Here is a 57671-nt window from a genome sequence, read left to right as displayed (position 1 = left end):
ACCTGATCGTCCAGTTGGTAGAAAAAAGGTTTTAACACCTACTCCTGTTAAAGTAGAAGCGGAGAAACATGGTATTCCAGTAGTACAGCCGTTAAAAATTCGTGAAAAAGACGAATATGAAAAAGTATTAGCACTAGAGCCAGACTTAATTGTAACAGCAGCATTTGGACAAATCGTACCGAATGAAATTTTAGAAGCGCCAAAGTATGGATGTATTAATGTCCACGCATCATTACTTCCAGAACTTCGCGGTGGTGCACCAATTCATTATGCGATCATGGAAGGTAAAGAGAAAACAGGTATTACAATTATGTATATGGTAGAAAAATTAGATGCGGGCGATATATTAACGCAAGTAGAAGTAGAAATTGAAGAGCGTGAAACAACAGGTTCATTATTTGATAAGTTAAGCGAAGCAGGAGCACACCTTTTATCTAAAACGGTTCCTTTACTAATTCAGGGTAAACTAGAACCAATTAAACAAAGTGAAGCTGAAGTGACGTTTGCATATAATATAAAACGTGAGCAAGAGATAATTGATTGGACAAAAACAGGTGAAGAAGTATACAATCACATTCGCGGATTGAATCCATGGCCAGTTGCTTATACGACTTTGGCAGGACAAGTTATTAAAGTATGGTGGGGAGAGAAGGTCTCTATTACAGAGAAAGCTGAACCAGGTACAATAGTAGCTCTTGAAGAAGATGGGTTTGTTGTTGCAACAGGGAACGAGACAGGCGTTAAAATCACTGAATTGCAACCATCTGGTAAAAAGCGTATGAGTTGTTCACAATTTTTACGTGGAACAAAACCTGAAATTGGTACGAAGTTAGGAGAAAATGCATGAGACAAAATGTTCGTGAATTAGCTCTGGATGGCTTAATTCAAGTAGAAAAAAGTGGTGCATATAGCAACTTACTTTTAAATAATTTGATTGAAAAAAATACAATTGACAGAAAAGATATTGGTTTATTAACTGAAATGGTATATGGAACAATTCAACGTCGTGACACACTAGATTATTATTTACAACCATTTTTAAGAAAAAAGGTTGAAGCGTGGGTAAGAGTGTTGCTTCGCCTATCTCTATATCAAATGCTATATTTAGACCGAGTTCCAGAAAGAGCGGCTATTCATGAAGCAGTTGAGATTGCAAAGCGTCGTGGGCATAAAGGGATTTCAGGCATGGTGAACGGAGTATTGCGTTCAATTCAGCGAGAAGGTGTACCTTCGTTAGAAGAAATCGAAAATCCAGTAGAACGTCTTGCGATTGCAACGAGTCATCCAATGTGGCTTGTACAAGAATGGGCATCCGAATATGGTTTAGAGACAGCAGAGAAAATGTGTGAAGTAAATATGTTGCCACCTGTACCAACAGCACGTGTAAATGTTGATAAAGTAACGGTAGAAGAAGCGGTTGCGTTATTAGCTGATGAGGGTATAGAAGCAAAACGTGGCGAATTGTCAGAGGATGCAATTCAAATTGAAAGAGGAAATGTCGCACATACAGAAGCGTTCAAAAAAGGTTTCCTTTCTATTCAAGATGAAAGCTCAATGCTTGTAGCACGTGCTTTAGAACCGAATAAAGGAGATACAGTTCTAGATAGTTGTGCTGCTCCTGGCGGAAAAACAACTCATATTGCAGAGCGTTTGGACGGAACTGGTAAGGTAATGTCGCTTGATTTACACGCACATAAAGTACGTTTAATTGAACAACAGGCGAAGAGACTTGGTTTAGAAAATGTAGAAACGATGGCTTTAGATGCTAGAAAAGTTCAAGAGCATTTTGCAAATGAATCTTTTGACAAAATATTAGTAGATGCACCATGTTCTGGATTTGGTGTTATTAGACGTAAACCTGATATTAAGTTAGGTAAAGATAAGGGCGATAGTGAAAGGTTATCAACGATTCAACTTGCGATACTAGAAAAAATAGCACCATTGTTAAAACAAGGTGGTCGCCTTGTTTATAGTACGTGCACAATTGAAAAAATAGAAAATGAACAAGTAATAAAGCAATTTTTACAAGAGCATCCTGAATTTGAATGGGATACTACGATAAAAGATCGCATGCCAGAAAAGTTAAATCCGTATATTGATGAAGGTCAAGTACGAATTTTACCGCATTATTTTGCAACAGATGGCTTTTATATTGCTTGTTTAAGAAAGAAGGTGTAGCATCATGGAAACGACTGTAAAAAAACAAAAGAAAAATCTAGAAACAAAGAAACCATCAATTTATTCTTTACAACTTCATGAAATGCAAGATTGGTTAAAGGAACAAGGAGAACCTAAGTTCCGTGCAGGACAAATTTTTGATTGGCTATATAAAAAACGTGTAAAAAATTATGAGGATATGTCAAACCTTGCTAAAGGATTGCGCGATAAATTGTCGAATTCCTTTGATATTACTACTTTAAACACTTTAGTAAAACAAACGTCTTCGGATGGAACGATTAAATTCCTATTCCAGTTATACGATGGATACTCTATTGAAACTGTACTAATGCGACATGAATATGGAAATTCCATTTGTGTAACAACACAGGTGGGTTGCCGCATTGGCTGTACGTTCTGTGCTTCTACACTTGGTGGGTTAAAACGAAACTTAGAGGCTGGAGAAATTGTAGCGCAAGTAGTAGAAGTTCAGCGTGCGCTTGATGAAACAGAAGAACGTGTAAGTTCTCTTGTTGTTATGGGAATTGGAGAACCATTTGATAATTATGATAACTTAATGTCATTCTTACGCATTGTAAATCATGAAAAAGGAATTCATATTGGTGCAAGACATATGACAGTTTCAACAAGTGGAATTGTTCCAAAAATTTATAAGTTCGCTGAAGAAGATATGCAAATTAATTTTGCGATTTCATTGCATGCTGCAAATACAGAGATACGTTCAAAATTAATGCCGATCAACCGTGCTTATAAGCTACCTGATTTAATGGAAGCTGTTAAATACTATGTAAATAGAACAGGGCGTCGTATTACATTTGAATATGGCTTATTTGGAGGAGAAAATGACCAAGTTGAGCACGCTGAAGAACTTGCTGCGCTCTTAAAAGGTGTAAAATGTCATGTAAACTTAATTCCGGTAAACTACGTGCCAGAACGTGATTATGTACGTACGCCACGAGAGCAAATTTTCTTATTTGAAAAGACGCTAAAAGATCGTGGAGTGAATGTAACCATTCGCCGTGAACAAGGTCATGATATTGATGCAGCCTGCGGTCAGTTGCGTGCAAAGGAGCGCAAAGAAGAGACGAGGTGACTAGATGAAAGCCGTGTTTCTATCGGATAAAGGAAAAGTTCGTCAACATAATGAAGATAGTGCAGGAGTTTTTCGCAATTTAGATGGAAATATTTTAGCGGTAGTAGCAGATGGAATGGGAGGTCATCGAGCTGGCGATGTAGCTAGCTCGATGGCTATTCAATTATTCCATGATTATTGGAAGCAAACGCATAATATGAATGAGCCTAAAAAGGTAGAAAAGTGGTTACATACTAACGTTGGAATTATTAATGAGCGCATATATGCTTACTCTAAGCAGCATGCAGAATGTAATGGCATGGGAACAACACTTATAATAGCCATTTGTACATCGAATTTTGTGACGATAGGTCATATAGGAGATAGTCGGTGTTATATGGTATCAGAGGGGAAAATGACGCTTGTAACGGAAGATCATTCGCTTGTAAATGAACTTGTGAGACATGGCGAAATTTCAAAGGAAGATGCAGAATATCACCCGAAAAAGAATGTTTTGTTAAGAGCATTAGGAAATGAAGAAACAGTTGGATTAGATGTTAAAACATTGGTGCTTGAAGAAGATGATCAATTACTTCTTTGCTCGGATGGATTGTCTAACAAAGTTTCTATTGCTGATATGCAACAAATTTTACAATTGAATGAACAGCTCGAGGCGAAGGGAGAGCATCTCATTCAATTAGCAAATGATCGTGGTGGAGAAGATAATATTACCCTCGTTATTATTGATTATACGGATTCGACAAACGAAAGTAGGTGAAGTGCAACGTGCTGATTGGAAAACGCTTAAATGACCGTTATAAGCTGCTGAAAATGATTGGCGGTGGAGGAATGGCCAATGTATATTTAGCTCATGATGATATACTCGGCCGAGATGTAGCGGTAAAAATTTTAAGACTCGACTATTCAAATAATGAAGAGTTTATTAAACGTTTCCATCGAGAAGCGCAATCTGTTACAACGTTGTCGCATCCAAATATTGTGAATATGTATGATGTTGGGGAAGAGGATGATATATATTATCTTGTAATGGAATATGTACCTGGACGAACATTGAAGCAATACATAATTGATCGAGGGATGTTACCGATAGGAGAGGCTCTTGATATAATGGAGCAGTTAACGTCCGCTATGGCACACGCCCATCATTTTGAGATTGTACATCGTGATATTAAACCGCACAATATTTTGATTCGAGATGACGGAGTGGTCAAAGTAACAGACTTTGGAATTGCGACAGCTACAAGTGCAGCAACAATTACACATACAAATTCGGTGCTCGGTTCGGTGCATTATTTATCACCAGAACAAGCGCGCGGCGGTATAGCGAATAAACAATCAGATATTTATTCACTTGGGATTGTTATGTTTGAATTGTTAACAGGAAGACAACCGTTTTCTGGTGAATCTGCTGTTGCAATTGCGTTAAAACATTTACAAAATGAAATGCCATCTCCAAAAAGATGGAATGACAATATTCCACAAAGTGTTGAAAATATTATATTAAAGGCAACTGCGAAAGATCCGTTCCATCGATATCAATCTGCTAACGCGATGAAACGAGATATTGAAACAGCACTATACCCAGAACGAATAAATGAACAACCATTTTACATACCAGAAGATATGGAAGCAACGAAAGCGATTCCAATTATTCAACAAGAACAACTATTTCAAAATGTAAGTGATGAAACGATTGTATTAAAAGGAAGTAAAGTGGATGAACAAGTAAGAAAAGAAGAGACCAAATCAGGTAAGAAGAAAAAGCGAAATAATAAATGGCTGAAAGTTTTAATTACAACATTTTTACTTTTAGCGATAGGGATAACATTAGCACTTACTGTTATTCCAGGCTTCTTTATTCCGAAAGATGTGAAGGTTCCTGATGTGGCTGGTATGAAATATACGACAGCTGTAAATACATTAGTTGAAAAAGGTTTTGAAGTTACTGAACCTAATCTTGTATATACAGATGATGTTGAAGCCGGAAAAGTGATAAAAACAGATCCTATAGCAGGAAGAGTAGTGAAAGAAAACTCTAAAATTACTATCTATCAATCAGGTGGGAAAAAGAAAAGTAAGATGCGTGATTTGACAGGAAAAGATTTCGAGAGTATAAGAGCTGAGTTAGAAGAAGAATATAAACAAGTTACAATAAATTATATTGAAAATGATAAGCCGAAAGGTGAAATTGTAGAGCAAATACCAACGCCTGATCAAATGGTTATAGAGACAGAACAAGAGCTGAAAATTTGGGTAAGTAAAGGACCTTATCAAATAAGACCAGGTGATTTTTCAGGATGGACTGAAAATAGTGTAAAAGGTTATTTAAATGAAAGAAAGCTTGTTTCTGATATACAAAGAGAGTATTCAGATAAGGTTGATAAAGGTCTTGTTATTTCACAGTTACCAAAGCCTGGGACACCTTTAAAAGAAGGAGATAAAGTATCGATTGTTATCTCCGATGGTCCGAAGCCTAAAGTGACGAAAACGGTAAAAGTGGATAACATTTCTATCCCATATGAAGCTTCTGCAACAGGTGAGAAAAAGCCGCAAACAATAGAAATTTATAAAGAAGATATGCAGCAAAAAATGGATAAACCAGTTGAAACGAGAACAATTACTGAGTCAGCGATTATTTCTTTAGAATTTGTAATTCAAGAAGGTGCAAAGGGACACTATAAAATTGTCCGAGATGGAGTAACGATTATGGACAAGGAAGTACCATATCCAGCTCAATAATAGTGAATTCCATCGTCCTTATATAGAAGATGGAATTTATTACTCTTGCCTGTTATGCTGTCTACATCGTGGACTTGTATAACAGGCAAAAATATATGATTCAAAAAGCTGTAAAAGTGATACTGTTGTAAATAATATTTCAAATTTGATGGTAGATTAAATATATGAACCTGGATATATATTTGGTGGGCTTTGAACTAATTGTTTACAGAACGCTAGTCTATTCATATTTAATTGCAGTTTCATTTTATACAAAATAAAGGAGAATTATATGCCAGAAGGAAAAATTGTAAAAGCTCTAAGTGGGTTTTATTATGTGCAGAATGAGGAAGGGATTACACAATGTCGTGGGCGTGGTGTATTTAGAAAGAATAAAATTACGCCACTTGTAGGAGACCAAGTTGTTTTTCAAGCGGATAATCCGAATGAAGGTTATGTGTTAGAAGTATTTGATCGGAAAAATGAACTTGTTAGACCTCCTATTGCTAATGTTGATCAAGCTATTCTTGTTTTCTCTGCGGTAGAACCAGATTTTAATCCAGGACTGTTAGATCGATTTTTAGTATTAATTGAATATCATAACATTAAACCAATTATTTGTATTAGTAAGATGGATTTAGTAGATGAAAAAATGAGAGAAACTGTTGAATCTTATGCAAATGATTATCGTGAAATGGGTTACGATGTGTTGTTTACTTCTATAAATACATCGGAAAGTATTGATATTCTGAAACCATTCTTAGAAGGTTGTATTTCCGTCGTTGCAGGCCAATCTGGTGTTGGGAAATCTTCAATGCTAAACGTATTACGTCCAGATTTAGAATTGAAAACTAATGATATTTCTTCACATTTAGGACGTGGAAAGCATACGACAAGACACGTAGAATTAATTACAGTTGGAAGCGGACTTGTTGCGGATACACCTGGTTTTAGTTCGCTTGATTTCATAGATATAGAGGTAGAAGATCTTACATATTGTTTTCCAGAGTTGAAAGAAGCGAGCCAATACTGTAAATTTAGAGGGTGTACACACCTTGCTGAACCGAAATGTGCGGTGAAAGCTGCGGTTGAAGAAGGAAAGATTACCGAATATCGTTATAAGAATTACAAACAATTCGTAGAAGAAATTAGAGAGAGAAAGCCGAGGTATTAGTCATGATTAAAATTGCACCATCGATTTTATCAGCAGATTTTTCAAGATTAGGGGAAGAGATTAAAGATGTAGAAAAAGGCGGAGCTGACTACATTCACGTCGATGTAATGGATGGGCATTTCGTACCAAATATTACGATTGGACCATTAATTGTAGAAGCAATCCGTCCTATTACATCATTACCGTTAGATGTACATTTAATGATTGAAAATCCTGATAACTATATCCCAACTTTCGCAAAAGCGGGAGCGGATATTATTACTGTTCATGTAGAAGCGTGTCCTCATTTACATCGTACAATTCAGTTAATTAAATCTCATGACATTAAAGCAGGGGTTGTATTAAATCCGCATACTCCAGTTTCAACGATTGAGCATGTATTAGAAGATATAGACATGGTATTACTTATGACAGTAAATCCTGGATTTGGCGGGCAGAAGTTTATTCATTCTGTATTACCGAAAATCAAACAAGTTGCAGAAATGGTTAAAGAGCGAAATCTAGAAGTGGAAATTGAAGTTGATGGTGGTGTCAATGCTGAAACGGCAAGACTTTGTATTGAAGCAGGAGCGAATGTTCTTGTAGCGGGATCAGCAGTATACAATCAAAAAGACCGCGGTGAAGCAATTCGTGTAATTCGCGGATAAAGAATGAACGAACCTTTATCCTAGTGAAGCTTCTAGTTCATTAAGACTTCACTATTTATACATGTTAGAGTGGCAAATAAGGAGAAAGGCAATCTACCGAATGGCAGATTGCCTTTTTACAATAGAAGGGGAAGGAAAAATGATTATTCATATTTTAGCGGGAGGACCTGCAGAATACTGCGCAGATTTTTCGCGGTATGAAAATGAAGAAGTAGTTTGGGCGGCCGTTGATAGAGGAGTGTACCGTTTGTTGAAAAGAGGAATCACTCCGGCTGTTGCGTTTGGGGATTATGATTCAGTTACTGATGAGGAATTAGCATGGATGAGGCAACAAACAAATGAATTACATATCGTCCCGCGAGAAAAAGATCAAACAGATTTAGAAATTGCAATTAGCTGGGCTTTAGAACAGAAACCAAAATTAATTCGTATTTTTGGTGCTACTGGTGGAAGACTTGATCATGGTTTAGCAAATATTCAGATGCTTTTAAAGGGATTAGAAGTAAATATAGAAATGTGTATTGTGGACAATAAAAATGAAATAATGGTGAAAAAGTTTGGTATGTATATAATTGAAGGAAACGAACATTTTCCATACGTATCATTTGTACCAGTTACTGAAAGGGTAGAAGGTATTACACTTCACGGTTTTAAGTATCCCCTTACTAATAAAACAATAGAGTGGGGATCGACACTTTGTATTAGTAATGAACTCGTTGAGGAAAAAGGTACTTTTTCATTCACTTCTGGCATATTAATGATGATAAGAAGCACTGATTGAAGAAACAATTTTGCTCCTTGCATCATATAGTGAACAAGTGGAGTAATGGGGATTAGGAGGGAAACCATGAGATTTTATACAATTAAGTTACCTAAATTTCTTGGTGGAATTGTTCGTGCGATGTTAAATACCTTCAAAAAAGACTAAAAAAAGCACCTATTACCGGTGCTTTTTCCAATGGTATAATAAAAAAAGAGCCTAGCGGCTCTTTTTTTTATTATTAAACACGTTCGATTTTGCCAGATTTTAATGCTCTAGCAGAAACGTAAACACGTTGAACTTTTCCGTCGATGCGTACGCGAACTTTTTGAAGGTTAGCGCCCCATTTACGTTTTGTAGCGTTCATTGCGTGAGAACGAGAGTTACCAGAACGAGCTTTTCTTCCAGTGATAGCACAAACACGAGCCATTTATATTTCCCTCCCTTAACTACCGTAACATACGTAATTTTTCAATATTAGTCTTTTATGCGATGCTAAAAACACTACTATAATTTAACACAACTAAAAAGAGAATGCAACACCGTAGGAAAAAGAAATCAAGAAAAAATACTTGACACTATATGTCAATGAAGAAAAGGTGAAATCAAGAAAAATTGCTTGACATATTATAGTGGTACATGTTGTATAATAACAATGGACTATTTTGCTCATCATAAAAAAATGTAATTTAAAACATAAAATATGAGAGTGAAAAAGAAAGAACGATGGAATTTTCTTTAAAAAGATTATATGATAGTAACTAAAGTAGTCTAGCTCACTTTCACCATTTATGAAGGGGGAAACGAGATGTCAATTGAAATTAAAACGAAGTACGGTCAAATTGATATTAGTACAGATGTAATTGCAACAATTGCTGGAGGTGCCGCAGTAGATTGCTACGGTATCGTAGGTATGGCATCAAAAAATCAGTTAAAAGATGGATTAACAGAAATTTTACGAAAAGAAAACTTCACTAGAGGCGTTATTGTTCGTAAAAATGAAGATGAAGTACATATTGATATGTATATTATTGTGAGCTATGGTACGAAAATTTCAGAAGTAGCACATAACGTGCAGACTAAAGTGAAATATACATTAGATCAAACTGTAGGACTAGCAGTAGATTCTGTAAACATCTACGTACAAGGAGTTAAAGTAATAAACTTGTAATGTGCATTAAGGAGGAAAATCTGTGTCAATTCAAAAAATTGATGGAAAACGTTTATCACAAATGATCATTCAAGGAGCCAATAATTTAACAAATAATGTTCAGCTTGTTGATGCATTAAACGTATTCCCAGTTCCAGATGGCGATACCGGTACAAACATGAACTTATCAATGACTTCAGGCGCACGTGAAGTGAAAGCAAATCCTTCGCAGCATGCTGGTAAAGTCGGTGTAAGTTTAGCCAAAGGATTATTAATGGGAGCTCGTGGTAACTCTGGGGTTATTTTATCTCAGTTATTCCGTGGTTTCTCTAAATCCATTGAACAAAAAGAAGAATTAACGACAGTTGATTTTGCTGCAGCTTTAGAAGCTGGAGTAGAGGCAGCTTACAAAGCGGTTATGAAACCAATTGAAGGAACGATTTTAACGGTTGCAAGAGAAACGGGTAAATATGCAGTGACAGTTGCGAAAAAACAGCGCGACTTTGTTTTGTTTATGGAAGACGTTGTAAAAGAAGCAAACGCATCGTTAAATCGTACGCCAGATTTATTACCTGTATTAAAACAAGTTGGCGTTGTAGATAGCGGTGGTAAAGGTCTTGTTGTTGTATATGAAGGATTTTTAGCTGACTTAAAAGGAGAAACGATTTCTTCTGATATGCCTGCCCAACCATCTATGAATGACATGGTACGTGCAGAACATCACCGTAGTGTACAAAGCCAATTGAGTACAGAAGATATTAAGTATGGATATTGTACGGAGTTCATGGTGAAATTAGAGCCTGGAAAAATGAAGGAACATAATTTCTCTGAACAAAAATTCCGTGAAGATATTAGTGTGTACGGAGATTCACTACTTGTTGTATCGGATGATGAGGTTGTAAAGGTTCATATTCATGCGGAACATCCTGGAGATCCTATGAACTATGGACAACGTTACGGTAGTCTAATTAAGATTAAAGTAGAAAATATGCGTGAACAGCATACTGCTTTATTAGATGAACCTAGCATGGTACCTGAACAAACGAATCAGCCAATAGAGAAACAACCGTATGGTATTGTAACTGTAGCTATGGGATCGGGTATTAAAACTCTATTTGAGAGCATTGGTGCAACGAAAGTTATCGAAGGTGGCCAAACGATGAATCCGAGTACGGAGGATATTGTGAAGGCGATTGAAGAGGCGAATGCTGAAAAAATCATCATCTTACCAAATAATGGGAATATCGTGATGGCAGCAGAACAAGCAGCGTCAGTTGTAGAACAAGAAGTTATTGTTATTCGTTCAAAAACAGTTCCTCAAGGTATGGCTGCAATGTTAGCATTTAATCCAGTTGGAACGCTAGAAGAGAATGAAGAAAATATGAAAGAAGCTTTAGCTCATGTGAAAACAGGTCAGATTACGTATGCTGTTCGTGATACGGAAATTGACGGTGTAGCGATTCAAAAAGATGATTTCATGTGTATTGCAGATGGGAAAATTGTATCTACAAATGCTGAGAAAGTAGGAGCTGCAAAGCAATTACTAGAAGCGCTAATTGATGAAGATTCTGAAATCGTAACGATTCTACAAGGTGAAGATGCAACAGATGAAGAAGTGGCTAAATTAGTTGCGTTTGTAGAAGAGAACTTTGAAGATGCAGAAGTAGAAGTACATGCAGGGAACCAACCGGTGTATTCTTTCATCTTCTCTGTAGAATAAGAAAAGATTCGATTTGAAAATAAATGGGTTACTTACTTGCTAATGGATAAGAAATAGTGATATGAAGTTTATTACTAGTTTTTATTCAAAAGGCTAGCATATTGATGATAGAAAAGAGCCTTGCTGCTAATAGTGAGGCTCTTTTCTTACGTATTGTACAACTTTGTTTTATCCCGCTATTTGTGGGCAGTAAAACTTCCACCCCCTATATTCGGCTGGAGCAAAGAAGTTAAGTGGGAGATTAACTGCCCGTAAGCGCCCACTGATTATAGTTTCACTTTATATAGAGGGATTAGAGTAGTTTCTCTTAGAATGCCTATGATAGAATATATAAGGTGAAAGAGAGCGATTACAGATGTCAATGATAATAATGGATAATCAATAGAATGAATCAAAGAAAATAATGTGACGGAGCGTGAGAATCTTGAATGAAGTTGTACAAGTTCCTGTTACGGATGTAAAGGGAATCGGAGGAGAAACATCTGAGTTGTTACACGAGATGGGAATTTATACAGTTTCTCATCTATTAGAACATTTTCCGTACCGCTATGAAGACTATGCGATGAAAGATCTTGCTGAAGTAAAGCATGACGAGCGTGTAACGGTTGAGGGGAAAGTTCATAGTGCTCCTTTACTGCAATATTATGGGAAGAAGAAGTCACGTCTTACAGTTCGTGTTCTCGTCGGTCGTTATTTAATTACAGCTGTATGTTTTAATAGACCATACTATAAACAAAAGTTAAATTTAGATGAAACGGTAACGATTACTGGTAAATGGGATCAGCATCGCCAAACAATTGCTGTATCAGAACTGAATTTTGGACCGGTTGTACGACAACAAGAAGTAGAACCTGTATATTCAGTGAAAGGAAAACTGACAGTAAAACAGATGCGCCGGTTTGTTGCACAAGCATTTAAGGAGTATGGAGATTCTATAGTCGAAGTGTTACCAGATGGTTTGTTAAGTCGATATAAATTATTATCACGCTATGAAGCGCTCAGAGGGTTACATTTTCCAGTGGGACAGGAAGACTTAAAGCAAGCGCGTCGCCGTTTTGTATATGAGGAGTTTTTCTTGTTTCAGTTGAAAATGCAAACATTACGGAAAATGGAAAGGGAAAACTCGAAAGGGACGAAAAAGGAAATTTCATTAGTAGAATTGCAAGAGTTTACTGATGCGCTTCCGTTTCCATTAACTGGTGCACAACGCCGGGTTGTAGATGAAATAATGAAAGATATGATATCTCCGTACCGAATGAATCGATTATTGCAAGGGGATGTAGGTTCTGGGAAAACAGTTGTTGCTGCGATTGCTCTTTATGCGGCGAAATTGGCTCATTATCAAGGTGCTTTGATGGTTCCTACAGAAATTTTAGCCGAGCAACATTATCAGTCGCTCGCGGAGACGTTTTCACATTTCGGTATGAAGGTTGAATTGCTAACAAGTTCTGTTAAAGGTGCGAGACGTCGAGAAATTTTGTCGAGATTAGAACAGGGAGAAGTAGACATCCTTGTTGGAACGCACGCTTTAATTCAAGACGAAGTTATATTTCATAGGTTAGGTCTCGTTATTACCGATGAACAGCATCGATTTGGTGTGGCGCAGCGCCGGGTTTTACGTGAGAAAGGTGAAAGTCCAGATGTATTGTTTATGACGGCGACCCCAATCCCGCGTACGTTAGCTATCACTGCATTTGGAGAGATGGACGTTTCTATTATCGACGAAATGCCAGCTGGTAGAAAGGTAATCGAAACGTACTGGGCAAAACATGATATGTTAGATCGTGTCCTTGGCTTTGTGGAGAAAGAGATAAAAAAAGGAAGACAGGCATATGTTATTTGCCCTCTTATTGAAGAGTCTGAGAAGCTTGATGTACAAAATGCTATCGACTTACATAGTATGCTGACTCATCATTATCAAGGGAAATGCCAAGTTGGATTAATGCATGGGAGACTATCATCTCAAGAAAAAGAAGAGATAATGGGACAGTTTAGTGAAAATAAAGTGCAAATTCTTGTGTCGACAACAGTTGTTGAAGTAGGCGTGAATGTACCAAATGCGACTGTTATGGTTATTTATGACGCGGAACGTTTCGGTTTATCACAGCTCCATCAGCTAAGGGGGCGTGTTGGGCGTGGTAGTGAACAATCATATTGTTTATTAATTGCGGACCCGAAATCAGAAACGGGAAAAGAAAGAATGCGCATTATGACTGAAACAAATGATGGATTTGTATTGTCAGAAAAAGATTTAGAGTTACGAGGTCCTGGGGATTTCTTTGGAAGTAAGCAAAGTGGTCTACCAGAATTTAAGGTTGCTGATATGGTACATGATTATCGGGCGTTAGAAACAGCAAGACAAGATGCAGCGATACTAGTTGATTCAGAAGCGTTTTGGCATAATGATCAGTATGCTTCGCTGCGTACTTATCTTGATGGCACAGGTGTGTTCCAGGGAGAGAAGCTCGATTAAAAGTAGTCTGCAAAAGTTTTTGTTGCATTCTACTTTTAATGATTATATACTACTTTTAGTACCTAGTCATAAAAATGGATGGTGCGGTATGAAAAAAAGAAGAAGTAAAAAAGAAAGACAAGAATTATTACAACAAACAATAGAAACGAATCCTTTTATAACGGATGAAGATTTAGCGGAAAAATTTCAAGTGAGCATACAAACTGTTCGTCTTGATCGTATGGAATTATCTATTCCTGAATTAAGAGAACGAATTAAGCATGTGGCTACAAAACAACATGAAGAAGACGTGAAATCTTTACCGTTAGAAGAGGTTGTCGGAGAAATTATTGATATAGAATTAGATAGACATGCGATTTCTATCTTTGAAGTAAAGGTAGAACATGTATTTAAAAGAAATCAAATTGCTCGTGGGCATCATTTGTTTGCACAAGCAAACTCACTAGCTGTTGCGGTTATTGATGAAGAATTAGCTTTAACTGCAAAGTCCACCATTCGATATATTCGTCCTGTAAAATTAGGAGAGCGTGTTGTTGCAAAAGTACGTGTTGAAGATGTAGAGAATGATAAAGGACGGACGGTTGTCAAAGTGCGTAGTTTTGTTGGAGAAGAACTTGTCTTTACAGGCACTTTTGAAATGTATCGATCTAGTAATTATAGTGAGGAAGGTAACAACTTATGAAAATCGCAATAGATGCAATGGGCGGCGATCATGCACCAAAGGCTGTAGTATTAGGAGCAATGAAAGCTATTAAGGAATACTCAGATTTACATATTACGTTAGTAGGGAAAGAAGAGGGAATTCGTCAATATTTAACGAGTGAAGAGCGAATTACTATACTTCATACGGACGAAAAAATTGAATCGACAGACGAACCAGTAAGAGCGGTTCGTCGAAAAAAACAAGCTTCAATGGTACTAGCGGCGCAGCAAGTAAAAGACGGCGTAGCGGATGCTTGTATATCAGCAGGTAGTACAGGAGCTTTGATGGCAGCTGGATTGTTTGTTGTTGGTCGTATGGAAGGAATTGAACGACCAGCTTTATCACCTACAATGCCAACTGTTGATGGAGAAGGTTTTGTTATGTTAGATGTTGGAGCCAACGTTGATGCAAAACCAATTCATTTATATCAATATGCAGTAATGGGCTCTGTTTACGCAGAGAAGGTAAGAGGAATTAAAAATCCACGCGTTGGACTTTTAAACGTTGGAACAGAGGATGGTAAAGGAAACGAGCTTTCAAAACAAGTCTTTGCTATGCTCAAGGATGCACCAATTAATTTCGTTGGAAACGTTGAATCAAGAGATTTATTGCAAGGTGTAGCAGATGTTGTTGTATGTGATGGTTTTACGGGTAATGTAGCGCTAAAATCATTAGAAGGAACAGCACTTGCGTTATTCTCTATGTTAAAAGAACAATTAATGAGTTCGTTTACGAGCAAATTAGCAGCAGCGGTATTAAAACCAAAACTTATGGTATTGAAAGATAAAATGGATTATTCGGAGTATGGGGGAGCGGCGTTGTTTGGATTGAAAGCTCCTGTCATTAAGGCTCACGGTTCTTCTAATGACCAATCGATATTTAGTGCGATTCGTCAAACGAGAGAAATGGTAGCGAAAGAAGTAATTCCTACAATTTCAAGTGTAATGGAGAAGGAGCCGCTTCAATAAGAGGAGGATTTGAAATGGGAAAAATAGCATTTCTTTTTCCGGGCCAAGGTTCACAGGCAGTTGGAATGGGTAGACAGTTAGCGGAGAATAATAAAGAGGTTGCGAAAGTGTTTGCAAAAGCGGATGAGGTTTTGCATGATTCTCTTTCAGAAGTGATTTTTGAAGGACCGCAAGAAAAGTTAACATTAACAACAAATGCGCAGCCGGCACTATTAACAACGAGCTTTGCAATTTTAACAGCTTTGAAGGAGTATGATATTACACCTAATTTTGTCGCAGGACATAGTTTAGGTGAATATAGCGCTCTTGTAGCTGCTGGTGCGTTAACATTCGAAGACGCTGTATATGCTGTAAGGAAACGCGGGGAATATATGGAAGAAGCTGTTCCAGGCGGGGAAGGTGCAATGGCAGCTATTTTAGGTGCGGATCCGGATATGCTGAAACGAGTTACAGAAGAAGTAACAAGTGAAGGATATGCAGTACAAATTGCTAATATGAATAGTACGAAGCAAATTGTTATTTCTGGAACAAAGCAAGGAGTAGAGCTTGCTTCTCAAAGAGCGAAAGAAAATGGTGCTAAAAGAGCAATTCCGCTCAAAGTAAGTGGACCGTTTCATTCCTCGCTTATGAAACCAGCTGCTGAGAAATTCCAAAGTGTTTTAAATGAAATTACAATTCAAGACACGAATATTCCTGTTATTGCAAATGTTACGGCAGATGTTATTACGAGTGGTACAGATATTCAAGCAAAGCTAATTGAACAGCTCTATTCGCCTGTATTATGGTACCCATCTATTGAGTATATGGTGAATCAAGGGGTAGATACATTTATTGAAATCGGACCTGGAAAAGTACTTGCTGGTCTTATGAAGTCGATTGATTCTTCAGTGAAAGCATATGCGGTATATGATGAAGAGACATTAAAAGATACCATTTCAAATTTGAGAGGAGAAAGCTGATGTTAAAAGGGAAAGTAGCATTAGTAACTGGTGCTTCACGTGGGATTGGTCGTGCGATTGCTATTGATTTAGCGAAACAAGGGGCAAATGTTGTAGTAAATTATGCTGGTAATGAGCAAAAGGCGAATGAAGTAGTTGATGAAATAAAGAAATTAGGTTCAGATGCCATTGCAGTAAGAGCAGATGTTGCAAATGCTGATGATGTTACTGCAATGGTGAAACAAACTGTAGATACGTTTGGACAATTTGATATTCTTGTAAATAACGCTGGTGTAACAAAAGATAATTTATTAATGCGTATGAAAGAAGAAGAATGGGATACAGTTATTAATACAAACTTAAAAGGTGTTTTCTTATGTACGAAAGCAGTATCGCGCTATATGATGCGTCAACGTCATGGACGTATTATTAATATCGCTTCTGTTGTTGGTGTAACAGGAAACCCAGGACAAGCAAATTATGTTGCTGCTAAAGCTGGTGTAATTGGATTAACAAAAACATCAGCAAAAGAATTAGCGAGCCGAAATATTACTGTAAATGCAATTGCTCCAGGGTTTATTGCAACTGATATGACGGATGTATTAGATGAAAATATAAAAGCCGAAATGTTAAAATTAATTCCTGCAGCTCAGTTTGGAGAAGCACAAGATATCGCAAATACTGTAACGTTTTTTGCTTCTGATCAAAGTAAATATGTTACAGGTCAAACGTTAAATGTTGATGGCGGTATGGTAATGTAATAAAAGAATCGATTTCACCTAGTTTTTTTGGACAATATTTTATATAATATTTGAGGGGAGGTGAATAGAATGGCAGATGTTTTAGAGCGTGTAACCAAAATTGTCGTTGATCGTTTAGGAGTAGAAGAAACTGAAGTAGTACCAGCTGCAAGCTTCAAAGAAGATTTAGGCGCAGACTCCCTAGATGTAGTAGAACTTGTAATGCAATTAGAAGATGAATTCGAAATGGAAATTTCTGATGAAGATGCTGAAAAGATTGCTACTGTTGGCGATGCTGTGACTTACATAGAGAGTCATCTATAATGCTTAAGTGAAGTCCCGTTTTTTAACGGGGCTTCTCGGCTTATATCTGGAGGGACCTATGCCGTACCGAAAACATAGAGAAAAAAAATACGAAGCAAAATATCGTGAAGCTTTTAAAGTATTTCAAGAAGAGATAGGTATTACGTTTACAGATGAAAAATTATTGATTCAAGCGTTTACGCATTCATCGTATGTGAATGAGCATCGAAAAAAACCGCATGAGGACAATGAGCGTCTTGAGTTTCTTGGCGATGCTGTATTGGAACTCACTGTATCACAGTATCTGTTTCAAAAATATCCGACAATGAGCGAAGGAGAGTTAACAAAACTACGTGCAGCTATTGTATGTGAGCCATCTCTTGTTCGTTTTGCAAACGAAATGTCATTTGGTAGCCTTGTTTTATTAGGGAAAGGTGAGGAAATGACGGGTGGACGTGAACGACCAGCTTTATTAGCGGATGTCTTTGAAGCGTTTATTGGTGCCCTTTATCTTGATCAAGGGCTAGAAACAGTTTGGGGATACTTAAAAGAAGTTGTATATCCAAAAATTAATGAAGGTGCTTTTTCTCATGTGATGGATTATAAGAGTCAATTGCAAGAATTGATTCAGCGTGATGGTAGTGGCAATGTTGAGTATCAAATTTTGCAAGAAAAAGGACCGGCCCACAACCGAGAATTTGTGTCCCGTGTAACTTTAAATAATGAGGCATTAGGTCTTGGAAGTGGTAAGTCAAAAAAAGAGGCAGAGCAACAAGCTGCTGCAGAAGCATTGAAAAAATTAAAAGAACAATCATGAGGAATCCCCCTTTGAATGAGGGGGATTCCTTATGCATAGAATGAAACTTTTCTTTTATTTATAAATAAAAGGAGTGGGAAATCCGTATAGTAGTTTGTTTTCGTACAGACAACGTTTACAACAACGGAGAATAGGAGGAAGGCCTTTCGTGTTTTTAAAAAGATTAGAAATAGCAGGATTTAAGTCTTTTGCTGAGCGTGTATCTGTCGATTTTGTTCCAGGTGTAACTTCTGTAGTAGGACCTAACGGGAGCGGGAAAAGTAATATTACTGATGCAATTCGCTGGGTACTTGGTGAACAATCTGCAAAGTCATTACGCGGTGCAAAGATGGAGGATATTATTTTTGCCGGCAGTGATACGAGAAGAGCGGTTAATGTTGCTGAAGTTACATTAACTTTAAATAATGAAGACCAACGCTTACCGATTGAGTATAACGAGGTGTGTGTAACGCGTCGTGTATCTCGTTCGGGTGATAGTGATTTTTATATTAATAAACAATCTTGTAGATTAAAAGATATTATTGATTTATTTATGGACTCTGGTATGGGAAGGGAAGCTTTTTCGATTATTAGCCAGGGGAAAGTCGAAGAGATTTTGAGTAGTAAATCAGAAGAACGTCGTGGTGTATTTGAAGAAGCTGCGGGTGTGCTGAAATATAAACTTCGTAAAAAGAAAGCTGAAGGGAAATTGGCGGAAACACAAGAAAACTTAAATCGTGTACAAGATATTATTCACGAATTAAGTAGTCAAGTAGAACCACTAGAAAGACAAGCTTCTATTGCGAAAGATTATCTTGAGAAAAAAGAAGAATTAGAGAAAGTAGAAGCTGCGCTTATTGTACATGAAATTGAAGAATTACATGAAAAGTGGGAAGCGCTTCGAAATCAATTTGGGCATAATAAAGATGGAGAAGCTAAAATGTCGGCGAACTTACAAAAAAGTGAAGAAGAGCTTGAGGAATTACGCGGGCAATTACAAGCCGTTGATGAATCTGTAAATTCCTTACAAGAAGTTCTACTTCTGTCTAGTAAAGAACTAGAAAAACTAGAAGGGCAACGCGAGCTGTTAAAGGAAAGAAAGCAAAATGCAACGACACATTGTGCGCAGCTTGAAAAGCTAATTGTTGAGTTAACAGAGAAAACTACAAGTTATGATGGCGAAATTGAAACAAGTACAGAAGCTTTAATGCAATTTGTGAATCAAGTAAAAGAATTGGAGAAGAAATTGCATGATAACGAGCAATTACTTGCGACTTTTGCTGAGAATTTAGAGGAACAAATTGAGAATTTAAAAGGTGACTATATTGAACTTTTAAATCAACAAGCAAGTCTTCGTAATGAATTATCTATGATTGAAGAACAATCAAAACAGCAAAACTCTAAAAACGAACGACTTGATGAAGAAAATGAAAAGTATGTACAGATGCGTGTGGAAATTACAGCGAAAAAGGCGAAACTTGTAGACAGTTATGAGCAAGCGAGAGAGAAAATAGCTGGCATTATTTCTAACATACAGAAGACAGAAACGGCACTTGGGAAATGTAAGTCACAGTATAGTGAAAATGAAACGAAACTGTATCAAGCGTATCAATTTGTGCAACAGGCGCGCTCTCGTAAAGAAATGTTAGAAGAGATGCAAGAGGACTACTCTGGCTTCTATCAAGGGGTACGTGAAGTATTAAAGGCTAGAGAAAATAGACTACAAGGTATTGAGGGAGCTGTTGCAGAACTTCTGACTGTGCCGAAAGAATATGAAATCGCAATGGAAATCGCCCTTGGGGCAGCGATGCAACATATCGTAGTACAAACAGAAGAGCATGCTCGTAATGCAATTGCATTTTTAAAGCAAAATAAACATGGCCGTGCAACGTTTTTACCTCAAGCTGTTATTAAAAGTCGATCGCTATCATTTGATCAATTACGCATTGTGAATCAGCATCCATCGTTTGTCGGTGTAGCGGCAGAACTTGTGCAGTACAATAATAAATATGAGAATGTAGTTTCAAGTTTATTAGGTACAGTTGTTGTTGCGAAAGATTTACGCGGAGCAAATGAGTTAGCGAAACAACTGCAATACCGCTATCGTATTGTAACACTCGAAGGTGACGTAGTGAACCCGGGTGGTTCTATGACGGGTGGAGCTGTAAAACAGGCGAAATCCTCTTTATTGGGACGTCAACGTGAACTTGAAGAGTGGACTAAAAAACTAACTGACATGGAAGAAAAAACAACGAAGCTAGAAAACTTTGTTAAAGCAGTAAAGCAAGAGATTCAAGAAAAAGAAGTACAAATACGAGAGTTACGCCAAGGTGTAGAGACCGAACGTGTAGATGAACAGAAGCTAAGAGAAGAAATTAATCGTTTAGAATTAGATGAACATCGTATTAATGATCGTTTATCGATTTACGATTTAGAGATTGAGGGATTTTTACAAGATCAAGTAAAAATGCAAGGGCGCAAAGAAGAGTTAGAAAAGATTTTAGCGACTCTTCAAGCTGAGATTGGGGAATTAGATAGCAAAATCGTCGTTTTAACGAAACAAAAAAGTGAACAATATTCTTCAAAAGAAAAAGTTCAGAAGGAAATGACGGAGCTAAAAGTACAAGCTGCTGAACAACAACAACGTTTGTCTAATCAAAAAGAAAAAGTCGAACGATTGACGAAGGAAAAAGAAGAGACTGATGCGACGCTTGTAAAAACGAAAGAAGATTTAGCGTTCTTAAAGCAAGAGATGACATCTAATTCAAGTGGCGAAGAACAAATTACGAATATGATTGAGAAGAAAGCGTATGATCGTAATCAAACTTCGGAGTTAATTCGTTCTCGTCGTGAACAACGCGTATCATTGCAAGAAAGAGTCGAGCATTTAGAGCGCGGTGTGAAAGAAACAATAGGTAAACATAAATATATTCTTGAGATGCTGAAAGATCAAGAAGTGAAAATTAACCGACTTGATGTAGAGCTGGAAAATAGATTGCAACATTTACGTGAAACATATACTATTTCATTTGAAGCAGCAAAACTTAAGTATACAATGATGATGCCTGCAGAAGATGCACGTAAAAAGGTGAAACTAATTAAACTATCCATTGAAGAGTTAGGCGCAGTAAATTTAGGGGCAATTGATGAGTATGAACGTGTAGCAGAGCGCCATACATTCTTATTAGAGCAAAGAGATGACCTAGAAGAAGCGAAATCGACATTGCATCAACTGATTACGGAAATGGATGAAGAGATGAAAAAACGCTTTTCTACTACGTTCGAAGGGATTCGAACAGAGTTTCAATCTGTATTCTCTGAATTATTCGGGGGGGGTAGAGCGGATTTAGTAATGACAAACCCAGAAGATTTACTAAATACGGGTATTGATATTGTAGCGCAACCACCAGGGAAGAAACTACAAAATTTAGGTTTACTTTCAGGGGGAGAGCGTGCTTTAACGGCAATTGCGCTCTTATTTGGTATTTTAAAAGTACGCCCCGTTCCATTCTGTGTTCTAGATGAAGTGGAAGCAGCTCTTGATGAGGCAAACGTTGCTCGTTTTGCGCAGTATTTAAAGAAATTTAGTGATGAAACGCAGTTTATTGTAATTACACACCGAAAAGGTACAATGGAAGAGTCTGATGTATTGTACGGTGTAACAATGCAAGAATCAGGGGTGTCGAAGCTTGTTTCTGTTCGTTTAGATGATGGCGAAGAACTTGTTGCAAGTAGATAGGAAGGATGGGAAGTATGAGCTTTTTAAAAAAATTAAAAGAAAAAATTTCAAAACAAACGGATACGGTAACAGAGAAGTTTAAACAAGGATTAGAAAAAACGAGAAATTCATTTGCTGATAAAGTAAATGACTTAGTGTACCGTTACCGCAAAATAGACGAAGATTTCTTTGAAGAATTAGAAGAAATTTTAATTAGTGCGGATGTCGGAGTTTCGACAGTGATGGAATTAATTGATCAGTTGAAAGAAGAAGTGCAACGTCGTAACATTCAAGATCCGAAAGAAGTACAGGCTGTTATTTCTGAAAAGCTAGTGGGCATTTACAAAGGTGACAGCGATTTTAGTAATGAAGTTAATATACAAGAGGATCAATTAACAGTAGTTTTATTTGTTGGTGTGAATGGTGTGGGGAAAACGACGACGATTGGTAAGCTTGCACATAAATTTAAATCAGAAGGTAAGTCTGTCCTATTGGCGGCAGGAGATACATTCCGTGCTGGGGCGATTGAGCAATTAGAAGTATGGGGCGATCGTGTTGGTGTAGAAGTAATTAAGCAAGGATCAGGATCTGATCCAGCGGCTGTTATGTATGATGCTGTACAAGCGGCAAAGGCCCGTAAAGTGGATGTATTGCTATGTGATACAGCGGGACGCTTACAAAATAAAGTAAACTTAATGAATGAGTTAGAGAAAGTGAAGCGTGTAATTGAGCGTGAAGTACCAGGAGCTCCTCATGAAGTATTACTTGTTATTGATGCAACAACAGGGCAAAATGGTTTAAGCCAAGCGAAAACATTCCGTGAAGCAACGAATGTTACTGGTATTGTTTTAACGAAGTTAGATGGAACTGCTAAAGGTGGTATCGTCTTAGCGATTCGTAACGAAATGGATGTTCCGGTGAAATTTGTTGGGCTAGGAGAGCAAATGGATGATCTGCAACAGTTTGATCCAGAACAATATGTTTATGGTTTGTTTGCGAACGTAGTAGAAACAGAAGAAGTGTAAGTGAAAGAAGTGGTATTTCCGCTTCTTTTTTTATAAAAATATGTGATGTTAAGAAAAAAACTTGACACTCTTTTATACTCCATGTAAACTAAGTCATGTAAAGGGAAATCACTTAACAAAGGATGATCCAACATGCTCGAGAAAACAACGAGAATGAACTATTTATTTGATTTTTATCAATCGTTGTTAACGCAAAAACAAAGAAGTTATATGTCGCTTTATTATCTAGATGATTTATCTCTTGGTGAAATTGCGGAAGAATTTGATGTAAGTCGCCAAGCCGTGTATGATAACATTAAACGGACTGAAGCGATGCTTGAAGAATATGAAGATAAATTAGTATTACTTCAAAAGTTTCAAGAGCGACAGCGACTTGTTGCAAAGCTAAAACAGCTACTCAGCGAAGAAGAGCATGTGAATGAAGAAATGAAACAAGTTGTTGAAGCTATCGAAAAATTAGATTAGGAGGGCGGCAATATGGCATTTGAAGGATTAGCCGACCGACTTCAACAGACAATGCAAAAAATCCGCGGCAAAGGAAAAGTTTCTGAAGCCGATGTAAAAGAAATGATGAGAGAAGTTCGTCTAGCTCTTTTAGAAGCGGATGTTAACTTTAAAGTAGTAAAAGATTTTATAAAGCGTGTGTCTGAGCGTGCTGTCGGACAAGATGTAATGAAAAGTTTGACACCTGGACAACAAGTAATTAAAATCGTACAGGAAGAACTTACAGAACTTATGGGCGGGGAGCAAAGCAAAATTGCTGTTGCTAATAAGCCACCTACTGTTATAATGATGGTTGGTCTGCAAGGTGCGGGTAAAACAACGACGACAGGTAAGCTTGCAAATTTGCTTCGTAAAAAGCATAATCGTAAACCGATGCTTGTTGCAGCGGATATTTACCGTCCAGCAGCGATTAAACAGCTTGAAACATTAGGGAAGCAATTGGACATGCCTGTTTTCTCCTTAGGAGATCAAGTAAGTCCGGTTGAAATTGCGAAACAAGCGATTGCGAAAGCAAAAGAAGATCATCACGATTACGTTTTAATCGATACAGCGGGTCGCCTGCATATTGATGAAGAACTAATGGGTGAATTAGCGAAAGTCAAAGAAGTTGCGAAACCGGATGAAATTTTCCTTGTTGTCGATGCGATGACAGGACAAGACGCGGTAAATGTAGCACAAAGTTTCCATGAACAGTTAGGATTAACAGGTGTTGTATTAACGAAATTAGATGGTGATACGCGCGGTGGTGCGGCATTATCTATTAAGGCTGTAACAAATACACCAATTAAATTCGCTGGTATGGGTGAAAAACTAGATGCAATTGAAGCGTTCCATCCAGAACGTATGGCATCCCGTATTTTAGGGATGGGCGACGTCTTAACATTAATTGAAAAAGCGCAAGCTACAGTTGATGAAGAGAAAGCAAAAGAACTTGAGCAAAAAATGCGTACGCTTTCGTTTACGCTTGACGATTTCCTAGAACAACTTGGACAAGTGCGTCAACTTGGACCGCTTGACGAATTGTTAGGAATGCTTCCTGGTGCAAATAAAATTAAAGGGCTGAAAAATGCACAAGTTGATGAAAAACAAATTGGGCATATTGAGGCAATTATTCGTTCTATGACTAAAGTAGAACGAGAACAACCGGAAATAATCAATGCTAGTCGTAAAAAGCGCATTGCCAAAGGTAGCGGTACAACGGTACAAGAAATCAATCGTCTAATCAAGCAATTTGATGATATGAAAAAAATGATGAAGACGATGACGGGAATGCAAAAAGGTAAGAAAAAAGGACTAGGTGGATTGAAGTTTCCATTCATGTAAGGAAAAAAGATGGCTCTGTTAAGAAAAAATACTTTACAAAGCAATAGTCTTTTTGCTAATATAATTATCTGTGTGAAATAAATTCGGAGGTGCTTTATAAATGGCAGTTAAAATTCGTTTAAAACGTATGGGAGCTAAAAAAACTCCTTTCTATCGTGTAGTTGTTGCAGATTCTCGTTCTCCTCGTGACGGACGTTTCATTGAGGAAATCGGTACTTACAATCCGGTTGCTCAACCAGCGGAAGTTAAGATCAACGAAGAAGCAGCATTAAAATGGTTAGGAAATGGTGCTAAACCATCTGATACAGTTCGTAACCTTTTCTCTAACCAAGGTATCATGGAGAAATTCCACTTATCTAAACAAGGTAAGTAATTGAGGCAATGACAATGAAGATGTTAGTCGAGACAATTGTTAAACCTCTTGTGGATCATCCTGGAGATGTAAAAGTTACACAGGAACTTTGCAACGGAGAAATAAAGTATCGATTAACTGTACATCCTGAGGATGTTGGAAAAGTCATTGGAAAGCAAGGGAAAGTTGCGAAAGCGATTAGAATGCTCTTGTATTCAGTGGGACATCATAATGATGAGAACGTCACACTGGAAATTCAATAAACGTAAAAAGGGCGAGGAGTTATTTCCTCTCCCTTTTTTAACATTTAAAGAGAAATTGCATGGTCCATATATAAAATGGAAATGCTTAATTTATATAGAAACCAGGGGTGACATACTATTTATGACAAAATGGTTTAATGTAGGGAAAATTGTAAATACTCATGGCGTAAAAGGAGAAATTCGTGTTATTTCTCGTACTGATTTTCCAGAAGAGCGATATAAAGTAGGGAACACGTTATACATATGGGATGAGAAAGGTACAGACTATCTTACAGTGAAGGTAACTTCTCATCGTCAACATAAGACATTTGATTTATTAACACTTGAAGGATACAACAATGTAGATGAAGTAGAGAAGTTAAAAGGTTCTTTAATAAAAGTACCAGAAGAGCAGTTAGGCGAACTAGCTGAAGGTGAATACTACTACCATGAAATTATTGGTTGCAACGTTGTAACGGAAGAAGGAGAAGCGTTAGGGACAATCAAAGAGATTCTATCTCCTGGTGCGAATGACGTTTGGGTGATTAAACGTCCAAAGGGTCAAGATTTGTTAATTCCTTATATTGATGACGTTGTACTTCAAGTTAACATTGAAAATAAATTAGTAACCATTCATGTAATGGAAGGGCTACTATAATGAAAATTGACATTTTAACATTGTTTCCAGATATGTTTACGGGTGTATTTGGTTCTTCAATTTTAAAGAAAGCACAAGAAAAAGAAGCGGTAGAGCTTCGTGTTGTCAATTTTCGTGAGTATACAACTAGTAAGCATAATAGTGTAGATGATTATCCGTATGGTGGGGGCGCTGGTATGGTATTAACCCCACAGCCTATCTTTGACGCAGTAGAAGAGTTAACGAAGGAAACAGACCGTAAGCCGAGAATCGTCTTAATGTGTCCACAAGGAGAGCGTTTCACGCAGAAGAAGGCAGAAGAGCTTGCTGGAGAAGAGCATGTTATTTTTGTATGTGGCCATTATGAAGGATACGATGAACGAATTCGTGAGCATCTTGTAACAGATGAGATTTCTATTGGGGATTACGTATTAACGGGTGGAGAATTGGCTTCTATGGTAGTCACTGACAGTGTTGTACGTCTTTTGCCAGGAGTGCTTGGGAATCAAACGTCACAAGTGGAAGACTCTTTTAGCACAGGTTTGTTAGAACACCCACATTATACACGTCCTGCTGATTTTCGTGGTATGAAGGTACCGGATGTACTAATGTCAGGAAATCATAAAAACATTGATGAATGGCGCCATAAAGAGTCACTACGTCGTACATACACACGTAGACCGGATTTACTGGAAGAACGAGAATTATCTAAGCAAGAAGAGAAATGGCTGGAACAGATTAAAGAAGACCGATAAGGGCTTGATATATTTTCTATTGCAACAGTCCTAGCAATATGCTATTATAACATTTGTGCTACTGAAATCAGTAGCCGTATTAACGATGTTCCGCTGTAATTTAATAAGACTTTATAAGAGCATCTGTTTAAAGGAGAGAATTTAATATGCAACAATTAATCACAGAAATCACAAAAGGCCAATTGAAAACTGACCTTCCTTCATTCCGTCCTGGAGACACTTTACGTGTACACGTAAAAGTAGTTGAGGGAACTCGTGAAAGAATTCAGCTTTTCGAAGGTGTTGTAATTAAACGTCGTGGTGGCGGAATCAGTGAAACATTCACAGTTCGTAAGATTTCTTACGGTGTAGGTGTTGAGCGTACATTCCCAGTTCACACGCCAAGAATCGCGAACATCGAAGTACTTCGCCGTGGTAAAGTACGTCGTGCTAAGTTATACTACTTACGTAACCTTCGCGGTAAAAAAGCACGTATTAAAGAAATTCGATAAGACATGTATGGGAGCTTGTAAATACACAAGCTCCCTTTTTCCAATCTATATGAAATTTTGGTATAATACGAGCAGCTTACATAACAGTGGAGGGGAAAGCATGAAGAAAGAGAAGAGCTCACTTTGGGAATGGATCAAAGCAATTTTGATTGCTGTTGTATTAGCGGGCGTAATTAGACAGTTTTTCTTTGCCCCAATTCTCGTAGACGGTGTATCAATGTCGCCGACTTTACATGACCGTGATCGAATGATTGTTAATAAAATTGGCTATCACATAGGTGATCCGAAACGCTTTGATATTATTGTATTCCGAGCGACGGAAGAAAAAGATTATATTAAGCGTATTATTGGCCTGCCAGGCGACGAAATCGAATACCGTAATGATAAACTATATGTTAACGGGAAACCTTATGAGGAGCCGTATTTAGATAAGCAGAAAAAACAACTTGCTGACGGACCGCTTACATATGATTTTACTCTTGAAGAAATGACAGGAAAGAAAACTGTTCCAGAAGGTCAATTATTTGTTTTAGGCGATAATCGTCGTTTTAGTAAAGATAGCCGTTCGATTGGTACAATTTCAATGGACCAAGTGATTGGTAAAGCAAATATGCTATATTGGCCGTTAAAAGATGCGCGTATTGTGAAATAAAAGAAAAAGAAGGTGGCAACATGGTAATTCAATGGTTCCCAGGACATATGGCAAAGGCTAGACGCCAAGTAACAGAAAAATTAAAGTTAATTGATGTTGTAATTGAGCTTGTAGATGCTCGATTACCTTTATCTTCTCGTAATCCAATGATTGATGAAATTATTACACATAAACCAAGGCTTGTTGTTTTAAATAAAGCGGATATGGCGGATGATCGTCTTACAAAGCAGTGGATTGCATATTTTGATGAAAGAGGTCAAAAGGCAATTTCAATTAATGCGCAAGCTGGACAAGGTATGAAAGAAATTGCAGCAGCTTGTAAAGTTCTTGTCAAAGAAAAATTCGATAAAATGGTTGCTAAAGGCATTAGACCAAGAGCAATTCGTGCTTTAATTGTAGGTATTCCAAACGTTGGTAAATCTACACTAATTAATAAATTAGCGAAGAAAAATATAGCAAAAACAGGAGATCGTCCTGGTGTGACAACGGCCCAGCAGTGGATTAAAGTTGGGAAAGAAATGGAATTATTAGATACACCAGGTATTTTGTGGCCTAAATTTGAAGATGAATTAGTTGGTCTTCGTTTAGCGACGACTGGTGCAATTAAAGATTCTATATTAAATCTACAGGATGTAGCTATTTATGCGTTACGTTTTATGGAAAAACATTATCCGGAACGTTTAAAAGAGCGATATAATTTAAATGACATTCCAGAAGAAATTGTGGAGTTATTTGATGCAATTGGAAAAAATAGAGGTTGCTTAATGGGCGGCGGAATGATTGATTATGATAAAACATCTGAGCTTATACTTCGTGAGCTTCGTGGTGGAAGATTTGGAAAAATGACATTTGAAACACCAGAAGAGTTTGCAGAGCAGGTAGAAGATGCGGAAAAAGTAGAAGAAGTATAAGACGTGCGTTTGTACGTCTTTTCTTTTTGGTTACGTTTAAAAGGAGTGTAAATAGATGCAAAAAATGACTATTCAAGAAGCTGAATGTTTGCTGCAAGAAGTTATGAATGAAGAAGACGAGCGTTTTCAAATGTTAGTGAAAGATGAGCGGAAAGGTGTTCAAAAACTAATTTTGAAGTGGTATAAACAAAAAGAGTTAGCGCAAAAAGAAAGAGAAAAATTTCTAGAAATGTCAAAGTACGAAAATGATTTGCGTGAAAAAGGGCTCACATACATTGCTGGTATTGATGAAGTGGGTCGTGGGCCGTTAGCAGGACCGGTTGTGACGGCGGCAGTCGTCCTTCCGGAAGATTTTTATATTCCAGGATTAAATGACTCAAAAAAATTAAGTGAAGCGAAACGTGAGCGTTTTTATGATGAAATTAAAGAGCATGCAATTGCGATTGGAGTTGGAATTATATCACCACAAGTTATTGATGAAATAAATATTTATCAAGCGACGAAGCAAGCGATGTTAGATGCCGTTGCTAATTTATCATGTACACCAGAATATTTATTAATCGATGCGATGAAGCTTCCTACATCAATTCCGCAAACATCAATCATTAAAGGTGATGCGAAAAGTGTCTCTATTTCAGCTGCATCTATTATTGCGAAAGTGACGAGAGATCGCATGATGAAAGAGTTAGGAGGAAAGTATCCGGCATATGGATTCGAACAACATATGGGATATGGGACGAAACAGCATTTAGAAGCGATTGAAGTACATGGAGTATTAGAAGAACATCGAAAATCATTCGCGCCAATTAAAGATATGATTCAAAAATAAGCTGTATATTCACAGCTTATTTTTTATTTTGGTATATAAACATTATTATTTTCGAAAAAGAATAAAGCGATTTCAGTTTTCTGACACTTTATTGTAGACAGCGTGCCAATCATCTTATACAATGGCAATGTAATGTTTTTTAAACATTAAAAAACTTTTCGAGTAAAACAGGAAAACAGGGGAGGATGGGACCATGAATATCCATGAGTACCAAGGTAAGGCAGTCCTTAGAAGCTATGGGGTTAGCGTTCCGAACGGGAAGGTTGCATTTACAGTAGAAGAAGCTGTAGAAGCAGCGAAAGAATTAGGAACGGAAGTATGTGTAGTTAAAGCGCAAATTCACGCTGGTGGACGCGGCAAAGCTGGCGGTGTAAAAGTTGCGAAAAATTTAGAAGAAGTTCGTACATATGCAGAAAGCATTTTAGGAACTACACTTGTGACGCATCAAACAGGTCCTGAAGGTAAGGAAGTAAAACGCTTACTTATCGAAGAAGGTTGCGATATTAAAAAAGAATATTATGTAGGTCTTGTATTAGATCGTGCAACTTCTCAAGTTGTTTTAATGGCATCTGAAGAAGGTGGAACAGAAATTGAAGAAGTAGCAGAAAAAACGCCTGAAAAAATCTTTAAAGAATATATTGATCCAGCAGTAGGTTTACAAGGTTTCCAAGCGCGTAGAATCGCGTTTAACATCAATATTCCAAAAGAACTTGTAGGACAAGCTGTGAAGTTTATGATGGGCTTATACAGTGCGTTTATCGAAAAAGATTGCTCTATCGCTGAGATTAATCCACTTGTTACAACAGGTGACGGTAAAGTTATGGCGTTAGATGCAAAATTAAACTTTGATTCTAATGCGTTATATCGCAATAAAGATATTTTAGAACTTCGTGATCTTGAAGAAGAAGATTCAAAAGAAATTGAAGCTTCTAAATATGACTTAAACTACATTCCTTTAGATGGAAATATCGGTTGTATGGTTAATGGTGCAGGTTTAGCAATGGCTACAATGGATATCATTAAACATTACCATGGTGACCCAGCTAACTTCTTAGATGTTGGTGGCGGCGCAACAGCTGAAAAAGTTACAGAAGCATTCAAAATTATCCTTTCTGACAAAAATGTAAAGGGTATCTTCGTTAACATTTTTGGTGGCATTATGAAGTGTGATGTTATCGCAGAAGGTGTTATTGAAGCGACGAAGCAGGTAGGTCTTGAGTTGCCTTTAGTTGTACGTCTTGAAGGTACAAACGTAGAGCTAGGAAAGAAAATTTTAAATGAGTCTGGTTTAAATATTGTTGCAGCAGAATCTATGGCAGACGGTGCACAAAAAATTGTTTCACTAGTGGGCTAATAGAAAGCGGGGGAGAAAAATGAGCGTATTAGTTAATAAAGATACAAAAGTTATTGTTCAAGGTATTACAGGTTCTCAAGGGTTATTCCATACAAAGCAAATGATTGAATACGGTACGAAAATTGTAGGTGGTGTAACACCAGGTAAAGGTGGCACTGATATTGAAGGCGTACCAGTATTTGATACAGTAGAAGATGCTGTGAAAGCAACAGGCGCAAACGCTTCAGTTGTATACGTTCCACCCGCTTTTGCGGCTGATGCAATTATGGAAGCAGTTGATGCAAAGATTGATTTAGTAGTATGTATTACTGAAGGAATCCCTGTATTAGATATGGTAAATGTAAAGAGATATATGGCGGGTAAACATACACGTTTACTTGGACCAAACTGCCCTGGTGTCATTACACCTGACGAATGTAAAATTGGTATTATGCCAGGATATATTCACAAAAAAGGTCATGTTGGTATCGTATCTCGCTCTGGTACATTAACGTATGAAGCTGTACATCAGTTAACGCAAGAAGGTATTGGCCAATCTACTGCTGTAGGTATCGGGGGAGACCCTGTTAACGGTACGGACTTTATTGATGCGTTAAAAGCATTTAATGAAGATGAAGAAACTCATGCTGTAATTATGATTGGTGAAATCGGCGGTACGGCAGAAGAAGAAGCAGCAGAATGGGTACAAGCTAATATGACAAAACCAGTTGTAGGCTTCATTGGTGGTCAAACAGCGCCTGAAGGCAAACGTATGGGTCATGCTGGGGCGATCATTTCTGGCGGCAAAGGAACTGCTGCTGAAAAGATTAAAACAATGGAAGCTTGTGGTATTAAAGTAGCGGAAACACCAGCTGTTATGGGTGAAACATTAATCTCTGTTTTAAAAGAAAAGGGATTATTTGAGACTTGTAAAAACTACTAATCTTTTTGAAAGACACCTTCTTATTAGAGGGTGTCTTTTTACACATTTTTTGTTTACATAATAAAAATTATGGGTAAGGAGAATGGAGATGAAAAGAGAACGTTTATTGCACCTTCATTACATGTTGGCGGATCATTGGAAGGCGATGGAGAGACTACTATATGTTGATCCAGAACTGAAGGGAATATACACTTTTAGTCCGAAACAATTTGAATATTACGCTGGAATATCCTCGAAAAAATCTTTAGAACTAGTAAATTTTCTTCAAATTTCAAATCTCCAACAATATGTATCCCAGTTAGAAAAAAAGAGAATATTTTATATAACAATAGGGGATAAGGACTATCCACAATTACTGCGAGAAATACAAGATCCCCCTTTTGTTTTATACGGAAAAGGAGAAAGAGATTTTCTAAATAAAGTAAATAAATTAGCGATTGTTGGAACGAGAGAACCGTCTTTATATGGAAAGGAGAGTATGAAGTTTATTTTACAACCTTTACTTGAAAAAGAATGGCTTATTGTTAGTGGGTTTGCAAGAGGGATAGATACAATTGCTCATGAAGTTACAGTAAGGCAGCATTGCCCGACCATTGCAATATTAGGACATGGATTATCTTATATGTATCCAAAGGAGAATAGAGGTTTATATGACACGTGGAAAGATTATATATTGTTATTGACAGAGTATCCGCCCCATTATGTGCCAAAAAAATGGTATTTCCCAAAAAGAAATCGAATTATTAGCGGTATAAGTAAAGGTGTTTTAGTTGTAGAAGCAAAAACGAGAAGTGGATCCCTTATTACTGCAGACCTTGCGCTAGAACAAAATAGAGAGGTGTTTGCGCTTCCTGGACCTATATTTATAGAGAGTGCAGCGGGAACGAATCATCTAATTCAACAAGGCGCAAAGCTAGTAAGAAATGCGGAGGATATCCTTGAAGAAATTTTAAATTAACCATATATTTTTATGTTTTTATTAAACAATTATTGACAAATGGTAGATTGTCGCTGTATGGTATATTCATTCTTGATTGACAAAAACAAGAGAAATCAATAAGATTGATGAAGACTTGAATCCACCTCTTAAGGAGGCACTAGCATGTCAGATTACCTCGTAATCGTGGAGTCGCCTTCTAAGGCGAAGACCATTGAAAAATATTTAGGGAAAAAATACAAAGTCGTCGCGTCCATGGGACATGTCCGCGATTTACCTAAAAGCCAAATGGGGATAGAAGTAAAGAATAACTTCACCCCGAAGTATATTACCATTCGTGGTAAGGGTCCCGTTTTAAAAGATTTAAAATCAGCGGCAAAAAAAGCAAAGAAAGTCTATCTCGCGGCCGATCCGGATCGTGAAGGAGAAGCAATTGCTTGGCATTTAGCAAATACGTTAAATGTGGACGTTGAATCAGATTGCCGAGTTGTATTTAATGAGATTACAAAAGATGCAATAAAAGAATCATTTAAATATCCTCGTGCAATTAATATGGATTTAGTAGATGCACAACAAGCAAGGCGTATACTCGATCGTCTTGTTGGTTACAATATTAGTCCTTTATTATGGAAGAAAGTAAAAAAAGGATTAAGTGCAGGACGCGTACAATCTGTAGCAGTTCGTTTAATCATCGAACGTGAAAAAGAAATTCAAAGTTTTGAACCTGAAGAATTCTGGACAATTAAAACAGAATTTGTGAAAGGGAAAGACACATTTGAAGCGAGCTTTTACGGTGTAGATGGTGAAAAAGTTCAATTAACGAACGAAGCACAAGTGAACGAAATAATCGAAAAGATGAAAGACAATGCGTTTTCGGTTGAAAATGTAACGCGAAAAGAGCGAAAGCGTAACCCTGCATTACCGTTTACAACATCTTCCTTGCAACAAGAGGCAGCGCGTAAGTTAAATATGCGAGCAAAGAAAACAATGATGCTTGCACAGCAGCTGTATGAAGGGATAGATCTTGGAAAACAAGGGACTGTAGGTCTTATTACGTATATGAGAACTGATTCAACACGTATCTCAGAAACAGCTCAAACAGAGGCTCGTGATTACATTACTGAGGCGTTTGGTGCGGAATACATAGGAACAGAGAAGAGGAAAGAAACGAAAAAGTCGAAAGCACAAGATGCGCATGAGGCGATTCGTCCTACTTCGGTAATGAGAAAGCCAGAGGAACTAAAAAGTTTCTTAAGTCGTGATCAACTCCGTTTGTATAAACTGATTTGGGAGCGATTTGTTGCAAGTCAAATGGCATCTGCTATAATGGATACTGTTACAGCGAAACTCATTAATAACAATGTTCAGTTCCGTGCAAGTGGATCAGTTGTAAAGTTCCCAGGATTTATGAAAGTGTACGTAGAGTCGAAAGATGATGGTGCGGAAGAAAAGGATAAGATGTTGCCACCGTTAGAAGTAGGTGAAACTGTATTTTCAAAAGATATAGAACCAAAGCAACATTACACACAGCCTCCGCCGCGTTATACAGAGGCTCGTCTAGTAAGAACACTTGAAGAGCTGGGAATTGGGAGACCGTCTACTTATGTACCGACACTTGAAACAATCCAAAAACGAGGATACGTTGCTTTAGATAATAAACGCTTCGTACCGACTGAGCTTGGTGGAATAGTAATCGAACTTATTTTAGAGTTTTTCCCAGAAATTATTAACATTGAATTTACTGCCAATATGGAGCAAAGCCTTGATGAAGTAGAAGAAGGAAATGCAAATTGGGTGAAAATTGTTGATGATTTCTACGTAGGATTTGAACCGCGCTTAGAAAAAGCGGAAAAAGAAATGCGTGAAGTGGAAATTAAAGATGAACCAGCTGGGGAAGACTGTGAATTATGTAGTCACCCGATGGTCTTTAAAATGGGTAAATATGGGAAGTTTATGGCTTGTTCAAATTTCCCGGAATGTCGTAATACAAAACCGATTGTAAAAGAAATCGGTGTTACTTGTCCGAAGTGTGATAAAGGGCAAATTATTGAACGCCGTAGTAATAAAAAGAAACGCCTTTTCTACGGATGCGGTACGTATCCAGAATGTGACTTTGTATCTTGGGATAAGCCGATTGGTCGTAAATGTCCGAAGTGTGAAGGTATGCTCGTAGAGAAAAAGTTGAAAAAAGGCGTGCAAGTACAATGTATTTCGTGTGATTATGAAGAAGAACAACAAATGTGAGCGTAACTGCTCACATTTTTTTCGGGAAGAAAAGGAAAGGTGATATATATGACAACACAAGTAGTAAACGTCATTGGCGCAGGTCTTGCAGGAAGCGAAGCAGCTTACCAAATTGCAAAGCGTGGTGTCCAAGTAAAATTATATGAAATGAGACCAGTAAGGCAAACACCAGCTCATCATACAGATAAATTTGCTGAATTAGTATGTAGTAACTCACTTCGCGCAAACACATTAACAAATGCTGTTGGTGTTATTAAAGAAGAAATGCGTCTAATGGATTCTGTCATTATTCGTGCAGCTGATGAGTGCTCTGTACCAGCAGGAGGTGCTTTAGCTGTAGACCGTCATGAATTCGCGGCGAAAGTGACTGAATATGTGAAAAATCATCCGAACGTAACTGTAATGAATGAGGAAATCACTGAAATTCCAGAGGGACCAACTGTTATCGCGACAGGTCCACTTACGTCTCCGGATCTTTCTGCACAATTAAAAAAACTAACAGGTGAAGATTATTTTTATTTCTATGATGCTGCAGCGCCAATCGTTGAGAAAGACAGCATTGACATGAATAAAGTATATTTAAAATCCCGTTATGATAAAGGTGAAGCGGCATATTTAAACTGTCCAATGACAGAAGAAGAGTTTGATCGTTTTTATGAGGCTTTAATTGCTGCTGAGACAGTGCCTTTAAAAGAATTTGAAAAAGAAATTTTCTTTGAAGGTTGTATGCCAGTAGAAGTTATGGCAAGTAGAGGAAGACAGACGTTAGTATTTGGACCGATGAAGCCTGTTGGGTTAGAAGATCCGAAAACAGGGAAAACACCGTATGCGGTTGTTCAGTTACGTCAAGATGATGCAGCAGGAACATTATATAATATTGTAGGCTTCCAAACACATTTAAAGTGGGGGCCACAAAAAGAAGTGTTACAGCTAATTCCAGGACTAGAAAACGCAGAGATTGTACGTTATGGTGTAATGCATCGTAATACGTTTATTAATTCGCCTAATTTACTTCGTCCAACATATCAATATAAACAACGTGATGATTTATTCTTCGCTGGTCAAATGACTGGTGTAGAGGGTTATGTTGAATCAGCAGCATCAGGATTATTAGCGGGTATTAACGCTGCTCGACTTGTAAAAGGTGAAGAGCCAGTTGTATTACCACCTGTAACTGCAATGGGAAGTATGGCAAATTATATTACTGCGACAAATGCGAAAAACTTCCAGCCAATGAATGCAAACTTCGGTTTATTTACACCGTTAGAGAAGAAAATTAAAAAGAAACAAGAGCGAAATGAAGCATATGCTACACGCGCTTTGGAAACAATTCAAAATTTTGTAAATATTTAATTAAATTTCTTGCAAAGGCTACTAAGTTGTGATACGATTTAGTAGCCTTTATTGAGGTGAATTATATGGATGTGAATGTGAAGAAATTGTTACAATTATTCGTTGGATATTTACAAATTGAAAGAAATTATTCAAAATATACAATTGCAAGTTATCAAAATGATTTAGAACATTTTGTGCAATTTATGGAGCGAGAAGGCATATCCTCTTTTTTAGATGTTACATACGCGGATGTTCGTTTATACTTGACGACGTTGCACGATCAGAAGTTAGCCCGTAAATCTGTCGCAAGGAAAGTATCAAGCTTACGAAGTTTATATCGTTTTTTGATGCGTGAAGGTTATCAAAAAGATAATCCGTTTGCACTTGCGTCACTTCCCAAGAAAGAATTGTCAATCCCAAAGTTTTTATATGCTGAAGAGTTAGAGGAATTGTTTGAAGTTTCTGATACAGGGGCACCATTAGGCCAAAGGAATCAAGCGTTATTAGAGTTGATGTATGCAACTGGGATTCGTGTAAGCGAATGCGTTAATTTGCAACTTACCGACATTGACTTTGCAGTGGGAACAATTTTAGTGATGGGAAAAGGGAAAAAACAAAGATATATTCCGTTCGGAAGCTATGCACAAGATGCTTTAATTACTTATATAGAGAACGGGAGAAAACAGTTAGCTCAAAAGACTGAAGAACAATCTCATATGGTATTTTTAAATGCGAAAGGTAAGCCGTTAACAGATCAGGGTGTACGTTATGTTTTGAACGAACTCATTAAGAAAGCTTCACTTACAATGCGGATAAGTCCCCATATGTTAAGGCATACATTTGCTACACATATGTTGGATGAAGGAGCGGATTTACGTACTGTGCAGGAGCTATTAGGTCATGAGAATTTGTCAACCACACAAATTTATACGCATGTCTCTAAAGAAAGATTGCGTTCTGTGTACATGAAGCATCACCCGCGGGCATAAATTGCTTTTAAGGCTATAAAAACATATAAAGGAGTTTTTTCTATGGGAAATTTCCACGCTACAACGATATTTGCAGTTCATCATAATGGAGAATGTGCAATGGCTGGAGATGGTCAGGTAACGATGGGAAATGCTGTTGTAATGAAACATACAGCTCGCAAAGTTCGCAAACTTTTCCAAGGGAAAGTTTTAGCTGGTTTTGCAGGATCAGTTGCTGATGCATTTACTCTTTTTGAAATGTTTGAAGGAAAATTAGAAGAGTATAATGGCAACTTGCAGCGCGCTGCAGTTGAGATGGCGAAACAATGGCGTGGTGATAAAATGCTACGTCAGCTAGAAGCAATGCTCATTGTCATGGATAAAACAACGATGCTCCTTGTTTCAGGTACAGGAGAAGTGATTGAACCAGATGATGGTATTTTAGCAATTGGTTCAGGCGGACATTATGCACTTGCTGCTGGTCGTGCTTTAAAGCAACATGCAAGTGAACATTTAACAGCGAAACAAATTGCGAAGGCCAGTTTAGAAATTGCAGGCGATATTTGTGTTTATACGAACCACAACATAATTGTTGAAGAATTGTAGAATCGTAAGGGAGGCATTTTATATGCATTTACATTTTACTCCGCGTCAAATTGTGGAAAAATTAGATCAATACATCATCGGTCAAAAAGATGCAAAGAAAGCGGTTGCTGTAGCTCTACGAAATCGATACCGTCGCAGTAAATTAGTTGAAAATTTACGTGATGAAATTGCACCTAAAAACATTTTAATGATTGGACCGACAGGTGTTGGTAAAACAGAGGTAGCACGGCGAATGGCGAAACTCGTTGGAGCACCTTTTATTAAGGTTGAAGCGACGAAATTTACAGAAGTTGGATATGTGGGTCGAGATGTAGAGTCGATGGTCCGTGACCTTGTCGAAACGTCTGTTCGTATTGTGAAAGAGGAAATGGTAGTTAAAGTTCAAGATAAAGCAGAAGAGCAAGCGAATCAACGTCTTGTTGAAATTTTAGTGCCGAGTCCGGAGAAGCAATCTGGATTTAAAAATCCATTAGAAATGCTTTTTGGTGGTAATCAAAATTCAAACCAAACATCTGATTCACAGGAAGATGATGAAATCGAAAAGAAACGTCAAGATGTGGAAAGAAAGCTTGCGGCAGGCCTTCTTGAAGATGAAGTGATATCGATCGAAGTGACGGAACAACAGTCTTCTATGTTTGATATGTTGCAAGGAACTGGCATGGAGCAAATGGGAATGAATTTCCAAGATGCACTAGGAAGTATCATGCCGAAAAAAACGAAAAAACGTAAACTTTCTGTAAAAGAAGCAAGAAAACTCTTGACAAATGAAGAGGCACAGCGCTTAATTGATATGGATGAAGTTACACAAGAGGCTGTTTATCGTGCTGAACAGCTCGGGATTATTTTTATCGATGAAATTGACAAAATTGCTGGTAAGCAGTCGAATAGCGTAGATGTATCGCGTGAAGGTGTGCAACGTGACATTTTACCGATTGTAGAAGGATCGAATGTAGCAACGAAATACGGATCAGTAAAAACCGATTATATTTTATTTGTTGCAGCTGGAGCGTTCCATATGTCTAAACCGTCGGATTTAATTCCGGAATTGCAAGGGAGATTTCCGATTCGAGTAGAATTAACAAAATTATCGGCGGATGATTTTGTTAAAATATTAATCGAGCCTGACAATGCGCTAATTAAACAGTACACGGCGTTATTAGCGACTGAAGGTATAGAAATTGAATTTTCAGACGAAGCTATTCGTAAGATTGCTGAGATTGCTTATCAAGTTAATCAGGATACAGATAATATTGGAGCGAGAAGACTTCATACTGTTATGGAGAAGCTCCTTGAAGATTTATCGTTTGAGGCATCTGAAATTACGTTAGAGAAAATAACGATAACACCTCAATATGTTGAGGAAAAATTAGCGACAATAGCTAAAAATAAAGATGTGAGCCAGTTTATTTTGTAATAGTGTCATCAGGTGACTCGCCCTAGTTTCCAAGTGATGAAAAAATATGTAAGTAACATGTAGGAGGAAATTTTGAAATGGAATTATTAGCAAAAACGAGAAAATTAAATGCGTTATTACAGAGCGCAGCAGGAAAGCCTGTAAACTTTAGAGAGATGTCTGACACAATGTGTGAAGTAATTGAAGCGAACGTGTTCGTTGTAAGTCGTCGCGGTAAATTATTAGGATATGCGATTCACCAACAAATCGAAAACGAACGTATGAAGCACATGCTTGCAGAGCGTCAATTCCCAGAAGAGTATACGCAAAGTTTATTCAATGTTACAGAAACATCTTCAAATTTAGGTGTGGATAGTGACTACACAGCATTCCCAGTAGAAAATAGAGAATTATTCGGTCAAGGTTTAACTACAATCGTACCAATCGTTGGTGGCGGTGAGCGTCTAGGTACACTAGTATTAGCTCGTCTTGGTCAAGAGTTCTTAGACGATGATTTAATTCTTGCTGAATACAGCTCAACTGTTGTAGGTATGGAAATCTTACGTGAAAAAGCAGAAGAAATCGAAGAGGAAGCACGTAGTAAAGCTGTTGTTCAAATGGCGATTAGCTCATTATCTTACAGTGAGTTAGAAGCAATCGAGCATATCTTCGAAGAATTAAATGGAACAGAAGGTTTACTTGTTGCAAGTAAAATTGCTGATCGCGTAGGAATTACTCGTTCGGTAATCGTAAATGCACTACGTAAATTAGAAAGTGCTGGTGTTATTGAGTCTCGCTCTTTAGGTATGAAAGGAACATACATTAAAGTGCTAAACGACAAGTTTCTACAGGAACTTGCTAAATTAAAAACAAACTAATTTATAAAAAAACTCTCCTCGCTTGAGGAGAGTTTTTTGTTTTTTTAAGTGAATGATTTTGCTTACGTAAGGCGTCATGACAACATTCATTAGAAAACTATTAATTAACCTTCAATTCCTTGCTTAAAGGAATTGAAGGTTGGTAATACTAGGATTTGAGCGTGGAAAAAAGAAAGTTTTACATTGTTCGTATTTTCGACTTGATTGTAATATTTCAGTATGATATAGTAAGCAGTGGTGTCAGTACAAAGTACACACGTTTACTGATTTAAGTGTTGGTGCTACGTTCGTAGTTTCGCTTAGAGATGAAGTAAACGGAGGATATCAAAAAAACCATTTAGGAGGAACTAAATTATGTCAGTAATTTCTATGAAACAATTGCTTGAAGCTGGTGTTCATTTCGGACATCAAACTCGTCGTTGGAACCCAAAAATGAAGCGTTACATCTTCACAGAGCGTAACGGTATCTACATCATCGACTTACAAAAAACTGTGAAAAAAGTTGAGGAAGCTTACAGAACGATGCGTGACATCGCTGCTGAAGGTGGAGACATTTTATTCGTAGGTACTAAAAAACAAGCACAAGAAGCTATTAAAGAAGAAGCAACTCGTGCTGGTATGTACTTCGTTAACCAACGTTGGTTAGGTGGAACTTTAACAAACTTCCAAACAATCCAAAAGCGTATCAAGCGTCTTAAAGATATCGAAAGAATGCAAGAAGATGGTACTTTCGAAGTACTTCCTAAGAAAGAAGTTGTTCAACTTAAAAAAGAGTTAGAGCGTCTTGAGAAATTCTTAGGCGGTATTAAAGATATGAAAGGTCTTCCAAGTGCATTATTCATAGTAGACCCTCGTAAAGAGCGTATTGCAGTTGCTGAAGCACGCAAATTACACATTCCAATCATCGGTATCGTTGATACAAACTGTGATCCGGACGAAATCGATCACGTTATTCCAGCAAACGATGATGCAATTCGTGCTGTAAAACTTCTTACATCTAAAATGGCAGACGCGATCCTTGAAACAAAACAAGGTGAAGAAACTGTTACTGCGTAACAAATTTGGAAAGGTGATAAGGGGTTCGGCCTTTTATCACCTTTTTTAAGGTATAAACACCTTTATAAAAGGTATAAATACATATTTTAGGAGGATGAAAAATATGGCAATCACTGCACAAATGGTAAAAGAACTTCGCGAAAAAACTGGCGCAGGTATGATGGACTGCAAAAAAGCTTTAACAGAAACTAACGGCGACATGGAGAAAGCAATTGACTTCTTACGTGAAAAAGGTATTGCGAAAGCTGCTAAAAAAGCAGACCGCATCGCTGCTGAAGGTTTAACTTTCATCGAAACAAACGGTAACGAAGGTTTAATCTTAGAATTAAACTCTGAGACTGATTTCGTTGCGAAAAACGAAGGTTTCCAAGCGTTAATTAAAGAATTAGCTGCTCACTTATTAGCTAACAAACCTGCTAACGTTGAAGAAGCTATGGCTCAAACAATCGAAGGCGGCAAAACAGTAGAAGAGCACATCAACGAAGCAATCGCTAAAATTGGTGAAAAACTTACACTTCGTCGTTTCGAAATCGTATCAAAAACTGATGCTGATGCATTCGGCGCTTACCTACACATGGGTGGACGTATTGGTGTATTAACAGTTCTTGAAGGTTCTACTGACGAAGCAGCTGCTAAAGATGTAGCAATGCACATCGCAGCAGTTAACCCTAAATACATCGACCGCGATGCTGTAACAGCTGAAGAAGTTGAGCATGAGCGTCAAGTATTAACACAACAAGCTTTAAACGAAGGCAAGCCTGAAAAAATCGTTGCGAAAATGGTAGAAGGCCGTCTTGGCAAATTCTTTGAAGAGATTTGCTTACTTGACCAAACATTCGTTAAGAATCCTGACATGAAAGTTCGTCAATTCGTTGAGTCTAAAGGCGGAACATTAAAAGGATTCGTTCGCTACGCTGTTGGTGAAGGTATCGAAAAACGCGAAGACAACTTTGCTGAAGAAGTAATGAACCAAGTAAAAGGTAACAACTAATACAGATTAGGGAACACATTGTGTTCCCTTTTTTAAAATAAAGATGTAAGCAATTGGAGGTTCATTATGAGTAAACCGAAATATAATCGTGTCGTTTTAAAGCTGAGCGGAGAAGCTTTAGCTGGCGAGCAAGGATTTGGAATTAACCCAGCTGTTATTAAGTCAGTTGCGGAACAAGTGAAAGAAATTGCAGAACTTGATGTAGAGGTTGCTGTTGTTGTTGGTGGCGGTAACATTTGGCGTGGGAAAATTGGAAGTGAAATGGGCATGGATCGTGCAGGAGCAGATTACATGGGCATGTTAGCAACAGTTATGAATTCATTAGCTCTTCAAGATAGCTTAGAGAATATTGGAATTCAAACTCGCGTACAAACTTCAATTGAGATGCGTCAAGTGGCAGAGCCTTACATTCGTCGTAAAGCAATTCGTCACTTAGAGAAAAAACGTGTTGTTATCTTTGCTGCAGGTACAGGTAACCCATACTTCTCTACAGATACAACAGCAGCATTACGTGCAGCTGAAATCGAAGCGGACGTTATTTTAATGGCGAAAAATAATGTGGATGGCGTATATAGTGCAGATCCATCTATTGACCCAACAGCTACGAAATACGAAACACTTACTTACCTAGATGTATTAAAAGCAGGTTTAGGTGTAATGGATTCTACAGCTTCTTCTTTATGTATGGATAATGATATTTCATTAATTGTATTCTCGGTTATGGAAAAAGGTAACATTAAACGTGCCGTTTTAGGCGAAAATATTGGAACAGTTGTAAGGGGGAAATAAATTATGGGACAACAAGTATTGAAGTCTTCAAATGAAAAAATGGAAAAAGCAGTTGCTGCTTATTCTCGTGAATTAGCAACAGTTCGCGCTGGTCGTGCAAGCTCGTCTGTATTAGATAAGGTACAAGTTGATTACTATGGTGCACCAACACCAGTTGTGCAATTAGCGAACATTACAGTTCCAGAAGCACGTTTGCTTGTAATTCAACCTTATGATAAAACTTCTATCGGTGATATTGAAAAAGCAATTTTAAAAGCAGATTTAGGCTTAAACCCTTCTAATGATGGAACTGTAATTCGTATTGCATTCCCTGCATTAACAGAAGAGCGTCGTCGCGATCTTGTAAAAGTTGTGAAGAAATATGCTGAGGAAGCAAAAGTTGCTGTTCGTAACGTACGTCGTGACAGTAATGATGACCTTAAGAAGCTTGAAAAAGCTGGCGACATTACAGAAGATGATTTAAGAGGATATACTGAAGATATCCAAAAAGAAACAGATAAATATATTGCAAAAGTTGACGAAATCGCAAAAAACAAAGAAAAAGAAATTATGGAAGTGTAATAGCGATAATTTCGCAAATATGACCCTCTTCTTAAGGGGGTCTTTTTACACTTTTAGGCATACGTCTGCTTGTTGGAGGGTATGAATGATGTTTAAAAAGTTTCCTTTTTTTAAAAGTAAAAAGGTCACATCGTTTGATCATCTCATTGAAAAAGTGAAAAAAGGATATATCCCAGAACATATTGCTATTATTATGGATGGTAATGGAAGATGGGCAAAGAGAAGAGCCATGCCTCGCATTGCTGGTCATCATGAAGGTATGCAAGTTGTGAAGAAAATCACAAAATTTGCAAGTAAGCTTGATGTGAAAGTATTAACTCTTTATGCTTTTTCGACTGAGAACTGGAAAAGACCGAAAAAAGAAGTTGATTATTTGATGAAGCTTCCAGAAGAATTTTTAGGTGCATTTTTACCAGAGTTGATTGAAGAAAACGTACAAGTCCGAGTAATAGGGCAAAAAGATCGTCTTCCTACGCATACGCGCAGAGCGATGGAAAAAGCCATGGAAGATACGAAAGAGAATACGGGATTAATTCTTAATTTCGCGTTAAACTATGGAAGTCGAGATGAAATCGTTTCTGCTGTGCAACATATGATGAAAGATAGTGAGGAAGGAAAAATTCGTTCGGAAGAAATAAGTGAAGAAAAGATTTCTTCTTACTTAATGACGAGTTCTTTACCTGATCCAGAGTTGTTAATCCGTACAAGCGGAGAGCTACGTATTAGTAATTTCATGTTATGGCAAATTGCTTATTCGGAATTTTGGTTTACAGATGTGTATTGGCCAGATTTTACCGAGGAACATTTGCTAAATGCGATTACAGACTTTCAACATAGAGGGCGCAGATTCGGAGGCGTGTAGAAAGAGAGGGTTTGGTAGTGAAACAGAGAATTATTACTGGAGTGATTGCTGCCGCGCTATTCATTCCCATCGTAATTTACGGTGGCGTGCCTTTTACAGTTTTAGTGTATGCACTTGCTTCTATAGGTTTATATGAATTAATTCGTATGAACAAGCTTACGCTTATTTCGGTACCAACAGTTTTAGCTGCAGTATTATTGTGGATTATTTTAATTCCGAGTAGTGCATCAGAACTGTTTACGTGGATTGGGTTAGGTAAATTAGAAATCACATTTGTGATTGTTTTATTACTTTTATCATATACAGTCCTTTCTAAGAATACATTTACTTTTGACAATGCTTCATTTTTACTTATGGCAACGACATATGTTGGAATGGGATTCTTATATTTAAATGAAACGAGAATATTAGGAATCAAATATGTGTTCTGTGCACTATTTGTCATATGGGCAACTGATTCAGGTGCATATTTCATAGGGAAAGCATTTGGAAAAAGAAAATTATGGCCAGAAATTAGTCCGAATAAAACGATTGAAGGTTCATTAGGCGGTATTGTTTGTGGAATTGTTGTTGCACTTGTTTACAATATGTTCTTCCCAGTTGAAGCGAATGTAGGAGTTTTAATCGTTCTGACGATTATCATTTCTATTTTTGGACAAATTGGTGATTTAGTGCAATCTGCATTTAAACGCCATTATGGTGTAAAGGATTCAGGTACAATTTTACCTGGACATGGTGGTATTTTAGATCGAACAGATAGTTGGTTATTTGTGTTACCAATTCTATACTTCTTATTACAATACAATTAATAAATGAACGAGGGGTTGGAGTCATGAAAAACATTAGTTTACTAGGTGCAAGCGGATCAATCGGTACACAAACATTAGATGTGTTACGCTCGCACCCAGACCAATTCCGTCTCGTTGCTTTTTCTGTAGGGAAAAATGTTGATTATGCAGTAAAGGTAATTCAAGAATTTTCCCCGCAAATTGTCTCTGTGCAAAGAGAGGAAGATGTTTTAAAATTACAAGCTGTTTCTGGTAATACAAAAGTAGTATATGGTAGCGAAGGCTTATTAGAAGTAGCGCTGCACCCAGATACAGAAATTGTAGTGAATGCTGTTGTAGGTAGCGTAGGGTTGTTACCGACACTCCGCGCAATTGAGGCGAAAAAAACAATTGGAATTGCAAATAAAGAAACGTTAGTAACTGCAGGGCATCTTGTAATGGAAGCAGCACGAAAACATAATGTATCGTTACTTCCAGTAGACAGTGAACATTCAGCTATTTTTCAATGCTTGAATGGTGAAAATGAAAAAAGAATCTCTCGCTTAATTATAACTGCTTCAGGCGGAAGTTTTCGTGATAAAACGAGAGATGAATTGCATCAAGTGACCGTAGAAGATGCACTTCGTCATCCAAACTGGTCAATGGGTTCGAAAATTACAATTGATTCTGCTACAATGATGAATAAGGGGCTAGAAGTAATTGAAGCACACTGGCTTTTTGGTATCCCTTATGAGCAAATCGATGTTGTTCTACATAAAGAAAGTATTATTCATTCTATGGTTGAATTTGAAGATCGTAGTGTAATGGCACAGCTTGGCTCACCTGATATGCGAGTACCGATTCAATACGCGCTTACATATCCTGATAGATTGCCTCTTTCAGACACGAAACAGTTAAATTTATGGGAAATGGGAACATTGCATTTTGAGAAAATGAATCAAGAGCGTTTCCGTTGTCTACGTTTTGCGTATGAAGCTGGAAAGACAGGTGGAAGTATGCCGGCTGTAATGAACGCGGCAAATGAAGTAGCTGTTGAAGCTTTTTTACAAAAGAGAATTGGTTTCTTAACAGTGGAAGACCTCATTGAAAAAGCAATGCACCATCACACTGTCATTGCACGTCCGAGCTTAGAGGAAATTCAGGAAATTGACGCAGCCACAAGACGGTTTGTGATGGAACAAATTTAGCAAAGGTGGTTATGGAATTGAATACAGCGATTGCCTTTATATTAATTTTCGGTGCACTCGTATTTTTCCATGAGCTAGGGCATCTATATTTCGCAAAAAGAGCAGGTATTTTGTGCCGCGAGTTTGCGATTGGTTTTGGTCCGAAAATATTCTCATTTGAAAAGAATGAAACGGTGTATACGATTCGATTACTGCCCCTTGGTGGCTATGTAAGAATGGCTGGCGAGGATGCGGACACAGTTGAGTTAAAACCTGGAAAAAAGGTTGGACTTGTATTAAATGAAAAAGACGAAGTTGTGAAATTAGTTTTTGACGGACATGAAAAATATCCAAATGTTCGTGTCATTGAAGTCGAACAAGCTGATTTAGAGCATAATCTTACAATTTTGGGTTATGAAGAGTACGAGGAAGAGCTGCAAACATTCCGAGTAAATGAAAAAGCTCGTATCATTTCTGCGGGAGAAGAAATTCAAATCGCTCCGTACAATAGACAATTTGGCTCTAAAAAATTGGGCCAACGTGCTCTAACAATCTTTGCAGGTCCTGCAATGAACTTTATTCTAGCATTTGTTATTTTTGTGATTCTTGGATTTGTACAAGGAGTTCCTGTTGACAAACCAATGGTCGGAAAAGTAATGGAGAATAGTGCTGCAGAACAAGCTGGATTAAAAGAAAACGATACAATTCAAGCAATCAATGGGAAAAACACTAGTACATGGAAAGATGTTGTAACGATTGTACGTGAAAACCCAAATAAAGAAATTACGTTACATGTAAAGCGTGATAGTGAGCAATTTAATGTGAAAGTAACACCAACGCTTGATAAAGAAGGAAAAGACGAAGTTGGTAGAATTGGTGTTTATTCTCCTGTAGAGAAAACAGTGATGGGTTCTATTAAATCAGGGTTTGAACAAACATACGAATGGACGAAACTAATTTTTGATTCTCTTGTGAAATTAGTAACGGGTCAATTTTCCATTAATGAGTTGTCAGGTCCAGTAGGAATTTATAATCTAACAGATCAAGTTGTAGATTATGGATTTACGCGTGTACTAAGTTTAGCGGCAGTTTTAAGTATTAACCTTGGTTTATTTAATTTATTACCAGTCCCAGCTTTAGACGGTGGACGTTTGTTCTTCTTCTTAATTGAAGCATTACGAGGAAAACCAATTGATCGTCAAAAAGAAGGAATGGTTCACTTTATTGGGTTTGCATTATTAATGTTGCTTATGTTAGTTGTAACATGGAATGACATCCGTAAGTTTTTCTTGTAAAATAAGAAGAAGTTTATAATGAAATAGAGCTCATAGAATAAAATCCCTCACCTAACTCGAGGTGAGGGATTTTATTGCGTGTAAGAGTAAAATGAAGAGGTGCGAATAAATGAAACAAAGTATGGTATTCAGTCCTACATTACGTGAAGTTCCAGCAGATGCTGAAATTAAGAGTCATCAATTATTACTTCGCGCAGGGTTTATGCGTCAAAATGCTTCTGGTATTTATAGTTTTCTACCATTTGGTTTAAAAGTGTTACACAAAGTAGAACGTATTGTTCGTGAAGAAATGGAGCGCGCAGGGGCAGTAGAACTATTAATGCCAGCTATGCAAGCTTCTGAATTATGGCAAGAATCAGGTCGTTGGTATTCTTACGGATCAGAATTAATGCGTATGAAAGATCGTAATGCTCGCGAGTTTGCGCTAGGGGCAACTCATGAGGAAGTAATTACAGATCTTGTACGTGATGAAATTAAATCATACAAAAAACTACCATTAACATTATATCAAATTCAAACAAAATTCCGTGATGAGCAAAGACCACGTTTCGGTTTATTACGCGGAAGAGAATTTTTAATGAAAGATGCGTATTCTTTCCATGCAACACAAGAAAGTTTGGATGAAGTATATAGCGGTTTATACAAAGCGTATTCTAATATCTTTGCTCGTTGTGGTTTGAATTTCCGTGCAGTTATCGCTGATTCTGGAGCAATGGGTGGAAAAGATACACACGAATTTATGGTGTTATCTGATGTAGGTGAAGATACAATTGCGTATTCTGATACATCTGATTATGCGGCAAATATTGAAATGGCTCCTGTTGTTGCTACGTATACGAAGAGTGATGAAGCCGAAAAAGCACTTGAAAAAGTAGCAACTCCAGATCAAAAAGCTATTGAAGAAGTATCTGTATTCTTAAATATCGCAGCGGAAAAATGCATTAAATCTATGGTGTTTAAAGTAGATGCGAAATTAGTAGTAGTACTTGTTCGTGGCGATCATGAAGTCAATGATGTAAAAGTGAAGAATGTATACGGAGCTTCAGTCGTTGAGCTTGCTTCACATGAAGAAATAAAAGAGTTATTAAACTGTGAAGTGGGTTCTTTAGGACCGATTGGTGTTACAGGGGATATCGAAATTATCGCTGACCATGCTGTAGCATCAATTGTCAACGGATGTTCAGGAGCGAACGAAGAAGGATTCCATTATGTAAATGTAAATCCAGAACGTGACTTTAAAGTAAGTCAATATACAGATTTACGCTTCATTCAAGAAGGAGACCAATCTCCAGATGGAAATGGAACAATTCTTTTCGCACGTGGAATTGAAGTTGGTCATGTATTCAAATTAGGAACTCGTTATAGTGAAGCAATGAACGCAACGTTCCTAGATGAAAACGGAAAAACAAAACCACTTATTATGGGTTGTTACGGTATCGGTGTATCTCGTACAGTGGCAGCAATTGCAGAGCAGTTTAATGATGAGAATGGTTTAGTTTGGCCAAAATCTGTTGCACCGTTCCATGTGCATGTAATTCCAGTAAATATGAAATCTGATGCACAACGTGAAATGGGTGGAAATATCTATAACTCATTACAAGAGCAAGGATACGAAGTATTACTAGATGATCGTGCAGAACGTGCAGGTGTTAAATTTGCAGATGCAGATTTATTCGGCCTTCCAGTTCGTGTTACAGTTGGTAAAAAAGCAGACGAAGGTATTGTAGAAGTGAAAGTACGTGCTACAGGCGAGTCTGAAGAAGTGAAAGTAGAAGAACTTCAAACATATATTGCTAATATTTTAAAATAAGAAGAGGTACCTCGTAATGAGGTACCTTCTCTTTCTTTGTAAACGTATTTTGTAAAAGAAGAAGGAAGAAATCTTTCTTTGTAGTACGTTTCAATTTATAATAGCAAATGGAAGGAGAGTGCTTATGTCATTAACAAATGAACAACAAGAGCGATTTCAAATTTTGCTCCAACAGTTGAAAATACCAGAAGACCTTATAAATCAATATTTACATGGCGGTGGTATTGAAAAGCTAGTTATTGATAAAGCGAATAAAAGTTGGCATTTTGACTTACAAGTGCCACGTATTTTGCCGACAGAATTATATGAGTTGCTAGAAACAAAGCTTAAGCAATCATTTTCTCATATTGCAAGAACAACATTTGCATTAGAAGCAGAGAATAAACAATTTACAGAAGAAGAAGTGAAGGCATATTGGCCGCTTTGTACAGAACGAATTACATTTTCACCTATGTTCGCGTACTTAAAGAAGCAACTTCCGCAGGTCAATGGCGTGAAGTTGCTATTAAATGTGAATAATGAGCTGGAATCTACTACTTTAAAGAAAAACGTTGCGAAACCAGTAGGTGATCAATACGAAGCTTTTGGATTCCCGCGTTTTCAGTTAGACACACATATAAAGCAAAATGCAGAAGAGATGCAAAAGTTTCGTGAGCAAACACAGGAAGAAGATCGTCAACGAGTTATACAGGCTATGGAAGAGATGGCTAAAAGGCAAGCTGAAGAAAGTGATGTTGTTCACGAAGGACCAGTTGTGCTTGGTTATCTTATTAAGCCAGATGAAGAGATTACGCCGCTGCGTGAAATTCAAGATGAAGAAAGAAGAAAAACCGTTCAAGGGTATGTTTTCCATGTAGAGACGAAAGAACTTCGTAGTGGACGTACATTATTAACTTTAAAGATAACTGACTATACGGACTCTATTATGATTAAGATGTTCTCACGTGATAAAGAAGATATCCCGATGTTACAATCCTTGAAAAAAGGAACTTGGGTAAAAGCGCGTGGTTCAGTTCAAAATGATACATTCGTGCGTGATTTAGTTATGATCGCAAATGATATAAATGAAATAACGGGACCTTCTCGTAAAGATAAAGCAAAAGAAGGGGAAAAAAGAGTAGAACTTCATCTTCATACTCCAATGAGTCAAATGGATGCTGTTACTTCTGTTTCTAAGCTCGTTGCCCAAGCCGGAAAATGGGGGCATGAGGCTATTGCAGTTACAGACCATGCTGTTGCACAGTCGTTCCCAGAAGCATATTCTGCTGGTAAAAAGGCTGGAGTTAAAGTTCTATATGGTGTAGAAGCAAATTTAGTTAATGATGGTGTGCCGATAGCATATAACGAAGCACATCGTCTACTTGCAGAAGAAACATATGTTGTCTTTGACGTTGAGACAACAGGGTTATCTGCTGTATATGATACAGTCATTGAGTTAGCTGCTGTAAAGATAAAAGGTGGAGAAATTATTGATCGCTTTGAATCTTTCGCAAATCCTCATCAGCCATTATCGGCGACGATTATTGAATTAACAGGTATTACAGATGATATGTTAACTGATGCACCAGAAGTGGACGAAGTGTTTAAAAAGTTTGAGGAATGGATGGGTGACCATACACTTGTTGCTCATAACGCAAGCTTCGATATGGGCTTTATTAACGTAGGTTTTAAAAAGGCTGGGATAGAAAAAACGAAAAATCCAGTTATTGATACGTTAGAACTTGCACGGTTCTTATTCCCAGAAATGAAAAATCATCGATTAAATACGATGTGTAAAAAGCTTGATATTGAATTAACGCAACATCACCGTGCGATTTATGATACAGAAGCAACGGGATATTTACTTGTGAAGATGTTAAAAGATGTAATTGAAAAGGGATTTGAATATCACGATCAACTAAACGATAGTATGGGACAAGGGGATGCGTATAAACGTGGGCGTCCAAGTCATATGACGTTACTTGCCACATCAGATGTTGGGTTGAAAAACTTATATAAACTTGTTTCATATTCTCACCTGAATTACTTTTATCGTGTACCACGTGTACCACGATCACTATTAAAAAAATATCGCGAAGGCATTTTAGTAGGAACAGCCTGTGACAAAGGTGAAGTATTTGAAGCTATGATGCAAAAAGCGCCTGAAGAAGTAGAAGAAATTGCGCAGTTTTACGATTACATTGAGGTTATGCCTCCAGAAGTGTTACGTCATTTAGTGGAACGTGAACTCGTTCGAGATGAAGGACAGTTAAAAACAATAATTTCTAACTTAGTAAAACTAGGTGAGACGTTAGATAAGCCAGTTGTTGCTACTGGGAATGTGCATTATTTAGATCCAGAGGACGCGATATATCGGAAAATTTTAGTCAGTTCGCAGGGAGGAGCTAATCCGTTAAATCGCCATTCATTACCGCCTGTACATTTCCGTACAACAAATGAAATGCTAGATTGTTTTTCATTCTTAGGTGAAGACAAAGCAAAAGAAATTGTTGTGACAAATACACACAAGATCGCATCATTAATTGGTGATGTTCGTCCAGTAAAAGATGATTTATACACACCGAAAATTGAAGGTGCTGATGATGAAACACGTGATATGAGCTATATAATGGCAAGAAGTATCTATGGAGATGAACTACCGGAAATTGTAGAAGCTCGTTTGGAAAAAGAATTGAAAAGTATTATTGGACATGGATTCGCCGTTATTTATTTAATTTCACATAAGCTTGTGAAAAAATCGTTAGTGGACGGTTATCTAGTAGGTTCGCGTGGATCGGTAGGTTCATCATTTGTTGCAACGATGATGGAAATTACAGAAGTAAACCCATTACCACCGCACTATGTATGTCCAAAGTGTAAACAATCAGAGTTCTTTAATGACGGTTCTGTAGGTTCTGGTTTTGATTTACCAGATAAAGAATGCCCAACATGTAATGTTCCATATGTGAAAGATGGGCATGACATTCCTTTCGAAACGTTCCTTGGATTTAAAGGGGATAAGGTACCGGATATCGATTTGAATTTCTCCGGAGAATACCAACCACGCGCCCATAACTATACGAAATTACTGTTCGGTGAAGATTATGTATACCGCGCAGGAACAATTGGTACGGTTGCGGAAAAAACCGCTTATGGGTATGTGAAAGGTTATGCTAATGATCATAACTTAACAATTCGAAATGCAGAGATTGATCGCTTAGTTGCAGGATGTACAGGTGTAAAGCGTACGACCGGACAGCATCCAGGTGGTATTATCGTTGTACCAGATTACATGGATATTTTTGACTTTTCACCAATTCAGTTTCCGGCTGATTCAATAGGTGCTGAGTGGAGAACAACGCACTTTGACTTCCACTCAATTCATGATAATTTATTGAAACTTGATATATTAGGACACGATGATCCGACTGTTATTCGTATGCTTCAAGATTTAAGTGGTATTGACCCGAAAACAATCCCAACGGATGATCCAGAAGTAATGAAAATTTTCTCTGGTCCAGAGTCTTTAGGGGTAACGGAAGAACAAATTAACTGTAAAACAGGTACACTTGGTATACCAGAGTTTGGTACGAAATTCGTAAGACAAATGTTAGAAGAAACGAAACCAACGACGTTTTCAGAGCTTGTCCAAATTTCTGGACTGTCCCATGGTACAGATGTATGGTTAGGTAATGCGAATGAATTAATTTATAACGGTACGTGTACACTGAGTGAAGTTATCGGTTGTCGTGATGACATCATGGTATATTTAATTTATCAAGGCTTGGATCCATCATTAGCCTTCAAAATCATGGAGTCGGTGCGTAAAGGTAAAGGTGTACCAGAAGAATGGGAAGAGGAAATGAGAAATAACAATGTACCAGGTTGGTATATTGATTCATGTAAGAAGATTAAGTACATGTTCCCTAAAGCCCATGCGGCTGCTTACGTACTTATGGCTGTACGTATTGCATACTTTAAAGTACATTTCGCACTTTTATTCTATGCGGCATATTTTACAGTTCGTGCAGATGACTTTGATGTAGAGGCGATGGCGAAAGGTTCAGCATCCATACGTGTAAAAATTGATGAAATTGCACAAAAAGGATTGGATGCAGCACCGAAAGAGAAGAGTTTATTAACGGTACTAGAAATGACACTTGAAATGTGTGAGCGTGGTTATTCATTCCAAAAGGTTGATTTATACCGCTCGCATGCAACCGAATTTATAATTGATGGGGATACTTTAATTCCTCCATTTAATGCAGTTCCCGGTCTTGGTACAAACGCAGCTTTCAGTATTGTTGAAGCTCGTAAAAATGGTGATTTCTTATCAAAAGAAGACTTACAGCAGCGCAGTAAGGTTTCTAAAACGATTATTGAGTATTTAGATGGTCAAGGTTGTCTAGGAGATTTACCGGATCAAAACCAATTGTCACTGTTCTAATAGGTAGGAAAAATCTTTGCAAATCAACATTTGCTATGGTATACTATAAACCGAGATAACCATGTCATGTATATTTTGTGAAAAAGAGAGTGGGGAAACCCACTCTTTCGTGTTACTATCTACATTTTGCTTATGTAGATAGTAAAGATATTTCTGTCGTATATACATATTTTGTTACAAGTTTTACTTCTTAAATTTGGTAATACTAAGACAGATATTCCCTGCTTAACGGCAGGGGCTTTTGTTAGCTAACGAGAAAGAATAAGATAGACCGTCTTTATGAACGGGATCTTTTCTTGTAAATGGTACATGGCGGCAGGAAGGAGGCTGTTTATGGATAAGAAAGTCACAGAAATTGTAGAAGCATTTGCGCAGCCAATCGTTGAAGAGTTAAATCTTGAACTTGTAGATGTAGAGTATGTGCAAGAAGGACAAGACTGGTTCTTACGCGTATTCATCGATTCTGAAAAGGGAGTCGAAATTGAAGAATGCGGTGCGGTAAGTGAACGTTTAAGCGAAGCTTTAGATAAAGAGGATCCAATTCCTCATCTTTACTTTTTGGATGTATCATCTCCTGGAGCGGAACGTCCATTAAAGAAAGAGAAAGACTTCCAGCAAGCGGTAGGAAAACAAGTGGCAATTAAAACATATAAGCCGATTGATGGTGAGAAGATGTTTGAAGGAAAGCTACTTTCCTACGACGGTAATACAATTACACTACTATTAACAATTAAAACACGTAAAAAAGAAATCCAAATTCCAATGGATAAAGTTGCAAATGCGCGACTTGCTGTTACGTTTTAGTAAGAAGGGGGATCTTCATGAGCACTGAGTTGTTAGATGCTTTGCTCGTATTAGAGTCAGAAAAAGGTATTAGCAAAGATATTATTATTGATGCGATTGAAGCAGCATTAATCTCTGCTTATAAACGCAATTTTAACCAAGCACAAAACGTTCGTGTGAGCTTTAACCCAGAAGTGGGAACAATTCAAGTTTTAGCACGTAAGGACGTTGTAGATAATGTGTTTGATCCACGTCTTGAAATCTCTGTAGAAGAGGCAAGACAAATTAATCCAAACTACCAAGATGGTGACGTACTAGAAATTGAAGTAACGCCAAAAGATTTTGGTCGTATTGCAGCGCAAACTGCAAAACAAGTTGTAACACAACGAGTTCGTGAGGCGGAACGTGGTGTAATTTATTCAGAATTTAGTGATCGTGAAGAAGACATTATGGTTGGTATTGTACAGCGCCAAGATGCTCGTTTCATCTATGTAAGCTTAGGTAAAGTAGAAGCTTTATTACCTGTAAGTGAGCAAATGCCAAATGAGCAATATAAACCACATGATCGTATTCGCGTATTTATTACAAAAGTAGAAAAGACAACAAAAGGACCACAAATTTACGTATCACGTACACATCCTGGTCTTTTAAAACGTTTATTCGAAATGGAAGTTCCAGAAATTTATGATGGAACTGTAGAAATTCGCTCTGTAGCACGTGAAGCAGGCGACCGTTCTAAAATTTCTGTATATGCAGAGAATATCGATGTTGATCCAGTAGGTTCTTGTGTAGGACCGAAAGGACAACGTGTACAACGCGTTGTAGATGAACTAAAAGGTGAAAAGATTGACATCGTTCGCTGGTCGAATGACCCAGTTGAATATGTTGCAAATGCTTTAAGTCCATCACAGGTTGTTAAAGTACTTGTAGATGAAGCAGAGAAAGCAACAACTGTTGTTGTTCCAGACCACCAGCTTTCATTAGCTATTGGTAAGCGTGGACAAAATGCGCGTCTTGCAGCTAAATTAACAGGCTGGAAAATTGATATTAAAAGTGAGTCTGATGCGAAACAACTTGGTATTGTGACAGAAGAAGATAGCGTAATCGCATTCGGATTCGATTCAGCTGAAGACGAAATCGAATAGAGGTGATGAGTATGAGCAATCGAAAAGTTCCGTTACGAAAATGTATTGCGACGCAAGAGATGAAATCAAAACGAGAGCTAGTTCGCATTGTTCGTTCCAAAGAGGGCGAAGTGTCTATTGATTTATCAGGAAAAAAATCAGGACGAGGTGCATATTTATCAAAAGATAAAGAAAGCATTATTCAAGCCCAAAAGAAAAACATTTTGGAACATCATCTAAAAGCGAAAATCGACAGTTCTCTGTACGAAGAGCTTCTTGAGCTTGTTGAGAAGGAGTCGAAATAAGTGTCTGATTGGAAATCATTTTTAGGACTAGCAAACCGCGCTCGAAAACTTATTTCGGGTGAAGAACTCGTTTTAAAAGAAGTACGAAGTGGCAAAGCAAAGCTAGTATTGCTTTCTGAAGATGCGTCAGCGAACACTACAAAACGTATCATTGATAAAACCACGTACTACAACATACCAATGAGAAAAGTCGAAAATCGACAACAATTAGGGCATGCGATTGGGAGAGACGAGCGAGTCGTTGTAGCTGTTTTAGATGAAGGCTTTGCGAAAAAGCTACGTAGCATGCTCGATACAAATTACCGGGGGTGAAGGTATGAGTAAAATTCGAGTACATGAATATGCAAAAAAAAATAATATCTCAAGTAAAGATCTTATGACAAAACTAAAAGAGATGAATATCGAGGTTTCGAATCATATGACAATGTTAGAAGATGAAGTAGTAAACAAATTAGATAATCAATATAGCGCTGGAGCGGAAAAACCTTCTGTTGCAGATGAGTTTGAAGTAGAAGAGAAAGTTGTTCGCAGTAAAAAGAACAGCAATAAGAATAAGAAAAAAGGCAAAGCAAATGAAGATAAACGTCAAGATAACTTTGCTGGAAGACAACAAACACCAATAGTAGAAACACCAGATAAAATCACTTTCTCTGGAAGCCTTACAGTAGGTGACCTTGCTAAAAAGTTAAGCAAAGAGCCATCTGAAATTATTAAAAAGCTCTTCATGCTAGGAATTATGGCAACAATTAACCAAGACTTAGATAAAGATACAATTGAGTTAATTGCAACTGATTACGGTATTGAAGTAGAAGAAGAAGTAGTTGTAAGTGAAACTGAATTTGAAACATTCATCGATGAGCAAGATGATGAAGAAAACTTAAAAGAACGTCCAGCTGTTGTTACAATTATGGGACACGTTGACCATGGTAAAACAACATTGCTTGACTCTATCCGTAATTCAAAAGTAACTGCTGGCGAAGCTGGTGGAATTACTCAGCATATCGGTGCATACCAAGTTGATGTAAATGATAAGAAAATTACGTTCTTAGATACACCAGGTCACGCGGCATTTACAACAATGCGTGCTCGTGGTGCACAAGTAACAGATATTACAATTCTTGTTGTTGCAGCTGATGACGGTGTTATGCCACAAACAGTTGAAGCGATTAGCCATGCGAAAGCAGCTGGAGTACCAATTATTGTTGCTGTGAATAAAATGGATAAACCAGCGGCAAATCCTGATCGTGTAATGCAAGAATTAACAGAATATGAATTAGT

55 protein-coding genes (2 of these 55 cut by a window edge) are annotated in these 57671 nt (G+C 37.6%); 54 read left to right on the top strand and 1 reads right to left on the bottom strand.

Features of this window, described 5'->3' with window-relative positions:
- From fmt to spoVM, 9 genes are all read left to right on the top strand, one after another.
- Positions 1-847, top strand: partial view of a methionyl-tRNA formyltransferase gene (fmt, locus tag MR066_RS09145; protein ID WP_002014498.1) — the 3' portion only. Its footprint begins 98 nt before the window's first position; only the last 847 of its 945 coding nucleotides appear in the window; its start codon lies beyond the left edge, outside the window; the stop codon is at positions 845-847.
- Positions 844-2178 (top strand): 16S rRNA (cytosine(967)-C(5))-methyltransferase RsmB, encoded by a 1335-nt coding sequence (rsmB, locus tag MR066_RS09140; RefSeq protein WP_002128834.1) that lies wholly within the window; start codon positions 844-846, stop codon positions 2176-2178. The genes fmt and rsmB overlap by 4 nt, the downstream gene beginning before the upstream one ends.
- 4 nt (positions 2179-2182) lie before the next feature.
- Positions 2183-3271 (top strand): dual-specificity RNA methyltransferase RlmN, encoded by a 1089-nt coding sequence (rlmN, locus tag MR066_RS09135; protein ID WP_002014500.1) that lies wholly within the window; start codon positions 2183-2185, stop codon positions 3269-3271.
- Between the two features lie 4 nt (positions 3272-3275).
- Complete coding sequence (locus MR066_RS09130; RefSeq protein ID WP_002014501.1) at positions 3276-4028, top strand: Stp1/IreP family PP2C-type Ser/Thr phosphatase; 753 nt, start codon at positions 3276-3278, stop codon at positions 4026-4028.
- An 8-nt stretch (positions 4029-4036) separates the two neighbouring features.
- Positions 4037-6010 (top strand): Stk1 family PASTA domain-containing Ser/Thr kinase, encoded by a 1974-nt coding sequence (pknB, locus tag MR066_RS09125; protein WP_002142922.1) that lies wholly within the window; start codon positions 4037-4039, stop codon positions 6008-6010.
- Between the two features lie 271 nt (positions 6011-6281).
- Positions 6282-7163: a ribosome small subunit-dependent GTPase A gene (rsgA, locus tag MR066_RS09120; protein WP_002014503.1), complete on the top strand. Its 882-nt coding sequence runs from the start codon at positions 6282-6284 to the stop codon at positions 7161-7163.
- A gap of 2 nt (positions 7164-7165) precedes the next feature.
- Positions 7166-7810, top strand: a complete 645-nt coding sequence (rpe, locus tag MR066_RS09115; RefSeq protein ID WP_002014505.1) for a ribulose-phosphate 3-epimerase — start codon at positions 7166-7168, stop codon at positions 7808-7810.
- 100 nt (positions 7811-7910) lie between these two features.
- Positions 7911-8591: a thiamine diphosphokinase gene (locus MR066_RS09110; RefSeq protein ID WP_002014506.1), complete on the top strand. Its 681-nt coding sequence runs from the start codon at positions 7911-7913 to the stop codon at positions 8589-8591.
- Between the two features lie 66 nt (positions 8592-8657).
- Complete coding sequence (spoVM, locus tag MR066_RS09105; RefSeq protein ID WP_001213599.1) at positions 8658-8738, top strand: stage V sporulation protein SpoVM; 81 nt, start codon at positions 8658-8660, stop codon at positions 8736-8738.
- Positions 8739-8811: 73 nt separating this feature from the next.
- On the opposite strand, the gene rpmB is transcribed toward spoVM, so the two are convergent.
- Entirely contained in the window at positions 8812-9000 is a 189-nt protein-coding gene (rpmB, locus tag MR066_RS09100; protein ID WP_000124776.1) for a 50S ribosomal protein L28, read from the bottom strand.
- Between the two features lie 378 nt (positions 9001-9378).
- On the opposite strand from rpmB, the gene MR066_RS09095 reads away from it, so the two are divergent.
- From MR066_RS09095 to infB, 45 genes are all read left to right on the top strand, one after another.
- Positions 9379-9741, top strand: coding sequence for an Asp23/Gls24 family envelope stress response protein (locus tag MR066_RS09095; RefSeq protein ID WP_002014507.1), 363 nt, complete (start codon positions 9379-9381; stop codon positions 9739-9741).
- 22 nt (positions 9742-9763) lie between these two features.
- Positions 9764-11440 (top strand): DAK2 domain-containing protein, encoded by a 1677-nt coding sequence (locus MR066_RS09090; RefSeq protein ID WP_002014508.1) that lies wholly within the window; start codon positions 9764-9766, stop codon positions 11438-11440.
- Between the two features lie 424 nt (positions 11441-11864).
- Positions 11865-13913 (top strand): ATP-dependent DNA helicase RecG, encoded by a 2049-nt coding sequence (gene recG / locus MR066_RS09085; protein ID WP_002014510.1) that lies wholly within the window; start codon positions 11865-11867, stop codon positions 13911-13913.
- 88 nt (positions 13914-14001) lie between these two features.
- Positions 14002-14595, top strand: a complete 594-nt coding sequence (gene fapR / locus MR066_RS09080) for a transcription factor FapR (RefSeq protein ID WP_000747354.1) — start codon at positions 14002-14004, stop codon at positions 14593-14595.
- Positions 14592-15584 (top strand): phosphate acyltransferase PlsX, encoded by a 993-nt coding sequence (gene plsX, locus MR066_RS09075; RefSeq protein ID WP_002128828.1) that lies wholly within the window; start codon positions 14592-14594, stop codon positions 15582-15584. Before fapR ends, plsX begins: the two co-directional genes overlap by 4 nt.
- Before the next feature lie 14 nt (positions 15585-15598).
- Complete coding sequence (gene fabD / locus MR066_RS09070; RefSeq protein ID WP_242246892.1) at positions 15599-16543, top strand: ACP S-malonyltransferase; 945 nt, start codon at positions 15599-15601, stop codon at positions 16541-16543.
- Positions 16543-17283 (top strand): 3-oxoacyl-[acyl-carrier-protein] reductase, encoded by a 741-nt coding sequence (gene fabG / locus MR066_RS09065; protein ID WP_242246890.1) that lies wholly within the window; start codon positions 16543-16545, stop codon positions 17281-17283. The genes fabD and fabG overlap by 1 nt, the downstream gene beginning before the upstream one ends.
- Before the next feature lie 69 nt (positions 17284-17352).
- Entirely contained in the window at positions 17353-17586 is a 234-nt protein-coding gene (gene acpP, locus MR066_RS09060; RefSeq protein WP_002014515.1) for an acyl carrier protein, read from the top strand.
- Positions 17587-17644: 58 nt separating this feature from the next.
- Positions 17645-18382 (top strand): ribonuclease III, encoded by a 738-nt coding sequence (gene rncS / locus MR066_RS09055; RefSeq protein ID WP_002033792.1) that lies wholly within the window; start codon positions 17645-17647, stop codon positions 18380-18382.
- A gap of 148 nt (positions 18383-18530) precedes the next feature.
- A complete protein-coding gene (gene smc / locus MR066_RS09050) occupies positions 18531-22100 on the top strand; it encodes a chromosome segregation protein SMC (RefSeq protein WP_242246888.1) in 3570 nt (1189 codons plus the stop codon).
- Positions 22101-22114: 14 nt separating this feature from the next.
- Entirely contained in the window at positions 22115-23104 is a 990-nt protein-coding gene (gene ftsY / locus MR066_RS09045) for a signal recognition particle-docking protein FtsY (RefSeq protein WP_002088200.1), read from the top strand.
- Between the two features lie 132 nt (positions 23105-23236).
- Positions 23237-23569, top strand: coding sequence for a putative DNA-binding protein (locus MR066_RS09040; RefSeq protein WP_002033794.1), 333 nt, complete (start codon positions 23237-23239; stop codon positions 23567-23569).
- A 12-nt stretch (positions 23570-23581) separates the two neighbouring features.
- Entirely contained in the window at positions 23582-24931 is a 1350-nt protein-coding gene (gene ffh / locus MR066_RS09035; RefSeq protein ID WP_002014519.1) for a signal recognition particle protein, read from the top strand.
- Positions 24932-25031: 100 nt separating this feature from the next.
- Positions 25032-25304 (top strand): 30S ribosomal protein S16, encoded by a 273-nt coding sequence (gene rpsP / locus MR066_RS09030; RefSeq protein ID WP_000268750.1) that lies wholly within the window; start codon positions 25032-25034, stop codon positions 25302-25304.
- A 14-nt stretch (positions 25305-25318) separates the two neighbouring features.
- Positions 25319-25546, top strand: coding sequence for a KH domain-containing protein (locus MR066_RS09025; RefSeq protein WP_002088196.1), 228 nt, complete (start codon positions 25319-25321; stop codon positions 25544-25546).
- Between the two features lie 121 nt (positions 25547-25667).
- On the top strand, positions 25668-26183 hold the full coding sequence (rimM, locus tag MR066_RS09020) for a ribosome maturation factor RimM (protein ID WP_002014521.1): 516 nt from the start codon (positions 25668-25670) through the stop codon (positions 26181-26183).
- Positions 26183-26917 (top strand): tRNA (guanosine(37)-N1)-methyltransferase TrmD, encoded by a 735-nt coding sequence (gene trmD / locus MR066_RS09015; RefSeq protein ID WP_002014522.1) that lies wholly within the window; start codon positions 26183-26185, stop codon positions 26915-26917. The genes rimM and trmD overlap by 1 nt, the downstream gene beginning before the upstream one ends.
- A 146-nt stretch (positions 26918-27063) precedes the next feature.
- Entirely contained in the window at positions 27064-27408 is a 345-nt protein-coding gene (rplS, locus tag MR066_RS09010) for a 50S ribosomal protein L19 (RefSeq protein WP_002014524.1), read from the top strand.
- A 100-nt stretch (positions 27409-27508) separates the two neighbouring features.
- Positions 27509-28060, top strand: a complete 552-nt coding sequence (gene lepB, locus MR066_RS09005; protein WP_002066791.1) for a signal peptidase I — start codon at positions 27509-27511, stop codon at positions 28058-28060.
- A gap of 20 nt (positions 28061-28080) precedes the next feature.
- Complete coding sequence (ylqF, locus tag MR066_RS09000; RefSeq protein ID WP_002128821.1) at positions 28081-28971, top strand: ribosome biogenesis GTPase YlqF; 891 nt, start codon at positions 28081-28083, stop codon at positions 28969-28971.
- Positions 28972-29026: 55 nt separating this feature from the next.
- Positions 29027-29800 carry a ribonuclease HII gene (locus tag MR066_RS08995; RefSeq protein ID WP_242246886.1) on the top strand — a complete coding sequence of 258 codons (774 nt, stop codon included), beginning with the start codon at positions 29027-29029 and terminating at the stop codon, positions 29798-29800.
- Between the two features lie 193 nt (positions 29801-29993).
- Entirely contained in the window at positions 29994-31154 is a 1161-nt protein-coding gene (gene sucC, locus MR066_RS08990; RefSeq protein WP_002014529.1) for an ADP-forming succinate--CoA ligase subunit beta, read from the top strand.
- A 19-nt stretch (positions 31155-31173) separates the two neighbouring features.
- The gene (sucD, locus tag MR066_RS08985) at positions 31174-32076 is read left to right on the top strand and encodes a succinate--CoA ligase subunit alpha (RefSeq protein ID WP_000115186.1); all 903 of its coding nucleotides are present in this window, start codon (positions 31174-31176) and stop codon (positions 32074-32076) included.
- A gap of 88 nt (positions 32077-32164) precedes the next feature.
- Entirely contained in the window at positions 32165-33034 is an 870-nt protein-coding gene (dprA, locus tag MR066_RS08980) for a DNA-processing protein DprA (protein WP_242246884.1), read from the top strand.
- Positions 33035-33178: 144 nt separating this feature from the next.
- The gene (gene topA, locus MR066_RS08975; protein ID WP_002088184.1) at positions 33179-35257 is read left to right on the top strand and encodes a type I DNA topoisomerase; all 2079 of its coding nucleotides are present in this window, start codon (positions 33179-33181) and stop codon (positions 35255-35257) included.
- 48 nt (positions 35258-35305) lie between these two features.
- A complete protein-coding gene (gene trmFO / locus MR066_RS08970; RefSeq protein WP_002014534.1) occupies positions 35306-36610 on the top strand; it encodes an FADH(2)-oxidizing methylenetetrahydrofolate--tRNA-(uracil(54)-C(5))-methyltransferase TrmFO in 1305 nt (434 codons plus the stop codon).
- A 71-nt stretch (positions 36611-36681) separates the two neighbouring features.
- A complete protein-coding gene (xerC, locus tag MR066_RS08965) occupies positions 36682-37581 on the top strand; it encodes a tyrosine recombinase XerC (protein WP_078175468.1) in 900 nt (299 codons plus the stop codon).
- A gap of 42 nt (positions 37582-37623) precedes the next feature.
- The gene (gene hslV, locus MR066_RS08960; RefSeq protein ID WP_002014538.1) at positions 37624-38166 is read left to right on the top strand and encodes an ATP-dependent protease proteolytic subunit HslV; all 543 of its coding nucleotides are present in this window, start codon (positions 37624-37626) and stop codon (positions 38164-38166) included.
- Between the two features lie 22 nt (positions 38167-38188).
- Positions 38189-39580, top strand: a complete 1392-nt coding sequence (hslU, locus tag MR066_RS08955) for an ATP-dependent protease ATPase subunit HslU (RefSeq protein WP_061674413.1) — start codon at positions 38189-38191, stop codon at positions 39578-39580.
- Positions 39581-39657: 77 nt separating this feature from the next.
- Positions 39658-40437, top strand: coding sequence for a GTP-sensing pleiotropic transcriptional regulator CodY (gene codY / locus MR066_RS08950; RefSeq protein ID WP_002014541.1), 780 nt, complete (start codon positions 39658-39660; stop codon positions 40435-40437).
- A gap of 354 nt (positions 40438-40791) precedes the next feature.
- Complete coding sequence (rpsB, locus tag MR066_RS08945; RefSeq protein WP_002088178.1) at positions 40792-41493, top strand: 30S ribosomal protein S2; 702 nt, start codon at positions 40792-40794, stop codon at positions 41491-41493.
- A gap of 103 nt (positions 41494-41596) precedes the next feature.
- A complete protein-coding gene (tsf, locus tag MR066_RS08940; RefSeq protein WP_002088177.1) occupies positions 41597-42484 on the top strand; it encodes a translation elongation factor Ts in 888 nt (295 codons plus the stop codon).
- 66 nt (positions 42485-42550) lie between these two features.
- Complete coding sequence (gene pyrH, locus MR066_RS08935) at positions 42551-43273, top strand: UMP kinase (RefSeq protein ID WP_002014544.1); 723 nt, start codon at positions 42551-42553, stop codon at positions 43271-43273.
- A gap of 3 nt (positions 43274-43276) precedes the next feature.
- Positions 43277-43834 carry a ribosome recycling factor gene (gene frr / locus MR066_RS08930; protein ID WP_000531506.1) on the top strand — a complete coding sequence of 186 codons (558 nt, stop codon included), beginning with the start codon at positions 43277-43279 and terminating at the stop codon, positions 43832-43834.
- Positions 43835-43919: 85 nt separating this feature from the next.
- The gene (locus MR066_RS08925; RefSeq protein ID WP_002014545.1) at positions 43920-44696 is read left to right on the top strand and encodes an isoprenyl transferase; all 777 of its coding nucleotides are present in this window, start codon (positions 43920-43922) and stop codon (positions 44694-44696) included.
- A 17-nt stretch (positions 44697-44713) separates the two neighbouring features.
- Positions 44714-45505, top strand: a complete 792-nt coding sequence (gene cdsA, locus MR066_RS08920) for a phosphatidate cytidylyltransferase (protein ID WP_002088171.1) — start codon at positions 44714-44716, stop codon at positions 45503-45505.
- 23 nt (positions 45506-45528) lie between these two features.
- Positions 45529-46671, top strand: a complete 1143-nt coding sequence (gene dxr, locus MR066_RS08915; RefSeq protein ID WP_002014547.1) for a 1-deoxy-D-xylulose-5-phosphate reductoisomerase — start codon at positions 45529-45531, stop codon at positions 46669-46671.
- Positions 46672-46688: 17 nt separating this feature from the next.
- On the top strand, positions 46689-47945 hold the full coding sequence (gene rseP / locus MR066_RS08910; protein ID WP_002088169.1) for an RIP metalloprotease RseP: 1257 nt from the start codon (positions 46689-46691) through the stop codon (positions 47943-47945).
- A 109-nt stretch (positions 47946-48054) separates the two neighbouring features.
- Positions 48055-49755, top strand: coding sequence for a proline--tRNA ligase (locus tag MR066_RS08905; protein WP_242246883.1), 1701 nt, complete (start codon positions 48055-48057; stop codon positions 49753-49755).
- 124 nt (positions 49756-49879) lie between these two features.
- Positions 49880-54181, top strand: coding sequence for a PolC-type DNA polymerase III (locus tag MR066_RS08900; RefSeq protein ID WP_242246881.1), 4302 nt, complete (start codon positions 49880-49882; stop codon positions 54179-54181).
- A gap of 333 nt (positions 54182-54514) precedes the next feature.
- Positions 54515-54985 (top strand): ribosome maturation factor RimP, encoded by a 471-nt coding sequence (rimP, locus tag MR066_RS08895; RefSeq protein ID WP_002088165.1) that lies wholly within the window; start codon positions 54515-54517, stop codon positions 54983-54985.
- A 17-nt stretch (positions 54986-55002) separates the two neighbouring features.
- Entirely contained in the window at positions 55003-56109 is a 1107-nt protein-coding gene (nusA, locus tag MR066_RS08890) for a transcription termination factor NusA (RefSeq protein ID WP_002014554.1), read from the top strand.
- Between the two features lie 11 nt (positions 56110-56120).
- Positions 56121-56393 carry an RNase P modulator RnpM gene (gene rnpM / locus MR066_RS08885; protein WP_002088161.1) on the top strand — a complete coding sequence of 91 codons (273 nt, stop codon included), beginning with the start codon at positions 56121-56123 and terminating at the stop codon, positions 56391-56393.
- Entirely contained in the window at positions 56394-56705 is a 312-nt protein-coding gene (locus MR066_RS08880; protein WP_002033679.1) for a YlxQ family RNA-binding protein, read from the top strand. It begins immediately after the preceding gene.
- Between the two features lie 4 nt (positions 56706-56709).
- On the top strand, positions 56710-57671 hold the 5' portion of the coding sequence (gene infB / locus MR066_RS08875; RefSeq protein WP_002014558.1) for a translation initiation factor IF-2. 1105 nt of this gene lie beyond the right edge of the window; the window shows 962 of its 2067 coding nt (coding positions 1-962); its start codon is at positions 56710-56712; its stop codon lies off the right edge, out of view.

This window comes from Bacillus cereus group sp. BfR-BA-01523 (assembly GCF_022662615.1).
Classification (GTDB): domain Bacteria; phylum Bacillota; class Bacilli; order Bacillales; family Bacillaceae_G; genus Bacillus_A; species Bacillus_A mycoides.
Note: the sequence above shows the minus strand (reverse complement) of the source record. Positions and strands in the feature narration are given on the sequence as shown.

Excerpts from the sequence above, each read along its gene's own strand:
- rsmB (WP_002128834.1), top strand. The coding sequence starts at position 844 with ATGAGACAAAATGTTCGTGAATTAGCTCTGGATGGCTTAATTCAAGTA.
- rlmN (WP_002014500.1), top strand. The coding sequence starts at position 2,183 with ATGGAAACGACTGTAAAAAAACAAAAGAAAAATCTAGAAACAAAGAAA.
- MR066_RS09130 (WP_002014501.1), top strand. The coding sequence starts at position 3,276 with ATGAAAGCCGTGTTTCTATCGGATAAAGGAAAAGTTCGTCAACATAAT.
- rsgA (WP_002014503.1), top strand. The coding sequence starts at position 6,282 with ATGCCAGAAGGAAAAATTGTAAAAGCTCTAAGTGGGTTTTATTATGTG.
- rpe (WP_002014505.1), top strand. The coding sequence starts at position 7,166 with ATGATTAAAATTGCACCATCGATTTTATCAGCAGATTTTTCAAGATTA.
- MR066_RS09110 (WP_002014506.1), top strand. The coding sequence starts at position 7,911 with ATGGCAGATTGCCTTTTTACAATAGAAGGGGAAGGAAAAATGATTATT.
- spoVM (WP_001213599.1), top strand. The coding sequence starts at position 8,658 with ATGAGATTTTATACAATTAAGTTACCTAAATTTCTTGGTGGAATTGTT.
- rpmB (WP_000124776.1), bottom strand. The coding sequence starts at position 9,000 with ATGGCTCGTGTTTGTGCTATCACTGGAAGAAAAGCTCGTTCTGGTAAC.
- MR066_RS09095 (WP_002014507.1), top strand. The coding sequence starts at position 9,379 with ATGTCAATTGAAATTAAAACGAAGTACGGTCAAATTGATATTAGTACA.
- fapR (WP_000747354.1), top strand. The coding sequence starts at position 14,002 with ATGAAAAAAAGAAGAAGTAAAAAAGAAAGACAAGAATTATTACAACAA.
- plsX (WP_002128828.1), top strand. The coding sequence starts at position 14,592 with ATGAAAATCGCAATAGATGCAATGGGCGGCGATCATGCACCAAAGGCT.
- fabD (WP_242246892.1), top strand. The coding sequence starts at position 15,599 with ATGGGAAAAATAGCATTTCTTTTTCCGGGCCAAGGTTCACAGGCAGTT.
- fabG (WP_242246890.1), top strand. The coding sequence starts at position 16,543 with ATGTTAAAAGGGAAAGTAGCATTAGTAACTGGTGCTTCACGTGGGATT.
- acpP (WP_002014515.1), top strand. The coding sequence starts at position 17,353 with ATGGCAGATGTTTTAGAGCGTGTAACCAAAATTGTCGTTGATCGTTTA.
- rncS (WP_002033792.1), top strand. The coding sequence starts at position 17,645 with ATGCCGTACCGAAAACATAGAGAAAAAAAATACGAAGCAAAATATCGT.
- ftsY (WP_002088200.1), top strand. The coding sequence starts at position 22,115 with ATGAGCTTTTTAAAAAAATTAAAAGAAAAAATTTCAAAACAAACGGAT.
- MR066_RS09040 (WP_002033794.1), top strand. The coding sequence starts at position 23,237 with ATGCTCGAGAAAACAACGAGAATGAACTATTTATTTGATTTTTATCAA.
- ffh (WP_002014519.1), top strand. The coding sequence starts at position 23,582 with ATGGCATTTGAAGGATTAGCCGACCGACTTCAACAGACAATGCAAAAA.
- rpsP (WP_000268750.1), top strand. The coding sequence starts at position 25,032 with ATGGCAGTTAAAATTCGTTTAAAACGTATGGGAGCTAAAAAAACTCCT.
- MR066_RS09025 (WP_002088196.1), top strand. The coding sequence starts at position 25,319 with ATGAAGATGTTAGTCGAGACAATTGTTAAACCTCTTGTGGATCATCCT.
- rimM (WP_002014521.1), top strand. The coding sequence starts at position 25,668 with ATGACAAAATGGTTTAATGTAGGGAAAATTGTAAATACTCATGGCGTA.
- trmD (WP_002014522.1), top strand. The coding sequence starts at position 26,183 with ATGAAAATTGACATTTTAACATTGTTTCCAGATATGTTTACGGGTGTA.
- rplS (WP_002014524.1), top strand. The coding sequence starts at position 27,064 with ATGCAACAATTAATCACAGAAATCACAAAAGGCCAATTGAAAACTGAC.
- lepB (WP_002066791.1), top strand. The coding sequence starts at position 27,509 with ATGAAGAAAGAGAAGAGCTCACTTTGGGAATGGATCAAAGCAATTTTG.
- ylqF (WP_002128821.1), top strand. The coding sequence starts at position 28,081 with ATGGTAATTCAATGGTTCCCAGGACATATGGCAAAGGCTAGACGCCAA.
- MR066_RS08995 (WP_242246886.1), top strand. The coding sequence starts at position 29,027 with ATGCAAAAAATGACTATTCAAGAAGCTGAATGTTTGCTGCAAGAAGTT.
- sucC (WP_002014529.1), top strand. The coding sequence starts at position 29,994 with ATGAATATCCATGAGTACCAAGGTAAGGCAGTCCTTAGAAGCTATGGG.
- sucD (WP_000115186.1), top strand. The coding sequence starts at position 31,174 with ATGAGCGTATTAGTTAATAAAGATACAAAAGTTATTGTTCAAGGTATT.
- dprA (WP_242246884.1), top strand. The coding sequence starts at position 32,165 with ATGAAAAGAGAACGTTTATTGCACCTTCATTACATGTTGGCGGATCAT.
- topA (WP_002088184.1), top strand. The coding sequence starts at position 33,179 with ATGTCAGATTACCTCGTAATCGTGGAGTCGCCTTCTAAGGCGAAGACC.
- trmFO (WP_002014534.1), top strand. The coding sequence starts at position 35,306 with ATGACAACACAAGTAGTAAACGTCATTGGCGCAGGTCTTGCAGGAAGC.
- hslV (WP_002014538.1), top strand. The coding sequence starts at position 37,624 with ATGGGAAATTTCCACGCTACAACGATATTTGCAGTTCATCATAATGGA.
- hslU (WP_061674413.1), top strand. The coding sequence starts at position 38,189 with ATGCATTTACATTTTACTCCGCGTCAAATTGTGGAAAAATTAGATCAA.
- codY (WP_002014541.1), top strand. The coding sequence starts at position 39,658 with ATGGAATTATTAGCAAAAACGAGAAAATTAAATGCGTTATTACAGAGC.
- rpsB (WP_002088178.1), top strand. The coding sequence starts at position 40,792 with ATGTCAGTAATTTCTATGAAACAATTGCTTGAAGCTGGTGTTCATTTC.
- tsf (WP_002088177.1), top strand. The coding sequence starts at position 41,597 with ATGGCAATCACTGCACAAATGGTAAAAGAACTTCGCGAAAAAACTGGC.
- pyrH (WP_002014544.1), top strand. The coding sequence starts at position 42,551 with ATGAGTAAACCGAAATATAATCGTGTCGTTTTAAAGCTGAGCGGAGAA.
- frr (WP_000531506.1), top strand. The coding sequence starts at position 43,277 with ATGGGACAACAAGTATTGAAGTCTTCAAATGAAAAAATGGAAAAAGCA.
- MR066_RS08925 (WP_002014545.1), top strand. The coding sequence starts at position 43,920 with ATGATGTTTAAAAAGTTTCCTTTTTTTAAAAGTAAAAAGGTCACATCG.
- dxr (WP_002014547.1), top strand. The coding sequence starts at position 45,529 with ATGAAAAACATTAGTTTACTAGGTGCAAGCGGATCAATCGGTACACAA.
- MR066_RS08905 (WP_242246883.1), top strand. The coding sequence starts at position 48,055 with ATGAAACAAAGTATGGTATTCAGTCCTACATTACGTGAAGTTCCAGCA.
- MR066_RS08900 (WP_242246881.1), top strand. The coding sequence starts at position 49,880 with ATGTCATTAACAAATGAACAACAAGAGCGATTTCAAATTTTGCTCCAA.
- rimP (WP_002088165.1), top strand. The coding sequence starts at position 54,515 with ATGGATAAGAAAGTCACAGAAATTGTAGAAGCATTTGCGCAGCCAATC.
- nusA (WP_002014554.1), top strand. The coding sequence starts at position 55,003 with ATGAGCACTGAGTTGTTAGATGCTTTGCTCGTATTAGAGTCAGAAAAA.
- rnpM (WP_002088161.1), top strand. The coding sequence starts at position 56,121 with ATGAGCAATCGAAAAGTTCCGTTACGAAAATGTATTGCGACGCAAGAG.